Consider the following 55,417-nt stretch of genomic DNA (forward strand, 5'->3'; position numbering starts at 1 on the left):
CGGGCAACTGGTTCCGCTCCTACGGCAATGAAAACTGGGAATTCGATGAGAACGGTTTGATGGCCAACCGCTTTGCCTGCATCAACGATATGCCGATCAAGGAAAGCGACCGTAAATTCCATTGGCCGTTGGGGCGCCGACCGGATGATCATCCAGGCCTGTCCGATCTCGGCCTCTAAACCGAAACTGATCGTTCCCACGCTCCTGCGTGGGAATGCCGCCACGGATGCTCCGCGTTCGATGTGACGCGCAGCGTCACGGGATGCATTCCCACGCAGAGCGTGGGAGCGATCATTACGCTAATGCGGCTTGGGGCTTCACGCCGGCTTTCGCTTCAAGCTCCCGAACCAACGGCAATACCCGCTTACCGAAATACTCCACCTCTTCCTGAAAGTGCAGGAACCCCGCCAGCACCAGATCCACCCCCACCGCTTTCAACGCCACAATGCGTTCGGCAATCTGCTGCGGCGTGCCGATCAGGTTGGTCTTGAAGCCGTCGTTGTACTGCACCAGATCCTCGAACGTTGACTTGGCCCAGTTGCCCTCGCCTTCCGGTGATGCCCTGCCCGCCTGCTTCGCCGCATCGCCAAAAGCATTCACCGCTTCCGGGTCGGCCTGGTCGATGATCTGCGCCAGTACTGCACGCGCTTCTTCTTCGGTATCACGGGCGATGACAAAAGCATTCACCCCGACCTTCACCGAATGATTGTTCGCGGCGGCCTTGATCCGAATGTCATCGACCTGGGCCTTGATGCCTTCCGGGGTGTTGCCGTTGGTGAAGTACCAATCCGACACTCGCGCCGCCATGTCCCTGGCCGCGCGGGAGCTGCCGCCCTGGAAGATTTCCGGCTGGCCTAGAGGTTTGGGCTTAAGGCTGTAGTTGTCGAAGCGGTAGAAATCGCCGCGGAAGGTGAAGTTGTCCTGGCTCCAGATGCCCTTGAGCGAGCGGATGAACTCTTCGGAACGGCGATAGCGCTCATCGTGCTCCAGCCAGTGTTCGCCGATGGCCTGGAATTCGCCTTTGAACCAACCACTGACGATGTTCACCGCCACCCGGCCATTGGTCAGCTGGTCGATGGTCGCCAATTGCTTGGCCGCCAGCGCCGGTTGCCACGGGCCAGGCAAAATCGCGGCGATCACCTTGAGTGTGGTGGTGGCGGCCAATAACGCGTGGCTGAAGGCCACCGATTCATGCTGGAACTCGGCGCCGTAACCGGCGGTGAAACGAATCTGGGTCAGGGCGTATTCGAACCCCGCCGCTTCGGCCAGTTGCGCCAGCTTGCGGTTGTAATCGATGCCCCAGTGGGTGCGCTGCTCGATCTTGCTGACCACCAGCCCGCCGCTGACGTTCGGGACCCAGTAGGCAAATTTGACGGCTTGCTGACTCATTGGCGTGTCCTCGGGACTTTTGGGAAGTCTTTGGACAAGAGCAGCAACCGTGCCAGCGCAGAGGCCCCGCAGTCGCTTAAACACCACAAAACCCTGTAGAAGCTGCCGAAGGCTGCAATCTTTTGATCTTGCTTTTCAAAGGGAAAATCAAAAGATCGCAGCCTTCGGCAGCGCCTACAGGGTGTGTGGGGGGGCAATTTGCTGATGCACTGTTGGTACAGCAACAATTCAGTCCGCGCGAAATTCCGCATCCTCCAACAAACCATGGGTTCATGACTTCGGCATGGACCGTGCAATCGCTCCAGGCAGACGCAACGCTTTCTACTGCCGATTCGAGGAGCTGTCCCATGACCGACCACCAGGTAATCAACCCCCTATCCACCGGCACCGACTACGAAGCACTGGCCGCCCGTTTCCGGCCGATTTTCACCCGCATCGCCGCCGGTGCCGTCGAGCGCGAACAATCCCGCAGCCTGCCTTACGAGCCAATCCAGTGGCTCAAGGAAGCCGGTTTTGGCGCCGTGCGGGTCCCTGTGGAATACGGCGGTGGCGGAGCCTCGGTGCCGCAATTGTTCGAACTGCTGATCGAACTGGCTGAAGCCGACTCCAACGTTCCCCAGGCCTTGCGCGGGCATTTCGCCTTCGCCGAGGATCGCCTCAACGCCACACCCGGCCCGGCGCGGGACGTCTGGTTCAAACGCTTCGTGGCCGGCGATATCGTCGGTTGCGCCTGGACCGAAATCGGCAGCGTGGCCATCGGCGATGTGATCACCAAAGTCTCGCCCCACGGCGATCAATGGCGGCTCAACGGCGAGAAGTTCTACAGCACCGGCAGCCTGTTTTCCGACTGGATCGACGTCTACGCCCAACGCAGCGACACCGGTGGTGACGTCATTGCCGCCGTGCGCACCCGCCAGCCGGGCATTGTGCAGAGTGATGACTGGGACGGTTTCGGCCAGCGCACCACCGGCAGCGGCACGTCGCGATTTATCGATGCCGAGGTGGACGTCGAGAACATCATCGACTTCGCCACCCGCTTCAAATACCAGACTGCGTTCTATCAATTGGTGCTGCTGGCGACCCTGGCCGGCATCGGTCGTGCGGCGTTACGCGATGTGGCGCATCAGGTGCGCGAACGTAAACGGATTTACAGCCATGGCAATGCGCAGCATGTCAGCCAGGATGCGCAGGTGCAGCAAGTGGTCGGAGAGATCGCGGCGTTGGTGTATGCCGCCGAGGCCAGTGCCTTGAAGGCTGCGCAACCGGCGCAGAGAGCGTATGAGGCACGATTCTCAGGCGATGAAGTGTTTGAGCGCACGGCGAATATCGCGGCGGAAATCGAATCGGCCAAGGCGCAAGTGGTGGTCACCGAATTGATCCAGCGCACTACCACTGAGCTGTTCAATGCGCTGGGGGCGTCGGATATTCGTCAAGGGAAATCACTGGATCGTCATTGGCGTAATGCGCGGACGGTGTCGTCGCACAATCCGGTGATCTACAAGGCGCGGATTGTTGGGGATTGGGCGATTAACGGGGCTGAGCCACCGTTTGTTTGGCAGATTGGGAATGGGCCGCAGCTTAAGTGATGTATTGGCCGGGCTGACGCATTCGCGGGCAGGTTGGATATGATTGATCGTTCCCACGCTCCGCGTAATTGATCGTTCCCACGCTCCGCGTGGGAATGCATCTCGGGACGCTCCGCGTCCCAGCGTCAACGGCGGACGCAGAGCATGGGAACGATCAGCCGGGTCGCCGCAAAGGTTGGATATGGGTAAGATACCGGCCTTCCCCGCAGCCCTTTCTGCGCCCCGCCGAATAAGCCGATTCCATGCCTTTCGAACTTAGCGTTGACCTCACCACCCTGGCCATTCTGGCTATCGTCGCCTTCATTGCCGGTTTCATCGACGCCATCGCCGGCGGTGGCGGTCTGTTGACCACCCCTGCGCTGCTGACTGCCGGCCTGCCGCCGCACCTGGTGCTGGGCACCAACAAGCTGAGTTCAACCTTCGGCTCGGCCACCGCCAGTTTCACCTTTTACCGCCGAAAGCTGTTCCACCCCAGGCAGTGGGTGCACGCCATCGTCGGTACATTGGTCGGCGCGCTGACCGGTGCCGTGGTCGCCCATTACCTGCCCGCCGAATGGCTGAACAAGATGCTGCCGGTGATCGTCTTCGCCTGTGGCGTCTACCTGTTGTTTGGCGGCACGCCAAAAGCGCCGCTGGACAGCGACGCACCAATCAAGAAAAAGTGGCAATCGACCCAAGGCTTCAGCCTCGGTTTCTATGACGGCGTGGCCGGTCCCGGCACCGGTGCGTTCTGGACCGTCAGCAGTATGTTGATGTACCCCATCGACCTAGTGAAGGCCAGCGGTGTAGCCCGCAGCATGAACTTCGTCAGCAACATTGCGGCGCTGTCGGTATTTGTGTTCTCCGGGCAAGTGGACTGGGTGATTGGCCTGAGCATGGGCCTGTCGGTGATGGTCGGTGCATTCTTTGGCGCACGCTCCGCCATCAGCGGCGGAGCCAAGTTCATTCGCCCGGTGTTCATCACCGTGGTGCTGGGCTTGACCGTGCGCCTAGCCTGGCAACACTGGTTCAGCGTGGCCTAAGCGCCGCGCCAGGTAGACGTCGATCAGGTAACGGGCAATCGAGCGCGATGCCGGCAACGGCGGCATCGCGTGAATGTTGAACCACTGGGCGTCTTCGATTTCGTCTTCCTGGCAGACAATCTCGCCACCCGCGTATTCGGCATGGAAACCCAGCATCATCGAATGCGGGAACGGCCAGCACTGGCTGCCCATGTACTGGATGTTCTTGACCTCGATCTGCACCTCTTCGCGAACCTCGCGAATCAGGCAATCCTCGGCCGATTCTCCCGGTTCGGCAAACCCCGCCAGCGTGCTGTAGACCCCGGTGACGAAGCGTGGCGATCTTGCCAGCAACACTTCATCGCCACGGGTGACCAGCACGATCATGCTCGGCGAAATCCGCGGGTAATAACGGATATCGCACGGCTCGCAATACATCGCCCGTTCACGGGGAACCTGGTGCGTGGCTTGTCCGCAGTTACCGCAAAAGCGGTGTTCGCGGTACCAGGTGCCGATCTGCGCGGCGTAACCGAGAATCCGGTAAACCGTGTGATCGCCTTCAAGCATGAACGCCCGCAATCCTTTCCAGTTGCAGCCCGGCACTTCGCTGGCGCTGCGCAACTCCAGCAGGTAAACCGGTTCGCCATCGAGGTGACCTATGCCGTGCTCGGCGAGGATCGACAAGTCCTGGCGCTTGAGCCATTCCCGTGGGAACAGCGCGCCATTGTCGTCGAACAGAAAGCCTTCGGGGCTGCGTGCCACGGCCCAGCCGCCGGGTTGGTCGGTGTCCAGTACTGCGGTGGTCCAGCGTGAAGTCATTTTTAATCAGTCCAGAAATTCGGGTTTCTGTTTGCTCATATGGGCGGCCATGGCCACGCGCAAATCGGTGGATTGCAGCATGGCGGCGTTCCAGGTGGCGACGTATTCGAGGCCGTCGTCGATGCGATGGTCGCGCATGTAGCTGATCATCTCTTTGGTGCCGGTAATCGCGATCGGCGACTTGCTGGCGATCTCGCGGGCAATGCCCATCACGCCATCGAGCAGGCTATCGCGGTCGCTGTAGACGCGATTGACCAGGCCCATGCCGCGCGCTTCCTCGGCACCAAACTGGCGACCAGTGTAAGCCAGTTCACGCAGCATGCCGTCACCGATGATCCGCGGCAAGCGTTGCAGCGTGCCAACGTCGGCGGCCATACCGATGTCGATTTCCTTGATCGAGAATTGCGAATCTTCAGCGGCGTAGCGCATGTCGCAGGCAGAGATCAGGTCGATGGCGCCACCCAGGCAGTAACCCTGAATCGCGGCGAGTACCGGTTTACGGCAATTATCGACGGCATTGAACGAAGCTTGCAGGGCGAGAATCTTGCGGCGCAGCAGGCGCGCATTGCGGCCGACATCCTTGCCCAGTTCGTTGGCCACGCCAGCGAGCATCATTAGGTCGATGCCGGAGGAAAAGTGTTTGCCGGCGCCGCTAAGCACAACGACCCGCACTTCGTCGGTGTCGTCGACCCATTGGAAAATCTCGATGATCTCGCTCCAGAACGCGGCGTTCATCGCGTTGATCTTTTCCGGGCGGTTGATCTGCACATGAGCGATTTTGTCGGCGAATTCGACGGTGAACGCGGTGTACTGAGACATGGCAGTGATCCTTTACCGGGCGGAAAATGAGGCCCGAACTATAACAAGGCATCGCTGGTGGGAGTAAGGCAGTGGTTCGGCCAAATGCGGGACTGGCCCGGGAGGTGTGGTGTCTGGGTGGGTCTCATCGCGGGCAAGCCTTGCTCCTACAAGGACATCGCAATCCCGTAGGAGGTGGGAGCAAAGCTTGCTCGCGATTGCCGCACCAGCTATCTAACCGCCCTTCACCGCGACAAACGCTGCCGTCACATAAGGCACAGTGATAACGTCCCTGCCCCGCAACTCCGGCTCCCCCTCAATTAACGCCTTCATTTGCGCATCCACCTTATCCCGCTGTGCCTGCGGCAACGCCGCAATAAAACTGGTAGACCGCACCCGATTAAAAATCACATCCTCCACCGAACCCGTGTGCCCATGGCTGAAATGCTGAGTCTGTAACGCTCCGAATGCCTTGTGCGGAAAGGCCAGGCGCCAGGCGCCGGTGTAATAGCGCGGGGTGTCGCCTTCCAGCGCGTTGACGAGCGCGTCGAGCTTCGGCACCCAACTGGCTCGGGTATCGCGCAGGTTCCACACCAGGCCCAGCTTGCCACCGGGCTTGAGTACCCGGGCAATTTCGCTGAGTGCCTCGGGGCTGGCGAACCAGTGAAAGGCCTGGGCGCACACCACCACGTCCACCGAGGCATTGGGCAGCGGTAAATCGGTGGCGGTGCCGCTCACGGCCAGGACTTCGGGAAAAGCGGCGGATAACTTCTCCAGCATTTCCGGTACCGGTTCCACAGCAATCACCTGCGCCCCGGTGGCCACCAGCCGTCCGGTGAACTTGCCAGTGCCGGCGCCGAGGTCGATAACGGTTTTGTCGGCATTCAAGCCCAGGGTACCGGTCAGCCAGTCGGCCACTTGCGGCGGATAGTCCGGGCGGCCACGCACGTAGGTGTCGGCACCGGTTTTGTAGCCTTCGGCGGCAGCAGGGTGAATGTGTTCTCTCATGACAGTTCTCCCGATACTCAGCGATGCTTGCGAGCATAGCGTCTGGACCTGAACTTCCCCTGCAAAGATCTCAAGAAAGAAATGAATAATTGTTCACACAGTGGTGTTCACCTGCCATCGCCCAAGAGGATTGCCCATGAACCGTTTAAACACTGATTCGCCGGCACGTTACGACCGCCTGACCATGAGCCTGCACTGGCTGACCGCCGTGCTAGTGATTTTCCTGTTCGCCAGTTCGCAAATCTGGGACCAGTTGGCCAAAGGCACACCGCTGCGCAAAGGCTTGCAGTCGGTGCACATCTCCTGCGGCATCCTGCTGGCGGTCATTGTGATCGGCCGACTGCTCTGGCGCCTGTCCCGTGGCCGGCGGTTGCCACCGGCCAATCAGGGCTTGATGAACCTTGTGGCGAAAACCGCGCATCTGGCGCTGTACTTGCTGCTGTTGAGCCAGATTGTGCTGGGTTTTCTGTTTCGCTGGGCGCAGGCAGAACCGTTCAACTTCTTCGGGTTGTTCGATGTCCCAACCCTGATGACCTTCGATAAAAGCATGAAATCGGTGTTCGGTGGCCTGCATGAAAACGTCGCTTGGGCCATTGTGATTCTCGCCGGGCTGCACGCGGTTATGGCACTGGTTCATCATTACGGCCTGCGGGACGGCACGTTGCGCCGGATGCTGCCGGGCCGCGATACGAACTGAAACGAATAAAACACCGGGGCCGCGTGTTCTACGGTTACCTGCCCTCGAATGCTGTTTTCACTGTGAATGGAGTTTCACCCATGAATATCCGTTTCGCTGTTTTCACCGCCCCCCTGTTGCTGATCGCGGCGTTGTCCAGCACGCTGGCGTTCGCCCACGGTGACGACGACGCTCCGGCCAAACCTAACTGCCCCAAAGGCCAAGTGTTCGACAACAAGTCGAACAAGTGCGTGCTGCAAACCAGCAGCCTGGTGCCGGATAACGACCGTGTCGACTACGCCTACCGCCTGGCCAAGGACGGGCGCTACGAAGAGGCCTTGGCCCTGCTCGACACCCTCAAAGATCCAAACACCGCCAAAGCCCTCAACTATCGCGGCTACGCCACGCGTAAACTGGGCCGGACCGACGAAGGCATCGGCTATTACCTGCAATCGGTCAAACTCGACCCGCAGTACGCGCAAGTGCGCGAATACCTCGGCGAAGCCTATGTAATCAAAGGCCGGCTGGATCTTGCCCAGGAGCAGTTGCAGCAGATCAAATCGATCTGCGGCAGCACCTGTGAGGAATACCAGGACCTGGCCGAAGCCATCAACGATTCATCGAAAACCTGACACCGAACGGACGGAGGTCGCCATCGCCAGCGATCAGGCAATACGAGCAGAGTTGGGCCAGCATCTGGCGCGGTTATGGCGCTACGGTTTGCTGCTGTCCCGGCAACGGCATGTGGCTGAAGATTTGGTGCAGGCCACGTGCGTGCGGGCGCTGGAACGGGCCGGGCAATATGAGCCCGGCACCCGCATGGACCGCTGGCTGCTGAGCATCTTGCACTCGATCTGGCTCAATGAAGTGCGCGCCCGGCGCGTGCGCTTGGGCCAAGGGCTGGTGAATGCCGACGAGGCGCTGTCGTTCGACGGTGAACACGCGGCGCAAACCCACGTGCTGGCCGCGCAGTTGATCCGGCGCGTCGATGCCCTGCCCGAAGCGCAGCGCGAAACGGTGTACCTGGCTTACGTCGAAGGCTTGTCCTACCGCGAAGTGGCCGAAGTGCTGCAAGTGCCCATCGGCACGGTCATGAGCCGCCTGGCCACCGCCCGCCTGAAACTCGCGGAGTACCCGCCCCTGCACACCGTACCGAGCACCACCACTGGAGAACGTCGATGACCGACCCCCTACGCCCGACGATCCCTTCGGATGAACAGTTGGTGGCCTACCTCGACGACCAACTCGACACTGAACAGCGCACCCGCATCGACGCCGCTATCCACGATGACCCGACGCTCAACCTGCGCCTGCAATGGTTGGCCCGCAGCAGCCTGCCGTTCAAGGACGCTTATGACGAACTGGGCAAGCAAGCGCCGGTGGATCGCTTGCAGGCCATGCTCGACACCTTGCCCAGCCCTGCCCGTCCGGCCCTGAACCGACGCTGGTTTCTGGCGGCCGCTGCCGGATTGGTGGTGACCGGTGTGTTGGCAGATCGATTGTTCCTTGGCTGGCAATTGAGTCAGAAGAAGAGCAACTGGCGCGGGCTGGTGGCTGACTACATGTCGCTCTACGTACCGCAAACCCTCGAACACTTGCCCAGTGACGAGGCTACCCAGCGTGCGCAACTGCACACCATTGATGCACGCTTGGGGCTTAACCTGGCGCCGGCACAACTGGCCTTGCCGCGTCTCGAACTCAAGCGTGCGCAAATCCTCGAGTACGACGGCGTGCCCATCGCCCAGATCACCTACCTGGACCCGACCCACGGCCCGATGGCGCTGTGCGTCACCCGTTCCAACAGCGGCAGCCGGCATTTCGCCCAGGAACGCCGGCACAACATGAATGTCGTGTACTGGGCGGATATGGAGCACGCCTGGATGCTGATCGGGCATAACCCGGTGGCGGATCTTGAAGGCATGGCCAAGGTCTTGAGAAATCGGCTGAGCACATGACGCCAATCATTACTATGCTTGGCGCCTGACTTCCAAGGAGGAACCAACCCATGCCACATCCCTCGCACACACCTTCACGCACAGTTTTACTGGTGATCGACGTGCAGAACGACTTCATCCCCGGTGGCCAGTTGGCGGTGCCCGAAGGCGATTTAATCGTGCCGCTGATCAATCAACTGGGCGGGCAGTTTCAGCAGGTAGTCATTGCTCAGGACTGGCACCCGGCCGGGCACGCTTCGTTTGCGTCCAGCCATCCGGGTCGTAAGCCTTACGATGAGATTCAACTGCCTTACGGTAAGCAGACGCTGTGGCCGGTTCATTGTGTGCGGGATACGCCAGGGGCGGCACTGCACGCGGATCTGGACTTGCCGCATGCGCAACTGATCATTCGCAAGGGCTGCAATCCGGATATCGACAGCTATTCGGCGTTTCTGGAGGCTGATCGCACAACCACTACGGGCTTGGCCGGGTACTTGAAGGAACGCGGCATCGACACGGTTTATATGGTCGGGTTGGCGCTGGATTTCTGCGTGATGTATTCCGCGCTGGATGCGCGGGCGGTGGGGTTCAATACGTTTGTGGTGCTGGATGCGTGTCGAGCGATTGATCTGCAGGGTTCGCTGGCTGTGGCGATTGAGCGGATGCAGGTGGCTGGGGTTGGGTTGATTCAATCCCGTAACTTACTCGACTGAATGATTATTTATTGCTTTATGGCCAATGACTTCCTGCAGTAAGGAGCTTGCTCCCGGCCGGCCACGCGGTTGCTGGAATCCGGGAGCGTGCTCATGTTGACAAGATTTTCCTCCGGTCATCCCTTCTTAACTTCTGAGGCGAGTCTCCCCTTCGGACCGGTCGTCAGCGTAAAGCTGACTTTGTCACCAGCGGAAAATGTTGCCATTGGCCCAGCATTAACTCTTATTTCATCGGAGCCATCGTCAGGAGTGATAGTCACATTGTTCTGAGTTATTCCTTGGTACATGACACTATTAAAGGCTTTAACAGTCCCAGTGTTTCCTGTCGTAACAATTGCTTCGGCCATTTGCTTTCTCCATGTTCAGTGATTGCATATGCGAGTGCCTTCGAATTTTGGCGATGCAGAAACAATAAAACCTTAAATCTGCAATGGCCGCTACTGTCATATCTGACAGGTACGACAGCAAATTTCGGAGTATCCGCTACCGCTTGTCGAACTGATCATGTCGCGACGGTAGCGCTCTTGCCTCATTTCGGTGTGGGCAACCACAACCGGAACCTCGCGCCGCCCAGCGGGGAGCCCTCAACGGTCAACGTGCCGCCCTGAGCTTCCAGTGCGCGGCGGCTGATCGCCAGGCCGAGGCCGAAACCACCGGTAGCACGGTCGCGGCTGCGATCCAGACGATAAAACGGTTCGAAGATGCGCTCGCGCTCGTCCTCCGGAATACCGATGCCATCGTCATCGACCCAGATCTCGCAGCCTTTGGGGCACACCTGCACACCGATTTGAATGCGCTTTTCGCAGTAGCGCATTGCATTGCGCAGCAGGTTCTGGAGTGCGCGCGCGGTCAGGCGTGGGTCGAGGGTGAAGCGTTCGAGTTGGCCATGCAGCAACACATCAATGACGATATCCGGTGATTCAAGCTCTTCATCGACACTGCCCAGAATGCTGTCGATGAACTCATCGAGCGACACTTCAACCTGCTCCGGCAAGCGCGCTGGATTTTGCAAGCGGCTGTAGGACAGCAGTTCCAGCACCAATTCATCCAGTTCACGAATGTGCGCGACCAAACCTTGCAAGCGTTCGCGGCTCGGCGCCGGCATGTCATCGGACAGCGCCAGGGCCAGACCGAAATCCAGGCGTGTCAGCGGCGTGCGCAGTTCGTGGGACACCGCGTTGAGCAAGTCGCGCTGCTGGTTGAGCAGGTTTTCGATGTCACCGGCCATGGTGTCGAACACGTTGGCCAGGCTGCCGATGTTGGAGGTGTGCGATATCTGCGTGCGTTCGCTCAGGTGCCCTTTGCCGAAGCGTTCCGCCGTGCCTTTCAGGCGCTCCAGGTCGCGCCAGTGCGGGCGCAGCCACAGCAGCAGGCACGCGAGCATCATCGCGCCGATCAGCACGTTGATGCTCCAGTACAACAGATTGACGTCCAGCGGGTCCGGCGGCACCACCATTTGCACCACCGTTTGTTCGTTCAACGGTGCCACTGCCAGGGTGCGCCAGCCCCAGTCGCCAATGCGTACGACATTCTCGCCGCGCTGCAAGCGCTCGCGCTCGTCAAGGGTGAAATCAGCGTCATCCTTGCCGCTCAAGACGATGTGTAGCGGCTGAAACTCCTTGTCCATTTCCGCCGCCAGTGCTGGCCACTGCTCGGTCGGCGCCGCATGGAACTGCTTGACGATCAGGGTTTGCAAGCCACGGGAATAGTCGAGGTTGTAGGTGACAAAGCGTTCATGGAACAGCTTGATCACCACGTCCGGCACCAAGTAAATCGCCGCGCTGTAGGAAACGATCGTCACCAGGTACAGGCGAAAGAGGATTCTGAACATCGCTTCAGCATTCCCACTCGGAGCGACTGAACAGGTAGCCCTTGCCCCACACGGTCTTGATCTTGCGGGCTTCGCCGGCATGGTCGTCGAACTTGCGGCGCAACTTGGAAATGGCCACATCCACCGAACGGTCGGTGCCGTTGAACTCGATGCCGCGCAGGCGTTGCAGGATCTGGTCGCGGCTCAGGACTTCGCCGGCATGCCGGGCCAGCACCACCAGCAGGTTGTATTCGCCGCTGGACAGTTCCACCAGTTGTTCACGCCAGGTCACGGTGCGCTCAGACAGGTCAATGCACAGGTTGCCCATCAGGATGCGGTCGTTGGCGGTCTGCGGTTCGCCGAGGCTGCTGCGCCTAAGTAAGGTGCGCACCCGGGCCAGCAATACGCGCGGCTCGCAGGGTTTGGTGACGTAGTCGTCGGCACCCATTTCCAGGCCCAGCACCTGATCGTGGCTGTCGTCCCGGGCGGTGAGCATCAGGATCGGCAAGGTTGCTGAATCCGCCCGCAGCAAGCGGCAGACTTGCAGCCCGTCGAGGCCCGGCAGCATCAGGTCGAGGATCACCAGGTCCGGCGGATTGACCCGCGCGCGTTCGCGCACATGATCGCCGCGGCTGATCACGCTGACACAGTAGCCGTTGCGTTCCAGGTAGCTGGCGATCAGTTCGGAGAGCGCGGTGTCGTCTTCGACCAGGAGGATGTTGGGCATGGGGTGTTTCCAGAAAAGTGCTGTGGCGACCGTTCGGGCCTCTTCGCGGGCAAGCCTCGCTCCTACAGAGGTATCGCATTCTCCTGTAGGAGCGAGGCTTGCCCGCGAAGGCGGTCTGCCAGTCGCTGAAATATTCAAGGCGCCAAGGATATACGCCCTCACGCACCCGCGAGTAAAACCCTTACACAATTTCACACAGCGCCTACAAAGCTTCACCGCTACTCTCGTCGCCTCCCCGTAGGATGCTGGGGGTCATTATTGGGGTATTCACATGTCAAAGAACCTGCTTGCCACGCTCAGCCTGATTGCACTGGCGTTGATACTGAGCGCTTGTGACAAGTCCTCGTCCGCTGAAGAAGCGGCACCGCTGGCCACCGTGCGCATCGAAACCATCGAAGCGCGGCCATTGTCGATCAGCAGCGAATTGAGCGGGCGGATTGCCGCGCCGCGCATTGCCGAAGTCCGCGCCCGGGTGGCCGGCGTCGTGTTGCAACGGACCTTTCGCGAAGGCAGCGACGTGAAACAGGGCGACGTGCTGTTCCGCATCGACCCGGCGCCGTTCAAGGCCGACCTGGACAGCGCCGAAGCGGCGTTGCGCAAGGCGGAGGCCAATGCGTTCCAGGCCAAGCTGCAAGAGCAGCGCTATTCGCAGTTGATCGAAGGCAACGCCATCAGCGGCCAGGACTACGACAACGCCCGGGCCAATGCCCGGCAAACCGCCGCTGACGTCGCCGCCAACAAGGCTGCCGTGGCCCGGGCCAAGCTGAACCTGGGTTACGCCACCGTCACGGCGCCGATTTCCGGACGCGTCGGACGGGCCCTGGTCACCGAAGGCGCGCTGGTCGGGCAGAACGAAACCACGCCACTGGCGCTCATCCAGCAACTGAACCCGATCCACGCCGACCTCACCCAGTCGACCCGTGAACTCAACGACCTGCGTCGGGCGTTCCGTTCCGGGCAATTGCAGCAGGTCGGCCAGGATCAGGCCAAGGCCACGCTGATTCAGGATGACGGCAGCCTCTATCCGCTGCCGGGCAAACTGTTGTTCGCGGAGATTTCCGTCGACCCGGGCACCGGCCAGATCATCCTGCGCAGCGAGTTCCCCAACCCGGACCTCGACTTGCTGCCCGGCAGCTTCGTGCGTGTACGCATCGAGCAAGCGGTCAATCAGCAAGGCATCAGCGTGCCGCAACGGGCCATCCAGCGTGACAGCGCCGGGATTGCCCAAGTGCTGCTGCTCGACGCCGAGCAACGCGTTGGCCTGCAACCGGTGGAACTGGGCGCAGTGCAGAACGATCGCTGGATCGTCAGCGGCGGCCTCAAGCCCGGCGACCGCATCGTCACCGAGGGCCTGCAACACGCCAAGCCCGGCGAGAAAGTCCAGATCGACGACACCCCTCTTCCACTTGCCCAGGTGACTGGTCAGTAAGCAGGACGCTTTTTTATGCCGCAGTTCTTTATCGACCGCCCGGTGTTTGCCTGGGTGGTTGCATTGTTCATCCTGCTCGCCGGTGCCCTGGCCATTCCGCAGTTGCCGGTGGCGCAGTACCCCAACGTCGCACCGCCGCAGATTGAAATCAATGCGACGTACCCGGGCGCCTCAGCGCAAACCCTGGATGAAAGCGTGGTCAGCCTGATCGAGGAAGAGCTCAACGGCGCCGATCACCTGCTGTATTTCGAATCCCAGAGCAGCCTCGGCAATGCCACCATCACCGCTACGTTCCAACCGGGCACCAACCCGGAAATGGCGCAGGTGGACGTGCAAAACCGCCTCAAGGTCGTGGAGTCGCGCCTGCCTCAAGCCGTGAACCAACAGGGCTTGCAGGTGGAGAAGGTCTCGACCAGTTTCCTGCTGTTGATCACCCTCACCTCCACTGATGGCAAACTCGACAACCAGACGCTGAGCGATTATCTGGCGCGCAACGTGATGAACGAAATCAAGCGCGTGGACGGCGTCGGCAAGGCGACGCTGTATGGTGCAGAGCGCGCCATGCGCATCTGGATAGACCCGCAAAAGCTGATCGGTTTCAACCTCACCCCGGCGGACGTCAGCGCCGCCATCGCCGCGCAAAACGCCCAGGTATCGGCGGGTAGCATCGGCGACTTGCCGGCCCACAGCACCCAGGAAATCACCGCGACCATCGTGGTCAAAGGTCAGTTGTCGACACCGGAAGAGTTCGCCGATATCGTGCTCAAGGCCAATCCTGATGGTTCCACCGTGCGCATCGGCGATGTGGCTCGGGTAGAAATTGGCAGTGAACAATACCAATTTTCCACCCGCCTCAATGGCAAGCCGTCAACGGCAGTCAGCGTGCAGCTGGCACCCGGGGCGAACGCCTTGAACACCGCCACGTTGATCCGGGCGAAGATGGACGAGCTGTCCCGCTACTTCCCGGCGGGTGTTGAATACCAACTCCCGTTCGACACCTCTCCATTCGTCAAAGTCTCCATCACCAAAGTGGTCTACACCCTGGGCGAGGCGATGTTGCTGGTGTTCGCGGTGATGTTCCTGTTCCTGCAAAACATCCGCTACACACTGATCCCGACGCTGGTGGTGCCGGTGGCGTTGATGGGCACCTTCGCGACCATGCTGCTCCTCGGGTTCTCGATCAACGTGCTGACCATGTTCGGCATGGTGCTGGCCATCGGCATTCTGGTGGACGACGCCATTGTGGTGGTGGAGAACGTCGAGCGAATCATGGTCACCGAGGGTTTGTCGCCCAAGGAGGCGACGCGCAAGGCGATGAAGCAGATCACCGGTGCGATCGCCGGCATTACCCTGGTGCTGGTGGCGGTGTTTATTCCGATGGCGTTCATGCCAGGTTCGGTCGGGGTCATTTACCAGCAGTTCTCGCTGTCCATGGCCACCTCGATCCTGTTCTCGGCGTTCCTAGCGCTGACCTTGACGCCCGCACTGTGCGCGACACTGCTCAAGCCGATTGCCAAAGGTGAGCACCACGAAAAGGGCGGCTTCTTCGGCTGGTTCAACCGGCGTTTCGAACAGTTGACCGTGCGTTATCAGGGCTGGGTCGCTTATGCGCTGAAACGCACGGGGCGCTACCTGCTGATCTACGGCGTGTTGCTGATCGGGTTGGGTTTTTGCTTCAGTCGCCTGCCCTCCTCCTTTCTGCCGGTGGAAGACCAGGGTTACACCATCACCGACATTCAACTGCCACCGGGCGCAAGCAAGAACCGCACGGTGCAGGTGGTAGAGCAGATCGAAAAGCATAACGCCACGGAGCCCGGCGTCGGTGACAGCACGGTGATTCTCGGTTTCAGCTTCTCCGGCAGCGGGCAAAACGCGGCGTTGGCGTTTACAACGTTGAAGGATTGGTCTGAACGCAGCAGCGATGACTCGGCCAGCTCGATTGCCGACCGGGCCAACATCGCCCTCAGCCAAATCAAGGACGCGGTGGTGTTTTCCGTGCTGCCGCCGCCGGTGGACGGTCTTGGCACCTCCAGCGGTTTCGAGTTCCGCTTGCAGGATCGCGGCGGCCTGGGCCATGCCACGCTGATGGAGGCTCGCAGTCAGTTACTGGCGGCGGCCGAGAAAAGTCCGATCCTGGCGAACGTGCGTGAAAGCGCCCTGGCCGAAGCACCGCAAGTGCAGCTGGAGGTCGACCGCAAACAGGCCAACGCGCTGGGGGTTTCCTTTGCCGATGTGGGCAATGTTTTGTCCACCGCCGTGGGTTCGTCCTACATCAATGACTTCCCCAATCAGGGGCGGATGCAGCGGGTGGTGGTTCAGGCTGAAGGCGACCAGCGCAGCCAGGTGGCGGATCTACTGAAGATTCACGTGCGCAACAGCGCCGGGAAGATGGTACCGCTGTCGGCCTTCGTCCAGGCCAAATGGACGCAAGGCCCGACGCAGTTGACCCGCTACAACGGTTACCCGGCCATCAGCATTTCCGGCGAACCGGCGCCCGGTCACAGCACTGGCGAAGCCATGGCGGAAATCGAGCGGCTCGTAGCGCAAGGCCCGGCGGGGTTGGGCCAGGAATGGACCGGCCTGTCGTTGCAGGAGCGTTTGTCCGGCAGTCAGGCACCGATTCTGCTCGGGTTGTCGCTGCTGATCGTGTTCCTGTGCCTGGCGGCGCTGTACGAGAGCTGGTCGATTCCGACCTCGGTGCTGCTGGTGGTGCCGCTCGGTGTGCTCGGCGCGGTGCTCGCGGTGACGTTACGCGGGATGCCCAACGATGTGTTCTTCAAGGTCGGGTTGATCACCATCATCGGCTTGTCGGCGAAGAACGCGATCCTGATCATCGAGTTCGCCAAAAGCCTCTACGACGAAGGCCACGACCTGATCGACGCCACGCTGCAAGCCGCACGGCTGCGGTTGCGGCCGATTGTCATGACCTCGCTGGCGTTCATCCTCGGCGTGGTGCCGCTGGCAATTGCCACCGGGGCCAGTTCGGCGAGCCAGCAAGCGATCGGCACCGGGGTGATTGGCGGGATGATTACGGCGACGTTGGCGGTACTGTTTGTACCGGTGTTTTTTGTGGTGGTGATGAAACTGGTGCGCAAACGCCACAAAGACACCTGACCCACCCACTCCCGGGAATGTGAACCCATTCCCCTGTAGGCGCTGTCGAAGGCTGCGATCTTTTGATCCTGATTTTGATTTTCAGGATCAAGATCAAAAGATCGCAACCTTCGGCAGCGCCTACAAAAGCGCGGTGACCTGAGCTAAGGTGGTAGCAATTCTGCTTCTGTGAGTTCTCATGCCGCTCCTCGCCCGCACCCACCCTCGCCTGTCCTCTGCCGCGGTTCTTGGCCTGGCGGTGGGCATTCTGGCTCCGGCCGATTCGATCATCAGCAAAATCCTCATCGGCTGGAACGCCGGGGTCTGGACCTACCTGATATTGATGTTCTGGCTCGCGGCCCGTGCCAAGGCCCCCGACGTCAAGCGCATCGCCGAGATCGAAGACGAAAACGCCGGGCTGGTGTTATTCGTGGTGTGCATCGCCGCCATTGCCAGCCTGGCGACCATCACCTTCGAACTGGCCGGCAGCAAAGACCTGGAAACCTCACGCAAGCTGCTGCATTACGCCTTCACCGCTGCCACCGTGATCGGTTCATGGCTGTTGATCGGGGTGATTTTCTGCGTGCACTACGCCCGTCTGTTCTACACCTGGGATGGCAAGGAACCGGCATTGCGTTTCGCAGAAGGCCTGACCACGCCCAATTACTGGGACTTCCTGTACTTCTCGTTCACCATCGGCGTGGCGGTGCAAACGGCGGATGTCGGCGTCGCCACCCGGGGCATTCGCAAGATAGTACTGGCGCAGTCGCTGATCGGATTTCTGTTCAACACGGCGATTCTCGGCTTCTCGATCAACATCGCCGCCGGACTTTTCAGCTAAAGGCTGCACAAACGTTCTAGGCATCGACCGCGGCCGGGGCGTTAAATAAGTCGGCAATCCGTCTCACAGGTGCAGCATGAGCCCGCATAACTGGATCGACCTGGCCCAGGACGCCGACACCGGCATCGAAACCTTGCGCGCGCATTTCGAGGGCCACGCCTACGACCCGCACTGGCATGACAGTTATCTGGTGGGCGTCACCGAGCAAGGCGTGCAGCAATTCAACTGCCGCCGGGCCAGGCATCAAAGCACGCCGGGCAAGGTGTTTCTGCTGGAGCCCGGCGACATCCACGACGGCGAAGCGCCCACCGAGGACGGCTTCACCTACCGCATGCTCTACCTCGACCCCCAATGGCTGGAGCGTGAACTGAGCGCGCTGTTCGAAAACGCGCCGCTCAGTAGCCAACTGAGTTTCGCCAACACCCTGACCACCGACCCGCAACTGGCCCAGGCCACCAGCCTGGCGTTCCAGACCTTGCATGGCGGCGAGCTGAAAATCGTCCGTCAGACCGCGCTCGACGGTTTGCTCGAACACTTGACCCGCCACCTGCACTGGCGAACCCGCTACGCCGAAGACCCGCGCCTGCCGCTAGTGGCGCAAAAGGCCCGGGAATACCTGCACGCCAACGCCCACCTCGACATCGGCCTCGATCAACTGGCTGCCGCCACCGGTGTCGATCGCTTTCGCCTGACCCGCGCGTTCAAGGCTGCCTACGGGTTGGCTCCCCACGCCTATCTGGTGCAACTGCGCCTGTCCAAGGCGCGACGAATGCTCGCCAGCGGATTGCAACCGGCGGCGGTGGCGATGGAGCTGGGGTTTGCCGATCAGAGTCATCTGGGGCGCTGGTTTGTCCGGGCTTATGGGCTGACGCCGGCGATGTATCGCAAACGCTGCTCAAATCTTCCAGACAGGTAGCCTACGAGATTGTGAAGATCAGCCTCTATGATCTTCACCGGAGTTTGCCTGCGATGCTGTCTTCTTTCCCGACGTTCCTGCCCTTCCTGCTGTTTGCGTTCGTGGCGTCGATCACGCCTGGCCCGACCAACATCCTGGTGTTGAGCAACAGTGCCCGCTACGGTTTGGCGGCGGCTGTCCCGATCATCTTCGGCGCCTGTGCCAGCGCGGCGACCATTGTGTTGTTGGTCGGCACTGGCGCGGGCTCTTCGCTGACTTCGCTGCCCGTTGTACAAACCGCGATGCAGTGGGCCGGCGTGGCCTGGCTGAGCTACCTGGCCTGGCAGATCTTCTTCGCCCCGGCCCAAGCCCTCGCCCCTCAGGATACTCAGGCCAAGCTCGGAATGGGCGGTGCCGCCAGCCTGCAACTGATCAACCCGAAGACCTGGATGATGGCGCTGGCCGTCGTCAGTGTGTTCGCCGGTACCGGCGAACAACGCCTGGTTCATGTGGCCTACCTGTCGTTGGTGTTCTTTTTGATTTCCCTGCCCTGCCTCGGCGTCTGGGCCTTGCTCGGCGCAGGTTCCGCCCGGTGGTTACGTTCGCCCCGAGCGATGCAGCGTTTCAATCGGTTAATGGCTCTGCTTTTACTGGGTTCGGCGTGTTTAAGCGTGTTGGTCTGACTGCCACCCGTCGGCGTTCATGGCGCGATGGCCAACCATTCACTTGACGGAGGATTTGGTTTTAGTGTTTCCTGAAACCGGTTTCAGCGCGACCTTGAAGCGCAGGACCTAATAAATCCAATAAAAAGGCTTCAGACCGTGAACACATTTTCCGCCGCCCAGCGCAGCCGCGTCACCATGCTCGATGTCGCCGAACATGCCGGCGTGTCCAAGGCCAGCGTTTCGCGTTTCATCGGCGACGACCGCGCCCTGCTCTCCGACGCCATTGCTCAACGCATCGAGCAAGCCATCAGCGAATTGGGCTACCGCCCCAATCAAATGGCTCGCGGTTTGAAACGCGGACGAACCCGCCTGATCGGCATGTTGGTGGCCGATATCCGTAACCCTTATTCGATTGCCGTGATGCATGGCGTGGAAACCGCTTGCCGTCAGCACGGCTACAGCCTGGTGGTGTGCAACACCGATCGCGATGACGAGCAAGAACGTCAGCATCTGGCGTTGCTGCGCTCGTACAACATCGAAGGCTTGATCGTGAACACCCTCGGTCATCACCGCGATGAGCTTCGCGAACTGCATCGGGAAATGCCGCTGGTGCTGGTGGACCGCAAGGTTGAGCAGCTCGAGAGCGATTTGGTCGGGCTGGATAACCCCGCCGCCGTCGAAATGGCCCTCGCCCACCTTGAAGAACGCGGCTTTCGCGATGTGTTGCTGGTGACCGAGCCGTTTGACGGCACCAGTTCGCGGATTGAGCGGGTGAGCAGTTTCAAGACGCAGATTGCGCAGCGTCCGGCGCTGCAAGGCGCTGTCGTCGAAACCGGCAGCGACCTGGCCTCACGTTTGAAAACCTTCCTTGATGCAGCTGGCCCGGGGCCAAAAGCGTTGTTCTGTGCCAACGGGATTGCGGCGCTGGCCAGCACCCATGCGTTGCGTGAACTGGGCTGCAAATTGTTCGAGGATGTCGGGCTGATTGCCCTGGATGATCTGGATTGGTATCCGTTGGTGGGCAGCGGGATTACTGCGCTCGCCCAGCCGACGGCAGATATTGGCGCGAGTGCGTTTGAGTGTTTGCTCAAGCGGTTGCGTGGGGATGTCGGGCCTGTGCGTAATCTGGATTTTGCAGCGCGGTTGATTGTGCGTGGGTCAACCCGTGGGATTGTGGGTTGACTGTTCTGATGCCTTCGCGGGCAAGCCTCGCTTCTACAGGTTCGCGTAAGGCCGCACGATATTTGCCCACTGCCCTTCAATCCTTTTTTTTGAACAAAAATGAAACCGGTTTCAGAGGTAGATAACAATGAATAAACCACCCGTTTCCATCAGCCTGTCGAGCTACGGCGCCGACTTGGTCCGCCAACGCGGTCAAGGCAGTTTTGTCGATGTATTGGCCGCCGCCGGCGCCACGCGCATCGAATGGCGCGAAGAGTTGCTGACCCATGAAGAACCGGCGCAACTGGCCGACGCCACCCAGGCTCGCGGCCTGGAAAGCGTCTACTCCTCACCCATGGAGCTATGGCTGGCCGGTCAATCGAAACCCAATCCCGAGCTTGCCGCGACCCTGCAACGGGCCGAGGCCTTCGGCGCCAAATGGCTGAAAGTCTCGCTCGGGTACTTCACCGACAATAACGATTTGCAGACGTTGGCGCGGCAGTTGAGCCATAGCCCCGTGCACCTGTTGGTAGAAAACGACCAGACCTTGCACGGCGGGCGCATCGAACCGTTCCAGCGCTTTTTCAACGAAGTCGAGCAGCACAACCTGCCGATCAAGATGACCTTCGACATTGGTAACTGGCAATGGCAGGACCAGTCCGCCACCAGCGCCGCGCGGTTGCTGGGTCGGCATGTCGGCTATGTGCATTGCAAAGCTGTGGCGCGCCGGGCCGACGGCAAGCTGGTGGCGATACCGCCCGGCGCCGCCGACCTGCATGTGTGGGAACAACTGCTGCGGCACATGCCCCAAGGCGTAATGCGGGCGGCGGAATATCCGTTGCAAGGCGACGACCTGGTGCAACTGACCACCGAACACGTCGCTACCCTCGCCCGCCTTGGTCAATCACGGTTGGAGAGCGCGCATGTCTGAGATCGATATTCTGTCGTTCGGCGAAACCATGGCGATGTTCGTTGCCGAGCAGAACGGCGACCTGGCCGAGGTTGGCCACTTTCACAAACGCATCGCCGGGGCCGACAGTAACGTTGCCATTGGTTTATCCCGGCTGGGGTTCAACGTTGCCTGGCTGAGCCGGGTCGGCGCGGATTCTCTGGGTCGCTTCGTGATTGATACGCTGGAAAAGGAAGGCCTCGATTGCCGCCATGTCGAGATCGACCCGGCGCACCCGACCGGTTTTCAACTCAAGTCCCGCGCCGATGATGGTAGCGATCCGGTGGTTGAGTATTTCCGTCGAGGTTCGGCGGCCAGTCACTTGTCGGTGCAGTCGATTAAACCTGAGCTGTTGAACGCCAGGCATTTGCACGCCACCGGCATTCCCCCGGCACTCTCGGCCAGTGCCCGTGAGATGTCCTTCGAATTGATGACCCGCATGCGTGCGGCCGGACGCAGCGTGTCCTTCGACCCGAACCTGCGCCCGAGCCTGTGGGCCAGTGAGCAACAGATGATCAGCGAGATCAACCGCCTCGCTGCCCTCGCCCACTGGGTGCTGCCGGGGTTGAGTGAAGGTCGTCTGCTCACCGGTTTTGAAGACCCGGCCGACATTGCGGCGTTTTACCTCGATCAAGGGGCGGAAGCGGTGGCGATCAAGCTCGGGCCGCACGGTGCGTATTACCGCACGCATCTGGATCAGGGTTTCGTCGCCGGAGTGCCGGTGCAAACCGTCGTCGACACCGTGGGCGCTGGTGATGGCTTTGCCGTCGGCATGATCAGCGCCTTGCTGGAGAACCTCAGCTTTGCCGAAGCCGTGCAGCGGGCCAACTGGATTGGCAGCCGTGCGGTACAGAGTCGTGGGGATATGGAGGGGTTGCCGACCCGTTCCGAATTGCCCAGCCACATACCCGATCGTTCCCACGCTCCTGCCTGGGAATGCAGCCCGTGACGTTCTGCGTTACCGGGGACGCGGAGCGTCCTTAGAGGCATTCCCACGCAGAGCGTAGGAACGATCATCGAACACCGTTACCTGCTGCGACAAAAACAACAAGCTCAGGAGCACCATCATGAAAACCGCAACACTCGCCACCCGCCGCTGGTGGTACATCATGCCCATCGTATTCATCACCTACAGCCTGGCGTACCTGGACCGCGCCAATTACGGGTTCGCCGCCGCCTCCGGGATGGCCGAAGACCTGATGATCACACCGGGGCTGTCATCGATGCTCGGTGCGCTGTTCTTCCTCGGCTACTTTTTCTTTCAGGTACCGGGCGCGATCTATGCGCAGAAGCACAGCGTGAAGAAACTGATTTTCGTCAGCCTGATCCTCTGGGGCGGCCTCGCTACCCTGACCGGGATCGTCTCCAGCGCGTATTGGCTGATCGTGATTCGCTTCATGCTCGGCGTGGTTGAAGCCGCGGTAATGCCGGCGATGCTGGTTTATCTATGCCACTGGTTCACCCGTGCCGAACGCTCCCGGGCCAACACTTTCCTGATCCTCGGCAACCCGGTGACCATGCTCTGGATGTCGGTGGTGTCGGGCTACCTGGTGCAGCATTTCAGTTGGCGCTGGATGTTCATCGTCGAAGGTTTGCCGGCGGTGATTTGGGCCTTTATCTGGTGGCGCCTGGCCGATGAGCGTCCGGCCCAGGCCAAGTGGCTCAGCGACCAGGAGAAACAGGATCTGGAAAGTGCCCTGGCTGCCGAACAGGTCGGGATCAAAGCGGTGAAGAACTACGCCGAAGCCTTTCGCTCACCAAAAGTCATCGTGCTGGCCTTGCAGTTTTTCTGCTGGAGCATTGGCGTCTACGGCTTTGTACTGTGGCTGCCGTCGATCCTCAAGGCCGGTTTGCAGATGGACATGGTCGAAGCCGGCTGGCTCTCAGCGCTGCCGTATCTGGCGGCGGTGATCGGCATGCTCGCGGTGTCCTGGGGCTCGGACAAGTTGCAGAAGCGCAAACGTTTCGTCTGGCCACCCCTGCTGATCGCCTCGATTGCCTTCTATGGCTCCTACGCCTTGGGTGCTGAACATTTCTGGTGGTCCTACACCTTGCTGGTGATCGCCGGGGCCTGCATGTATGCGCCTTATGGACCGTTCTTTGCGATCGTCCCGGAAATCCTTCCGGCCAACGTTGCCGGTGGCGCCATGGCGCTGATCAACAGCATGGGCGCCCTCGGTTCCTTTGGCGGTTCTTATCTGGTCGGTTACCTGAACAGCAGCACCGGTTCGCCGGGGGCTTCTTATCTATTGATGAGCGGCGCGCTGATGCTCTCGGTGGTGCTGACGATTTTCCTCAAGCCCGGCGCCAGTGACCGGGTTGTGGCCAAGGCTGTTGTGAAACGCCCGATGGCTGCTCACCCTTGAATTGAAGTTGAGATGATAACCATGAAAAAGCAGGTTGTGCTGTACAAGAAACTCTCGCCGTTGCTGATGGCCCGCCTGCATGAGCAGACCGAAGTGACCCTGATCGACAACCTCAATGCCGACGGCCTGGCACAGTTGCGCGAGGCCCTGCCCCGCGCCCAAGGCTTACTCGGTGCCAGTCTGAAACTGGACGCTGAACTGCTCGATCTGGCACCGAACCTGGAAGCGATTGCCAGCGTCTCGGTGGGTGTCGACAACTACGACATCGAGTACCTGACCGAGCGCCGGATCCTGCTCAGCAACACCCCGGACGTGCTCACCGAAACCACCGCCGACACCGGTTTTGCGCTGATCCTGGCCACCGCCCGGCGCGTGGTGGAATTGGCCAACATGGTTCGCGCAGGCCAATGGAATCGCAACGTCGGCCCGGCGCAGTTCGGCACCGATGTGCATGGCAAGACCCTGGGCATCATTGGCATGGGGCGCATCGGTGAAGCGTTGGCCCAGCGCGGGCATTTCGGCTTTGGCATGCCGGTCATTTATCACAGCCACTCGCCAAAACCGGCGGTTGAACAACGTTTCAATGCGCAATACCGCAGCCTGCCGGAGTTGTTGCAGCAGGCGGATTTTGTTTGCCTGACCTTGCCGCTGACCGCTGAAACCGAAGGGTTGATTGGTGCCGAACAGTTCGCCTTGATGGGCCCGAAAACGATCTTCATCAACATTTCCCGGGGCAAGGTCGTGGATGAAGCGGCGCTGATCCAGGCCCTTCGCGAAGGGCAGATTCGCGCAGCAGGGCTGGATGTGTTTGAGCGTGAGCCGCTGAATCAGGATTCGCCGTTGATGCAGTTGAATAATGTGGTGGCGACGCCGCACATTGGCTCGGCGACCCATGAGACGCGGGAGGCAATGGCCAGGTGCGCGGTAGACAATCTGCTGATGGCACTAGCGGGTGAGCGGCCGGTGAATCTGGTGAATGCCGGGGCTTGGAAGGTCTGACGAAAGTTGATCGCTCCCACGCTCCGCGTGGGAATGCCTCTAGGGACGCAGAGCGTCACGGGCTGCATTTCCACGCGGAGCGTGGGAACGATCAGGCGCGCCGTACCTCCAGAAGATCCGCCGCACACAGCGCAATCCGCCGACACGCATCCGCCAGCTTCACCTGATCCACCACCAACCCCAGCCGAATATGCCCCGCCGCGCTCGGGCCGAAGGCTTCACCCGCCAGCACCGACACCCCATACCCTTCCAGCAGCCGCTCGGCAAACCCTTGAGCGCACAGCCCGGTCGGGCGTATATCGACCATTACGAACATCCCGCCATCGGGCACGATCGGCCGGATGCCCGGGCACGCGCTCAATCGCGCGCACACCAGGTCCCGCCGCTGGCGATACTCTTCGCGCATCTGCGCCACTTCCGGCAAATCCCCGTCCAGCGCAACTTGCGCAGCTTTCTGGACGAAATCCGGAATGCCAAACAGCATGCACAACGACAGGTGCATCAAGTGTTCGGCCAAGGGTTTTGGGCCGATTACCCAACCAACCCGCCAACCACTCATGGCATGGGATTTGGACAAACTGTTGAGGGTCGCGGTGCGCTCGGCCATGCCCGGCAAACTGGCCGGACTAACGTGTTCGCCGTCGTACAGCAAGTCGCTGTAGACCTCATCGCTGATCAGCCACAAGTCATGGCGAACGCAGAGCGCCGCCAATGCCTGCCAGATCGGTAACGACAGGCTGGCGCCGGACGGATTATTCGGACTGTTCAGCAAAATGACGCGCGTCTTGGGTGAGATCAGCGCCGCGACATCGGCCGGATCAACCCGAAAACCGTTCTCCGGTCGCACGGCCACCGGCACCACTTTGGCCCCGCAAGCGCCGAAAACGCCTTCATAGGTGACGTACATCGGTTCGGCGACGATCACTTCATCGCCCGGATCGAGCAGGCACTGTGCAACCGAGTACACCGCACATTGCGCCCCCGGCAACACGATCACATGCTCGGCATCCACCGACTGACCGCTGCGTCGCCGATGGCGGCTGGCGATGCTGGTGCGCAGTGCCCGCGTACCGCGTACATCCGAGTAATGGGTGTCGCCGGCCAAGAGGCTGTCGATGGCCGCCTGGACGATAGGCTTGGGCGTATCGAAATCAGGATCGCCCACCGACAGTAGCAATACATCAACGCCCTGCTCGCGCAATTCCAGCGCTCGATCATGAATCTGCCAGGCTGCCGCTCCGTCACCGGCGATGCGTTGGGTCAGGGCTGAATAGCGCATGTACTTCTCCTGTTGCGCGTGTTCCTGTCTCAACCCTATCTCAAATTACAAACCGCGCCACCATCGCATTCAAATCCACCGCCAAACGCGACAGTTCGTGGGTGGCGGCGCTGGTCTGGTTGGCACCCGCCGCAGACTGGTTGGCGAGGTCGCGGATGTTGACCAGGTTACGGTCGACTTCGCGGGACACCTGGGCCTGTTCTTCGGAGGCGCTGGCGATCACCAGATTGCGTTCGTTGATCAGGTTGATCGATTGGGTGATCTGCTCCAGGGCAACGCCGGCGGCACGGGCCATTTCCAGGGTGCTTTGGGTACGCTGGTTGCTTTGCTGCATCGAGGACACCGCTTCGCCGGTGCCGTTTTGAATGCCGGCGACCATTTTTTCGATTTCCTGGGTCGATTGCGCGGTGCGATGGGCCAGCGCCCGAACTTCGTCCGCCACCACCGCAAAACCACGCCCGGCTTCACCGGCACGAGCTGCTTCGATGGCGGCGTTGAGCGCCAGCAGGTTGGTCTGCTCGGCAATGGCGCGGATCACGTCCAGCACCTTGCCGATGTCACGACCTTGCGCGGCCAAGCCTTCGATCATGGTCGCGGTGTTTTGCACGTCGTGGGTCATGGTCTGAATCGCGTCGACGGTTTCCACCACACGGTTGCGACCTTCGCGGGCCGCTTGAGTCGACTGATTAGAAGCTTCGGAAGTCGACACCGCATTACGCGCCACTTCCTCCACCGCGGCGGTCATTTCATTGACCGCAGTGGCGGCTTGTTCGATTTCGTTGTTCTGCTGTTGCAGGCCGCGCGAGGCTTCTTCGGTGACGGTGCTCAGTTCTTCAGCGGCAGCGCCCAGCTGAGTGGCGGAACCGGCAATCTGCTCGATGGTTTTACGCAGGTTGTCTTGCATGGTGGACAAGGCACCGAGCAGGCGGGCCGGTTCGTCCTTGCCGTCGACGGTGATCACTTTGATCAGGTTCCCACCGGCAATGGTTTCGGCGGCCTGCACGGCGCGATTCAACGGTTCGACGATGCTGCGAGTCAGCAGCCAGGCCAGCAACACGGTCATCAGGGCCGCGACCACCGATACCGCGATGATGCCGTTGGTGGCAAAGGAATACTGGTCGCTGGCTTCGGCGTCGGCCGCCGTCGCATCGGCTTTGTTGATGGCGATCAGTTTGTTCAACTGCTCGCCCATCTGGTCGGTGCCATCCTTGATCCGGGTGTTGATCAGCTTACGCATTTCATCCAGCTTGTCCTGCCGCGAAAGGTCCAACATCTCGCGCTGGGCTTGCAGGTAGTTGTCCAGAGTGGTGGCGAACGTTTTGTACAACGTCGCTTCGTCACCGCCGGCCGGCAATGCCGCATAACCGGCTTGCGCCTGTTTGACCTTGTCCACCAGCACGCCAATGCGGGTTTCGGCTTCTTGCAGGCTCGCGGGCTCTCGGTTCACCAGCACACGGAACGAGAGAATACGCAGGCGCAGCACGTTTTCGGTCATGGCGCCGAGGAGGCCGACGCTGGGCAGTTGATTGCTCGCCATGTCCACGGAGGCCTGGCGGATGATCGACATGCGATTGACCGCAAACACACCCAGCACGATCACCAGTAAGGCGATGAAGGCAAAACCGAGGAACGCTCGAGGCGCGATATTCAGATTACGCAGGGACATAGGATGATTCTCGGGTGGGTGAGCGTCGAAGCATCCGTGCCGTAATCACTTTCCGGGGAGGCGTGAAGGCCGACCGGATAGCTTGGCGGCACTGTTGTAATAGGTTTGTGCGCGCCTACGAGGGTTATCGGCCGGGCTTGAGGTTTTTTGCAGGGGAAGGAGAAATATATTTCAAGGGGTTACGGGTGTTTCAGCGGTGAAACACCACCTTAAAGGTGCGAGCCCAAGTTTTGTAGCAGCTGTCGAGCACCGCGAGACAGCGTTCGGCGGCGAAGCCGTCGTAAAATCAGCCACCGCGGTGTTTCAGGTAGACCGCGATTGAAGGGTTTACGACGGCTTCGCCGCCGAACGCTGCCTCGCGGTGCTCGGCAGCTGCTACAGGTCAGGCGTTGCGAGCTGCAATGCGCCAAACCCGCGCAATATCGCTCGCCCGCTCCCGCAACAAGCGCGGCGCCTCGGCGCACGCCTGCTCCAACGTCATCGGCCCGCTCGCCAGGGCAAACGCCGCATCAATCCCGTGCTCATACAGTTCCTGATAGCCGTCCCCCAGGGTCCCGGCGATAACAATCACCGGCACACCCTGCTGCCGCGCAATCCGCGCCACGCCGAACGGCGTCTTGCCGCGCAAGGTCTGGGCATCGAAACGGCCTTCACCGGTAATCACCAGATCCGCGCCCTCAACCGCTTTAGCCAGGCCAACCAGTTCCGCGACCACTTCCACACCCGCCTGAAACTGCGCACCCAGAAACGCCTTGGCCGCAAAACCCAGGCCACCCGCCGCGCCGCTGCCCGGCTCGTCGCGCACGTCTTTATTCAACGCCTGCGCGCACAGGTCGGCGAAGTGCCCAAGGGCTTGATCCAGTTGCTGGACTTGCTGCGGTGATGCGCCTTTCTGCGGGCCGAAAATCGCTGACGCGCCATGAGGGCCGCACAGTGGATTGTTGACGTCAGCGGCGATGTCGAAGCGCACCGCGTTCAGGCGTGTATCGATTTCGCTCAGGTCAATGTTTGCCAGTTGTGCCAGCGCCAAACCGCCCGGTGCCAGAACCTGTCCTTGTCCGTCGAATAGTTTGACGCCTAAGGCCTGCATCGCCCCGGCGCCACCGTCATTGGTGGCACTGCCGCCAATCGCCAGGATTACCCGCTGCGCCCCAGCGTCGAGTGCGGCGCGAATCAGTTCACCGGTACCAAACGTGCTGCTGATGCACGCATCGCGCTGCCCCGGCGCAACCAATTGCAAGCCGCTGGCCTCGGCCATTTCGATGATTGCGGTGTGGTTGTGCGGCAACCAGCCCCAAGCCGCCTGGACCGTTGCGCCTAACGGCCCGCGCACCGTTGTGCGACGCAATTCACCCGCGCACGCCGCCAGAATCGACTCGACCGTCCCTTCCCCACCGTCGGCCATCGGGCACTTGAGCAATTGTGCGTCCGGCCAGACCTCGGCCAATCCCAGTGCGATGGCATCGGCTACGCCCTGGGCACTCAGGCTGTCCTTGAACGAATCGGGGGCGATGACGATTTTCATGAGCATTCTCCGTTTTCAATGCGTCCATGCTGCCAGTTGCCCGGAGTGATGACGCCGGTCCGCTGCACAAGCGGGCGTGACGTTTATTGTTCATTTCTACAAACCGGGCGTTGCTGATGCAAGACCGCTTTTGTAGGAGCTGGCGAAGCCTGCGATCTTTTGATTTTGTTTTTAAAAGGCAAAGTCAAAAGATCGCAGCCTTCGGCAGCTCCTGCGGGACGGTGAGCGTCACTCGGTTTGCGGAAGCAGTTGCACCCCAAGGTACAGCGCCAGCATCCCGTCCAGCCGCAACGGATCAACCCCGCTCAACTCGGCAATCCGCTCCATGCGATAACGCAAACTATTGCGATGAATGCCCAGTGCATCGGCACACGCCTGGCTCTGCCCATCGTGGTCGCACCAGCTGCGCAGGGTCGCCAGCAATTGGCCGTTGTTGTCCTTGGCGATGACTTTGCGCAATGGCTTGAGCAGTTCGTCCAGGGCATCGTCGTTGCGATGCCGCCAGAGCATCACCGGGAGCCGATAACGGTTCAGCGTCAGCAACCGCGAGCGCGGCAACACATCGCGTCCATAGGCCAGCAAATCCCCGACCCGGCGATAGCAGCGGCGCAAACCCGGCAGCCCATCGGCCTGCCCGCCCACGGCAATACGCAGAATATTCCAGCCCAGGCTGTCGAGTTTTTCCAGCAGCCGTTCATGTTCGATCGCCTGGCTCGCCGGCCGGCACCACAGCAGCGACGACGTGGCGGAACTCACGCACCAACTGTCGGGATAACGACTGATCAACCAGGCGCTAAGGGCTTCGACGGTCTGCCCCGGCCCGTGCTCCAGGCCCAGTTCGAACAGATACGGCACCCGCGATAGCTGAGGCTTCAGGCCCAGTTGTTGCGCTTCATCCACCAGGCGCGGCGAATCCCCGGCATCGGTCAACAGCAACGCGAGCAAATCATCACAACGCTGGCGCCGCCATTGCTGCTCGGCCTGTTGATTGCGCTGGCCCACCAGCATCTCGGCAGTCATCCGCACCAGCTCGGCGTACGTGCGCAGTTGCTCGGGTTCGCCGGTAATGCCAAGGACGCCGATCAGCCGCTGATCGAGCAACAGCGGCAGATTGATCCCCGGCTGCACGCCTTTGAGATGAATCGCCGTTTGTGCGTCGATCTCCACCACGCGCCCGTTGGCCAGCACCAGTTGCGCGCCTTCGTGGCGGGTGTTGATCCGCTCCGGCTCGCCGCTGCCGAGAATCAGACCCTGGCTGTCCATGACGTTGACGTTGTACGGCAGGATGGCCATGGCCCGGTCGACGATGTCCTGGGCCAGGTCGTGATCGAGTTCAAACATTGGGCAGATCCTTGAAATCGTGGTGGGACGGGTTGTTCACCCGCACAGGCCTTGTTGGCAAACCCTGTGCTCAGGCACAAAGACAACCACCCAAGCGGTGGCCGAGACTCACAGGGCGATCAACGTTACCCTTTGCATCGCAAAAAATCATAATAAAGAGAGAGCCCGCCATGTCACAGAGCGCAGCCGTTACCCAGACCATTGCTGACGAAAAAAACGCCGTCTACAAACGCATTACCCTGCGGTTGATCCCCTTCATCTTCATCTGCTACCTGTTCAACTACCTCGACCGGGTGAACGTTGGATTTGCCAAGCTGCAGATGCTCGACGCACTGAAATTCAGCGAAACCGTGTACGGCCTCGGCGCCGGGATCTTCTTTATCGGCTACGTGCTGTGCGGCGTGCCGAGCAACCTGGCCCTGACAAAGTTCGGCCCACGGCGCTGGATTGCGCTGATGATGATTGTCTGGGGTTCGCTCTCGACTTGCCTGCTGTTCGTCACCACGCCGACCGAGTTCTATACCTTGCGCCTGTTCACTGGCGCGGCCGAAGCCGGGTTCTTTCCGGGCGTGGTGCTCTATCTCTCGCAGTGGTTCCCGACCTTCCGCCGTGGCCGCATCATGGCGCTGTTCATGTCGGCGATCCCGGTCTCCGGCCTGCTCGGCAGCCCGTTTTCCGGCTGGATTCTCAACCACTTCGCCGCGGGCCAGGGTGGTTTGGCCGGCTGGCAGTGGATGTTTTTGCTGCAAGGGATTCCGACGGTGATCCTCGGCGCCCTCGCCTACTTCCTGCTTAGCGACAGTTATGCCAATGCCAAGTGGCTGACGCCTTTTGAGCGCGAAGTGCTGGAAGCGGACCACGCTGAAGACTTGGCCAACAAACCGAAAACCACCACTGACTCGCTGCTGGCGGTGTTCAAGAACCCGGCGATCTGGGCGTTTGGCTTGATCTATTTCTGCATCCAGAGCGGCGTTTATGCGATCAATTTCTGGCTGCCGTCGATCATCAAGAACCTGGGGTTCAGCGATAACCTGGTGATTGGCTGGTTGAGCGCGATTCCGTACCTGTTGGCGGCGGTGTTCATGTTGCTGGTCGGTCGGTCGGCGGACTTGCGCAAGGAGCGTCGCTGGCATTTGGTGGTGCCGATGTTGATGGGCGCTGTTGGTCTGTTGATCGCGGTGAACTTCGCGACCACGCCGGCCATTGCGATTCTCGGCCTGACTATCGCCACCATGGGCGCCCTCACCGGTCTGCCGATGTTCTGGCCGGTGCCGACTGCTTTGCTCAGCGCGGGTGCGGCGGCGGGTGGTTTGGCGTTGATCAACTCCATGGGGCAGATGGCCGGATTCCTGAGCCCGTACCTGGTGGGTTGGGTCAAAGACAGCACCGGGTCGACCGATGCGGCGTTGTATCTGCTGGCGGGCGTGATTGTTTGCGGCAGTGTGTTGGCGTTGCGGATGACGCGCACCCTGCGCGCCTGATGATCGTTCCCACGCTCTGCGTGGGAATGCAACCCGGGGCGCTCCGCGTCCCATCCGGAGCCGAACGCGGAGCGTCCGTTGAGGCATTCCCACGCGGAGCGTGGGAACGATCAAAACCTAGTCATATTCCGGTTGCTCCCGACAGTCGTTCTGGTATTTGATTGAAGCCTTTTCCTCACCGACAAAAGGATTCGTTCATGAGCTATCGCACCCTTGGCCATTCCGGATTACAGGTGTCCACCCTGACCCTGGGCACCATGATGTTCGGCGAACAGACCAGCACCGAAGATTCCCTGCGGATCATCGACAAGGCCTGGGACCAGGGCATCAATTTCATCGACACTGCGGACGTCTACACCAACGGCCGCTCTGAAGAGATCGTCGGTGAGGCGATAGCCGGCAACCGTCACGAATGGGTACTCGCCACCAAGGTCGGTTTCGGCCCGGTGGATGGTGTGCCGAACCGCAGCGGCCTGAGCCGCAAGCACATTTTCAACGGCATCGACGCCAGCCTGACCCGCCTGGGCACCGACTATGTCGACATCTATTACCTGCACCGCGAAGACCACAACACGCCGCTGGAAGTGACGATATCAGCCATTGGCGACCTGATCCGCCAAGGCAAGATCCGCTATTGGGGCCTGTCCAACTACCGTGGCTGGCGTATCGCCGAAGTGATTCGCGTGGCCGACAAGCTCGGCGTTGACCGGCCGGTAATCAGCCAACCGCTGTACAACATCGTCAATCGCCAGGCCGAAACCGAGCAAATCACGGCAGCCCACGCCTATGGTTTGGGCGTTGTGCCTTACAGCCCATTGGCGCGCGGCGTGCTCAGCGGCAAATACGCACCGGACGTCACGCCGGACGCCAACAGCCGTGCCGGGCGTCAGGACAAACGCATCCTCGAAACCGAATGGCGCGTCGAGTCGCTACGCATTGCCCAGCAAATCCAGCAATACACCCTGGGCCGTGGCGTCGGTATCGTCGAATTCGCCATCGCCTGGGTGCTCAACAACAGCGCCATCAGCTCGGCCATCGTCGGGCCGCGCACCGAGGAGCAGTGGGATGCCTATACCAAGGCGCAGGCGGTGAAGATCACGGCGGAAGATGAGGCGTTTATCGACTCGCTGGTGACACCGGGGCACTCCTCGACACCGGGCTTCAATGATGTGAGCCATTTTGTCTCGGGCCGTAAACCCCGCAACAACTGACTCGGACTGATCGTTCCCACGCGACCCGTGATCGTTCCCACGCAGAGCGTGGGAACGATCATCTGTGAACGATCTTGATCAATCAGACAATGTTCTAAGCTAAAACCACGTATCCTCCGCACCCCGTTTCACGCTCAACCCCGCGAGGACAGTTTGTCTAAAGGTATCGCTTTATCGGTCACAGCCTCGGTGCTGTTTGCCGTCATGTATTACTACACCTCGCTGCTCACGCCCTTGAGCGGCGTAGAAATATTCGGCTGGCGGATGCTGCTGACTGTGCCCTGCATGACGGTGTTCATGGTGGTGTCCGGCGAATGGCGGCGCTCGCTCGACATCCTCAAACGCCTGGCCGGCAAACCCAAATTGTTCGCCGGTCTGGTCGTCTCGGCGACGCTGCTTGGCCTGCAACTCTGGCTGTTCATGTGGGCACCGCTCAACGGCTACAGCCTCGACGTGTCACTGGGCTATTTCCTGCTGCCGCTGTCGATGGTACTGACCGGACGGATCGCTTATGGCGAGCGTTTGTCCTACTTGCAAAAGATCGCGGTATTTTTCGCTTCCCTCGGCGTACTCAACGAGTTGTATCAGGTGGGCGGTTTCTCCTGGGCGACCTTGCTGGTGGTCGTCGGCTATCCCCTGTACTTCGTGTTGCGCAAATGGCTGGCGACCGACAACCTCGGCGGTTTATGGCTGGACATGACCTTGATGCTGCCAGTGGCGTTCTGGTTCGTCTGGGGCGGTGAACAAGGTTTCGGCGTGTTCGATCAATACCCGTGGCTATCACTGCTAATCCCTGTACTCGGGTTGATCAGTGCTTCGGCGCTGGTGGTCTACATCATCGCCAGTCGACTGTTGCCATTCAGCCTGTTCGGCTTGCTGAGCTATGTCGAGCCGGTGCTGTTGCTGGGGGTGGCGTTGCTACTGGGGGAAAGCATCAAGCCTGGGGAATGGTTGACCTACATTCCGATCTGGTTGGCGGTAGTGGTGTTGGTGTTTGAAGGGTTCAAGCACCTGGTCCGGCAACGCCGCCGTCCAATGTAGGCGCGAGGCTTGCCCACGAAGGCGTCCTTGAAGGCGCCAAAAGCTTCGCGGGCAAGCCTCGCTCCTACGGACAGCAAAAACGAAAAAGCCCGGTCAGCAGTAATGCTGACCGGGCTTTTCTATTTCTGTAGTGGCTTAGTCGGTGGACAGCACACCACGACGAACCTGATCGCGCTCGATCGATTCGAACAACGCCTTGAAGTTACCCTCGCCGAAACCATCATCGCCTTTACGCTGGATGAATTCGAAGAATACCGGGCCCATCAGGGTTTCCGAGAAGATCTGCAACAGCAGGCGGCGGTCGCCCGACTCGGAAGAGCCGTCCAGCAGAATCCCCCGCGATTGCAGTTGATCGACCGGCTCACCATGGTTCGGCAAACGGCCTTCGAGCATTTCGTAATAGGTTTCCGGTGGCGCGGTCATGAAGCGCATGCCGATTTTCTTCAGGCGATCCCAGGTGTCGATCAGGTTGTCGCTGAGGAACGCGACGTGCTGGATACCTTCGCCGTTGAACTGCATCAGGAACTCTTCGATCTGCCCGGCGCCCTTGGACGATTCTTCGTTCAACGGGATACGGATCATGCCATCCGGCGCGGTCATGGCCTTGGAGGTCAGGCCGGTGTATTCGCCCTTGATGTCGAAGTAACGGATTTCGCGGAAGTTGAACAGCTTCTCGTAGAAGTTGGCCCAATAGGCCATGCGCCCGCGATACACGTTGTGGGTCAGGTGATCGATGATCTTCAGGCCCGCCCCTTCCGGGTTGCGGTCAACGCCTTCGATGAACACGAAGTCGATGTCGTAGATCGAGCTGCCTTCACCGAAACGGTCGATCAGGTACAGCGGCGCGCCGCCGATGCCTTTGATCGCAGGAAGGTTCAGCTCCATTGGACCGGTTTCGATGTGAATCGGCTGGGCGCCGAGTTCCAGGGCACGGGCAAACGCCTGTTGGGCGTTCTTGACGCGGAACGCCATGCCGCACACCGACGGGCCGTGCTCGGCCGCGAAGTACGAAGCGACGCTGTGGGGTTCGTTATTGAGGATCAGGTTGATCTGGCCCTGGCGATACAGGTGCACGTCTTTGGAACGGTGGGTCGCGACCTTGGTGAAGCCCATGATCTCGAAGATCGGCTCCAGGGTGTTCGGGGTCGGCGATGCGAACTCAATGAATTCAAAGCCCATCAGGCCCATCGGGTTTTCGTATAAATCTGCCATGGTTGGCGCCTCATCATCATTTTTAGAATTAACGGATCGTTAGTTGCTAGCAATGCTGACGCTGACGGGTGGCGCGCAGGAGATGCCGCGCACGCTGCGGGCGAGGAAGTCACCGTAGATCAGTTGAAACCCAAAACTCTTCATTGTCGACCCAAGGCTCTTGCGGGCGAGGCTTCTGGTGTCAGAAGTCGTTTATTATTGTATGCGTAACCCGATTCTACACAGCGTAAAACGGTTTGTCCGCCTTCTGTATCAAATCCCCTTTTTCGCGGCCGACGCAAGCGGTTTGTTGCACAGATAAATCCCCGCCAGAATAAGCCCGCCGCCCAGGCACATGGTCAAGGTCAACTGCTCGCCCAGCAGCAGTGCGCCGAGGATGACGGCGGTCAGCGGATTCAAGGCAATGAACACACCGGAACGGGTCGCACCGATTTTACGGATGCCGTCGTAATAGCCTATGTAGGCCAGCGCCGAGCCGAGTACGCCCAAGTACATCAGGCTCAGCCATTGTTGCAGCCCAAGGTTGACGAGCGCCTCGACACTCAACTCGCCGCGCGCTGCACTGGTCAGCCAGAGCATGGTCGTGCCCAGCAGAATCGAGTAGGTCACCGTCTGCACCGGCCCCAGCGTTTGATTCAGCTCCTTGGAAAACAGCGAGTACACGCCCCAACTCAATACGCAGCCGAAGATCAGTAGATCGCCGATCCACGCATCGGCATTGGCCGCCAGCAATTGCGGGTTGCGGCTGGCAATCACCATCCCGGCTCCAGCGATGCAGATCGCAATTCCTGCCACTTTCGCCCGGTTCAAGCGCTCCTTGAACAACAGCCACGACGCCAGGCCAATCACCGCCGGGTTCAGCGCCACGATCAATGACGCCCGCGACGCATTGATGTAATGCAACCCGTAAAAGAAGCACAGGTTGTAGAAGAAGATCCCGAAAAAACCCAGCAACGCCAATTGCAGCCATTGTCTGAGGCTGGGTCGCACCAGTGGTACTCGAGCCAGCAGCACAAACACTAGCAATGCGAAGCTGGCGAGCAGAAACCGCAGGCTTGCGGCAAACAACGGGCTGAGGCTGTCGGCCAGGAAACGTCCGGCCACGAAAGTCCCGCCCCAGATCATCGTCACCGCCACTAACTTCACATACACCGGCACATCCGACGGTTTCGTCAGGTTTTGCTCATAGCTACTCATAGGTCACCAGAAGAACAGATGGCGTATCATCCGGCTAATATCTGATCATCGTAAAATGAGTAAACACTCATGACCCTGACCCAACTGGAAATTTTCTCCCTGGTCGCTGAACTGCACGGGTTCACCGCTGCCGCCAATCGTCTGGGGATCTCCCAATCAGCGGTTTCCCATGCGCTAAAGGCGCTGGAACAGGAATTGGGTGTCGAGTTGCTGCGCCGGCATCAGTCCCAGGTCGAGCTCAGTGACATCGGTCAGCAACTGCTGCTGCGCGCCCGGGCGATGCTCGGATTAGCCAACACCCTGCGCCAGGAAGCCGCCGATGCCCGGGGGATGAAACGCGGCACATTGCGCATCGGTTCGTTCGGCCCGACGTCATCGATCAAGTTGCTGCCGATGATCCTGCAGCAGTATCGCGCGGCGCATCCCGGCATCGAAGTGCATATCGACGAAGGCCCGGACCGCCAGGTGATTCAATGGCTTGAAGAGCGACGCATTGATGTCGGTTTCGTGGTGTTGCCCGAGGAACGTTTCGACACGTTTGCGCTGATGGAGGATCAAATGGTTGCGCTGCTGCCCTACGATCATCCGCTGACTGCGCGCAATAGCTTGAGCTTGAGCGACTTGTGCCATGACCCTTTCGTGCTGACCGAGGCCGGTTCTTCAGAACTGGTTTCCCGGCTGTTCAACGCGGCGAGGCTGACGCCGAACATTCGCTATCGCTGCTCGCAATTGCTCAGCACCCTCGACACCGTGGGCCGTGGCGATGCGCTGACGGTCATCGCCGAAAGCTCATTACCGGCAGACGACGACGGCCGCTACGTGAAAAGGCCGCTGTCGCCACCGGTCAAACGCCAGGTTGGGCTGGCCGTGCTGGATCAGCGTCAGGCCTCCCCGGCGGCACTGGCCTTTATCAAACTGGCTTCAAGCCTGAGCTATCGCTGAGCGGCATAAGCGTGATCGGCCATCTATCATCCTTGTTTCATCGCCACGGGTTTCGCAGATGCCACTGACCGTCAAATCCCGCCGTAAGCGCAGCACCCGGATTGCTGTGACCGTTTTGAGCGGTGTGCTCCCGGTTCTGTTGGGCTTCGCCATCCTTTATATGCAAGCCGGACGCGCGCTGAAACAAAGTACCGAACAAACCGCCGACGAAGCCTTGCGCCAATTCAATCTGATGCTCGACAACACGGCGGAAGCAGCGCGGGTGTTGTTGCCGTTGGCGGGCGATAGTTGCAACGAAGCTAAACTCGCATTACGCGAACAGGTGACCCGTCGGCCTTTCGTGCGCTCAACCAATCTGGTGTGGGACAACAACCTTTATTGCAGTTCGTTGTTCGGCGACTATCAGGAGAAGGTCAACCCCGGCGACTACACCCATGGCCAGTTGTGGTTGATGAATGGCAACCCCGTCACGCCCAACACCGCGTTGCTGGTCTATCGCCTCAGTGATGAAAAAAAAGGCGCGCTGACTACGCTGGACGGTTATCACTTGAGCAACGTGCTGCGGCTGATCGGCCGCCAGACTTCGTTGTTGCTGCAAGTGGGCAATCACTGGATGTCTGCCGACGGCAAGGTCCAGGACAGCGCCCTGCCCGTCTTGCCGGTCGCGCAAAGCAAGCGGGTTTCCGACCAGTATGCGTTTACTGTGGCCGCCGGTTTCGCCGAGGGCGAAATCTGGCGCTATATGAGTCGCGAGTACCCGCCGCTGTTCAGCCTGCTGATCTTTTTTGGCGTGGTGTCGGGCTCGATCGGGCATGTCCTGCAAAAGCGCGCCTCCTCGCCCAGCGTTGAACTGCAGCGCGCGCTGGAGGCCGGCGAGTTCATTCCGTATTTTCAACCGGTGGTGCATGGCGACACTAAAAAATGGAGCGGCACTGAAGTGTTGATGCGCTGGAACCATCCCAAAGAAGGTTTGGTGCGACCGGATCTGTTTATCCCGTTTGCCGAACACTCGGGGTTGATCGTACCGATGACCCGTTCATTAATGCAGCAGACCGCCTCGCTGCTGGCGCCGATATCGGCGTCTTTCGACGGACCGTTTCATATTGGCATCAACATTACCGCCAGCCATTGCCAGGACCTGGAACTGGTGGAGGATTGCCGAACGTTTCTCAGTGCTTTTGCGCCGGGTAGCGTCAGTCTGGTGTTGGAGTTGACCGAGCGTGAACTGATCGAGCCAACAGCGCTGACCCACCAGTTGTTCGAACAACTTCACGGGTTGGGCGTGATGATCGCGATCGATGATTTCGGCACTGGCCATTCAAGCCTGGGGTACCTGCGCCAATTCAACGTGGACTTCCTGAAGATCGATCAGAGCTTCGTCGCCATGATCGGAGCCGATGCGCTCTCGCGGCACATTCTGGACAGCATTATCGAACTCTCGGCCAAGCTAGACCTGGGAATTGTTGCCGAAGGTGTGGAAACCGAAGAGCAAAGCGATTACCTGACGGCACACAACGTGAACTTCCTGCAAGGCTACCTGTTCGGTCGGCCAATGCCTGGCGCGGACTTCATTAATGCATTAAGTCATCATTAACCGGCTGGATAAATAACGAAAGGTTGCACCAAATTGAATCAAAAGACTGCTGTTGTTACATGAAGAAAAAGACAGGATTTACTCTTGGGCCATTAACTACTACAATTTTTCATGCCTGCGCAAGATTGGCAGGTGAGCCATTATCACCGAGTCGCTTCAAGGCTCTTGGCTTATAGCTTTGTTTGCGGTTGGTATCAGCCAAACACACTATTGGAGTAAAGATATTGTCCAGACTCGCTGAATTTCGTGCAGCTGAAAAGGCCCTTCAAGAACAGCTCAAGCAGCTGGAATCCTTGAAGAACGATGCCGGGCTCAAGAAAGAAATCGAATTCGAAGAAAAGCTCCAGGGGCTGATGAAAACCTACGGCAAAAGCCTGCGCGACATCATCGCCATTCTCGATCCGAACCCGGCAAAATCGGGCCTGCAACAGGCAGCAGCGCCTAAAACCCGTCGTGCCCGCGTCGTCAAGGTCTATCACAACCCGCACACCGGTGAACTGATTGAAACCAAGGGCGGTAACCACCGCGGCCTGAAAGCCTGGAAGGAACAGTACGGTGCTGCCACCGTCGATTCCTGGTTGCGCGGCTAACCCTTCGCGGCAACAAAGAAAAGCCCTGCTAATGCAGGGCTTTTTTACGGACAATATCTAACAAATGCAACGATAGTCGCCAATCAAGTTGGAAATGCCTTGTATTGCGGGTCTCGCCTCGGCAGACGCTGGACACTTACCGGTTAACTTTGTGTTTAATCCTTTTGGTATCTAAAATCGCGGCGAGCCCAAACCCATGGCCGCTCAATTCTTCATCTAAAGTTTCAAGCTGTTACGCGCAGCCGCTATTTCGTCCTGACTTGCCTTATAAACCTCAGCCTGCCCCGCGTAGGAAAGAACATAAGCCCTGTCCGCCTCGACGGCCGCGACCAATGTTTGAGACAGCACATGTCGACCGTTCTGGGTAACCGTGCAAGTGGTTTCAAGCGCTGAAAGTCGACTCAACGTCGTCGGGTGAATCCTGTTGCAGACACTTTGATAACCGCCCTGGAAAAAGTCCTTCTGCACCGACTTGCGCATTTCCAGCAACACCCCCTGCAAATTCACTTGATGGTCGCTTTCCACCGGGGTCATCGTCAGTTCCATCACCAGCACCTGATTGCCATCGGCGTCGTTTTTCACCGCGCGCTGGCGGGATACCTGCGGTGTGGCGTCATTTGGCGTAACGACTTCCACCTCCCAGCCGTTGGGCCAGGTAATGCTTGGGGTGTCGGCCTGCACCGTCGTGGCCAGCGCCAAAAAACCCATGAAAACGAATAGCGATGCGAACGGTCGGATCATTACGAGAGGCACTCACAGATTGAGCCACAAAGTCTGAGCCTCACTCGGCTGCCAGGCAATAGCCGGGCGTTTTGGTTTGGCGATGCCGGGCCGCTTGCGTATCATTACGACCATTCGCCAGCCCCACTTATTTTCCGGAGGGCCCATGAGCCTGCACGAATTGAACACCTTCCCCGGCGTTACCGCCGCACCTGACACCGCGACCCAGAAGTTCGTCTTCAACCACACCATGCTGCGGGTCAAGGACATCACCAAGTCCCTGGATTTCTACACGCGCATCCTCGGTTTCTCACTGGTTGAAAAGCGCGACTTCCCGGAAGCCGAGTTCAGCCTGTACTTCCTGGCACTGGTCGATAAAAACCAGATCCCGGCCGATGCAGCGGCGCGTACCGAGTGGATGAAATCGATCCCCGGCATTCTGGAGTTGACCCATAACCACGGCACCGAAAACGATCCGGAATTTGCCTACCACAACGGCAACACCGACCCGCGTGGCTTCGGTCATATCTGCATTTCGGTGCCGGACATCCGTGCCGCGTGCGAGCGTTTCGAAGCGCTGGGCTGTGATTTCCAGAAGCGCCTGAACGATGGCCGCATGAAGAGCTTGGCGTTTATCAAGGATCCGGATGCTTATTGGGTCGAGATCATTCAGCCAGCACCAATGTAAAAATACACCACCGTCGATCGTTCCCACGCTCTGCGTGGTAACGCCTCCTGTGACGCTCCGCGTCACGCTTTTGGGACGCGGAGCGTCCCGGGCTGCATTCCCACGCAGAGCGTGGGAACGATCAGCATCAGGCACAAAAAAACCCCATGATCACTCATGGGGTTTTTGTTTTCAGCGCTGGCGTTTAAGCCGGGGCCGAGGTCCGGATCAGGTGGTCGAATGCGCTAAGGGAAGCCTTGGCACCCTCGCCCACCGCAATCACGATCTGCTTGTACGGTACGGTGGTGACGTCGCCGGCTGCGAACACACCCGGCAATGATGTTTCACCACGCGCATCGACAATGATCTCACCACGGGGCGACAACTCGACGGTGCCTTTGAGCCAATCGGTGTTAGGCAACAGACCGATCTGCACAAAGATCCCTTCCAGCTCGACCGTGTTGAACTCACCCGAATCGCGATCCTTATAGACAAGGCCGGTCACTTTCTGGCCGTCACCCTTCACTTCGCTGGTCAGCGCGCTGGTGATGACGTTGACGTTCGGCAGGCTGTACAGCTTGCGCTGCAGTACCGCATCGGCGCGCAGCTTGCTGTCGAATTCCAGCAAAGTGACGTGGCTGACGATGCCGGCCAGGTCGATGGCCGCTTCGACGCCGGAGTTACCGCCGCCAATCACCGCCACGCGTTTGCCCTTGAACAGTGGACCGTCGCAGTGCGGGCAGAAGCACACGCCCTTGGCCTTATATTGCTGCTCGCCCGGCACACCCATTTCGCGCCAGCGGGCGCCGGTGGCAAGGATCAACGCCTTGGTCTTGAGACTAGCGCCACTTTCGAAGCGAACTTCGTGCAACTCACCGACATTCTTCGCCGGGATCAACGCGGTCGCCCGTTGCAGGTTCATGATGTCGACGTCGTACTGCTTGACGTGTTCTTCCAGGGCGCTGGCCAGTTTCGGCCCTTCGGTTTCCTGCACCGAGATGAAGTTCTCGATGGCCATGGTGTCGAGCACCTGCCCACCAAAACGTTCAGCTGCCACACCGGTGCGAATGCCTTTACGGGCCGCGTAGATAGCCGCCGACGCACCGGCCGGGCCACCGCCGACGATCAATACGTCAAAGGCTTCTTTGGCGCTGATTTTCTCGGCCTGGCGTTCGGCACCGCTGGTGTCGATCTTGGCGAGGATTTCCTCCAGGCCCATGCGGCCCTGACCGAAGATTTCACCGTTCAGGTAGATGCTCGGCACGGCCATGATCTTGCGGTCATCGACCTCGGCCTGGAACAGCGCGCCGTCGATGGCGACGTGGCGGATGTTCGGGTTGAGCACAGCCATCAGGTTCAGCGCCTGGACCACGTCCGGGCAGTTCTGGCAGGACAGCGAGAAGTACGTCTCGAAGCTGAACTGGCCTTTGAGCGAACGAATCTGCTCGATCACTTCAACGCTGGCTTTCGAAGGGTGGCCGCCGACTTGCAACAAGGCCAGCACCAACGAAGTGAATTCGTGGCCCATGGGGATGCCGGCGAAACGCAGGCTGATATCGGCACCCGGGCGATTGATCGAGAACGATGGCTTGCGTGCATCGTCACCGTTATCGAGCAAAGTAATTTGGCTGGAAAGACTGGTAACGTCTTTCAGCAGTTCAAGCATTTCCTGGGATTTCGCACCGTCGTCGAGGGAAGCAACGATCTCGATCGGTTGGGTGACCCGTTCCAGGTACGATTTCAACTGGGCTTTAAGATTGGCGTCCAACATACGGGCGATCCTTTATTTGAGGCGAAAAAAAACGCCCGAGCGAATATCGCCCGGGCGTTTTTGGGGGGCGGTTGCAGCTTACTTAGGTGCGGAAACCCGCCCTGATGTTGCTGGTGTCACAGACTTAGATCTTGCCGACCAGGTCCAGGGACGGAGCCAGAGTGGCCTCGCCTTCTTTCCACTTGGCTGGGCAAACTTCGCCTGGGTGAGCAGCAACGTACTGAGCAGCCTTGATTTTGCGCAGCAGTTCGGAAGCGTCACGACCAACACCGCCGTCGTTCAGTTCGACGATTTTGATCTGGCCTTCCGGGTTGATCACGAAGGTGCCACGGTCAGCCAGGCCAACTTCTTCGATCAGCACGTCGAAGTTGCGGGAGATGGCGTGGGTCGGGTCGCCGATCATGGTGTATTCGATTTTGCCGATGGCTGGCGAAGTGTTGTGCCAGGCAGCGTGAGCAAAGTGGGTGTCAGTGGAAACGCTGTAGATTTCGACGCCGAGTTTCTGGAAAGCGGCGTAGTTGTCAGCCAGGTCTTCCAGTTCGGTCGGGCAAACGAAGGTGAAGTCAGCTGGGTAGAAGAACACGACCGACCACTTGCCTTTCAGGTCAGCGTCCGACACTTGTACGAAGTCGCCATTCTTGTAGGCAGTAGCTTTGAACGGTTTTACTTGGCTGTTGATGATAGGCATCGGTGACTCTCCGTCAGGGTTGAAAAGTTTGGTTGAGAAGTTGATGGGGTGAATCCTACCCACTCGATGGCCGGATGGCTCATTGGCAAAGCTCATGTTGCTCATTGGTTTTCGCTATTAGCGGACACTATTAATAGAAGAAAACTTACTGAGCAGCGCCAATGACTTTTTCCGCGAGGGGCGTCATCCCGAGAAACGGGCTGGCTTCAACATAGCGCATGGCGGATTTCATATCCTTCCAGCCCACGTAACTCATCAACGACTTCAAATCCCAACCGCTCTGGTGAGCCCAGGTGGCAAAACCGCGTCGCAAGGAATGACTGGTGTAGTGCTCGGCCGGGATGCCGGCGCGCTCCAGCGCCTGTCGCAGCAGCGGAATCACGCTGTTGGCGTGCAAGCCCTCCTCGCTCAGATGCCCCCAACGGTCGATGCCGCGGAACACCGCCCCGCGAACCAATGCCGCTTCGGTGATCCAGTTGATGTAGGCCTGCACCGGACACAAGCGCTGCAATGCAGGCGTCTGATAGGTCTTACCCAGGTTTTCGCGATCGCTTTTGCTGCGCGGCAAATAGAGCGTGATGCCCGACTGGGCGATGGCCTTCACATGCTCGATCTGCAATCGACATAGCTCGTCGCTACGAAAGCCGCGCCAGAAACCTAGCAGGATCAGCGCCGTGTCGCGCCGGGCACGCAGCAATCCCGGCTGATCACCTGCGGCCCGGGCGGTTTGCGCCTCCTGCTCAAGCCAAGCCACCACTTGCTCCAGATGTTGAAGCTGCAATGGCTCGGCCTGTTTCTCCTGAGCCGGATGCAACGCGCGAATCCCTTTGAACACCTGACGCACCACAGGCGCCTTGGTCGGATCGGCAAACCCTTGGCTGTTGTGCCATTGCGCCAACGCCGACAAACGCAGCTTCAAGGTGTTGATGGACAGCACGCCCGCATGCGCGACCAGATAGCGCGCGACGCTGTCGCTGGTCGCCGGCAGGAACCCACCCCAACTGACTTCGAAGTGCTCGATGGCCGCCCGGTAGCTGCGACGGGTGTTGTCGCGGGTGGCGGCTTGCAGGTAGCGATCCAGATCGGACATGGGCTCAACTCTTCAAAACGTACCGCTTGGGCGGGTAAAAACCGGGTGCACAGCTCATCACACGGGGTAATACCAGTATATCCCGCGCCAGAAACTTAAAGGATTTAACTTTTTATCATGGATGGTACACTGCGTACTTGATGATATGTACCACAGTACGAAATCGTAGGAGAGCTCATGGCTCGTGGCGGCGTAAACAAAGCAGTAGTACAAGCGGCCCGTTCGGCGATCCTCGCCCGCGGTGAAAACCCAAGCATCGATGCGGTACGGATCGAAATGGGCAATACCGGCTCGAAAACCACGATTCATCGGTATTTGAAGGAGCTGGACGGCGGTCCGGAACGCGCTGAAGAAACCGCCGAACCGATTGACGATGAACTGGCGGGACTGGTGGCACGATTGGCGCAACGCCTCAAGGAACAGGCGCAAGAACCAATCGACCAGGCGCGTGAGCAGTTCGATCGCCAGCGTAAAGAACTGGAGTCGCAACTCGAAGAAGCCCGCGAGACCAACACCGAACTGCATCAGCAATACGAGATTCAAAGCCTGGCATTGACGCAGGAATCCGACGCGCTGCTGGAAACCCGCTCCATGCTGCAGACTGAGCAAACCCGCAACGCTGGGCTGAATCAGGCGCTGGCGGATTTCGAATTACGCTTGAAAGACAAGGACGAGCAGATTCGCTCCCTTGAAGAAAAACACCTGCACGCCCGGGATGCGCTGGAGCACTATCGCAACGCGGTCAAGGAACAGCGCGAGCAGGACCAGCGCCGTCACGAAGGCCAGGTGCAACAGATTCAGATGGAATTGCGCCAGGCCCAGCAAAGCGCCCTCCTCCGCCAGGATGAAATCACCCAACTGCACCGCGACAATGAGCGCGTGCTGACCGAGAGCCGTGGAACGCTGCGGGAGTTGAGCCTGTTGCAGGAACATCTCAAACAAGCCAACACTCGCCAGGATCAACTGCTGGAGCAAGCCAACCGCGTCGACAGCGAACGCACCCTCCTCCAGGAACGCCTGCGCATCGCGCTGCTGGAAAGCCAGGCGCTCAAGCAGAACGTCGACGAGCAGTCGCAGATCAATCAATCATTGGAAATCGAATTGGCGAAGACCCAGGCCAGCCTGGATGAAAGCGTGCGCCTGGCGGCAGTCGTTGCGACCGCGCCAGACGCAGCGAAGGACGATTAACCGGCGACAGGTGTGCGCATGGTGACGAACTCTTCGGCGGCCGTCGGATGCACGCCGATGGTCTCGTCGAAATCGCGCTTGGTGGCGCCAGCCTTCAGGGCAATCGCCAAACCTTGAACGATTTCCCCGGCATCCGGGCCGACCATGTGGCAACCCAGGACCTTGTCAGACTTGGCGTCCACCACCAGCTTCATCAGCGTGCGCTCCTGACACTCGGTCAGGGTCAGCTTCATCGGCCGGAAACGGCTTTCGTAAATCACCACATCGTGCCCGGCTTCCCGGGCTTCTTCCTCGGTCAGGCCGACGGTGCCGATGTTCGGCAAGCTGAACACCGCCGTCGGGATCATCTTGTAATCCACCGGACGATACTGCTCAGGATTGAACAACCGTCGGGCAACGGCCATGCCTTCGGCCAGCGCCACCGGGGTCAGCTGAACGCGGCCGATCACATCACCCAGGGCAAGGATCGACGGCTCGGCAGTCTGATATTGCTCATCCACCTCGACGAAACCTTTCTTGTCGAGTTTGACGCCAGTGTTTTCCAGACCCAGGTTATCCAGCATTGGACGCCGGCCAGTCGCATAGAAAATACAGTCGGCTTCCAGCTCGCGGCCATCCTTGAGGGTGGCTTTCAGGCTGCCGTCGGCCAGTTTCTCGATACGCTCAATGTCCGCGTTGAATTGCAGATTCATGCCGCGCTTGGTCAGTTCTTCCTGCAAGTGCTTGCGCACCGCGCCGTCAAAGCCGCGCAGGAAAAGATCGCCGCGATACAGCAGCGTGGTCTCGGCGCCCAGGCCATGGAAGATCCCGGCAAATTCCACCGCGATATAACCGCCGCCCACCACCAGAACGCGCTTCGGCAGTTCTTTGAGGAAAAACGCCTGGTTGGAACTGATCGCATGTTCGTGCCCCGGAATCTCCGGGATCTGCGGCCAGCCACCCGTGGCAATCAGAATGTTTTTGGCTGTGTGGCGCTCGCCATTGATCTCGACCGTGTTCGGATCGACGATCTTGGCGTGGCCTTCATGCAGGGTCACACCGCTATTGACCAGCAGGTTGCGGTAGATGCCATTCAGGCGATTGATCTCGCGGTCCTTGTTGGCGATCAGCGTCGCCCAATCGAACTTCGCCTCACCCAGGGTCCAGCCGAAGCCGGAGGACTGCTCGAAGTCTTCGGCGAAGTGCGCGCCGTAGACCAGCAGTTTTTTCGGCACGCAGCCGACGTTCACGCAGGTACCGCCCAGGTAGCGGCTTTCGGCCACAGCCACTTTAGCGCCAAACCCGGCCGCGAATCGCGCAGCCCGCACACCGCCGGAACCGGCGCCAATCACATAAAGGTCAAAATCGTAGGCCATTTCTATCTCCTCGGCAGGCCATCAGCATACCCGCAGACGCCCATTGGGCAAACGCTGCGAACAATATGGGAGCGGAAAATGAAAAAGCCACCCGAAGGTGGCTTTTTCAGTACAAGTGGATCAAGCGCTATCAGTAAGCCTTGCCAGTCTTGTAGAAGTTCTCGAAGCAGAAGTTGGTTGCTTCGATGTAGCCTTCAGCGCCACCGCAGTCGAAACGCTTGCCCTTGAACTTGTAGGCAATCACGCAACCGTTCTGCGCCTGCTTCATCAAGGCGTCGGTGATCTGGATCTCGCCGCCCTTGCCTGGCTCGGTTTGCTTGATCAGGTCGAAGATGTCCGGCGTCAGGATGTAACGGCCGATGATCGCCAGGTTCGACGGTGCATCTTCCGGCGCTGGTTTTTCTACCATGTTGCGCACGCGGTACAGGTCGTCACCGATCAAGTCGCCAGCGATAACGCCGTACTTGTTGGTTTCCAGCGGGTCGACTTCCTGGATCGCAATGATCGAGCAGCGGTACTGTTTGTACAGCTTGACCATCTGGGTCAGGACGCCGTCGCCGTCGAGGTTGACGCACAAGTCGTCCGCCAGCACCACGGCGAAAGGTTCGTCGCCGATCAGTGGGCGACCGGTCAGGATTGCGTGGCCCAGGCCTTTCATTTCGGTCTGGCGAGTGTAGGAGAACGAGCACTCGTCGAGCAGTTTACGGATGCCGACCAGGTATTTTTCCTTGTCGGTGCCCTTGATCTGGTTTTCCAGCTCGTAGCTGATGTCGAAGTGGTCTTCCAGAGCGCGTTTACCGCGACCGGTCACGATGGAGATTTCGGTCAACCCAGCGTCCAGTGCTTCTTCGACGCCGTACTGGATCAGTGGCTTGTTTACCACCGGCAGCATTTCTTTGGGCATGGCTTTAGTCGCTGGCAGGAAGCGAGTACCGTAACCGGCTGCTGGGAACAAGCATTTCTTGATCATATAAGTCCTTGAAAGGGCTGTGTGTACGAGTTTCGGCGCAGTCTAATCAGGCGGCGTGCACCTTACAATGCCCCGCACTGGCTAACCGATGCCATCATAGAGAAATATTCCGGCGGATAGTTCCCATAAGCTTTATAGATAGCACAGACCACCGGCCTTGCGCCGACCGGCAATCGCACCACCATACGCCCATCAGCACCCGTTGAGTGCATTTGGCGGTATCATGGCGCGATTGAACCAAGTCAACGAGGCAGATAGATGTCGGTAGCAAAAAGCGTCAACGGGTACCTGATCAATCAGGCGAAAGACGGCCAATGGTGGGTAGACAGCGTCGCTGGCGAGAATATCGCCGGACCTTTCCCGACCGAAGCGTTGGCGATCGAGGTGGCATCGGTGTTGCAAGATCAACCTGCAGGCCCGAAGCGACGCGGCAAGGACAAGTCCTGAAACGTATCTGATTCGAGCAGCCCTGCCAATGCGCAGGGCTTTTTTATGTTTGCCCGCAGCAAAGTGGCCAATCGCTATAACCTTTTGACACCGCTGCTGTCACAGGCTTAGCCCCATCATCTGACGACGACAACGACATGAACAAACTTCTGGCACTGATTGCGGTACTGGCGCTCACTGGCTGCGCCACATCTGAAAAAATTTATCTGAATAACGGCGAGCAGGGCCTGACCATCGACTGCTCCGGGGAAGCCAACTCCTGGGCCACCTGCTACGAAAAAGCTGATGACTCGTGTGCCGGCACCGGCTACCGGATCGTTGGTACCGACGGCACACCGTCCACCAAGGAAAGCGACAAGACCCTGGGCGTTGACGTTGGCAACTTCAAGAACCGCAGCGTCGTGGTGGTCTGCAAGTAAGGCGCCCTGCCCTACATGTGGATTTCGGCAAACTTGATCCCGAGGCCGCGCACGGTCTCGATCAAATCGTCCAGGCGGCTGAAAGATTCGACTTCATCGTTGTCATCCACCAGGAAATAACTGCGCCCGGCGCTTTTCTTGAAAAACACGATCCATTCCCCCGGATTCGCCGGGTTCTGAATCACGTGGGTGGCAGAGATATGGCCCTCTGCATGGCGTTCCCGAACTTGCTCTCGCTTCATGCGCGGCTCCAGAAATGACAATGCCGCCAAGCAATGCTTTGGCGGCATCAGGCGGACGGTCGACAGTCTATCAGCCGGAAATGCACGCAGTGGCGGCATGCTGTACATCCTTTGGACGTACCGGCACGTTGGACATGCGCTCATGCAGTTTGATACTGCTGCCGCCGGAGCGGTCTTCGATTTCGAATACGGCTGCAGGCCCCGAGGACAGTTTCCCTGGAACGATCACACGCACGCCTTCCTTGTGCGGCTCAAGTTGCAAGGCACCCCGACTTGAGGCCAGTTTCTCGACCAGGCATTGCGCGTACTCATGGGGCTTTTTACCTGAGATCACGCTCATGGTCGGCAGTGTCTCGTTGATTTCTGCGACATTGGCACAACCACTCACCGCCAACGCTAGCGGCAGGACCAGGACACCCCATTTCATACAAAACCTCCGATAAAGACCCTCCGACAGCGTAAAGACTGTTTTTCTCCGAGGCTCGTTGCATTTATCGCTCATAGAATTCCGAATAACTGTTTTTAATTGTCAAACACGACGCCGACAGCCAGATAATAACCCGTTCGGGCTGATAAACTCTGCCAATTGCCCTGCTATCGTTTTGATTTTGTAGAAAAAGCCCTTCTGGAGGCGCCTCATGAAATTTATCCACCAGCGCGAGCACCTCAATGAAGACGACATCGTCGTCATCCAGTGCTCCCAAACGTGCAACATTCGCTTGATGAACGACGCCAACTTCCGCAGCTTTAAGAATGGCGGTCGTCACACTTATCACGGCGGTGCATTCGACACCTTCCCGGCGCGCATTACCGCTCCGAGCACCGGTTTCTGGAACATCACCATCGACATGGTCAACAGCCGCAAGGCCATTAGCGTAACCCGCAAACCGACGCTGACCCACTCGATCAAAATCGTGCGCCGCTCCAGCACAAAACTGAGCTGAGTAACGCCCTTACACGTAAAGAGGCAGTCATGACCGTGGCCCAAACGACCAAGTATGTCATCAAATACAAACTCAACGGCGAGCGTCGCTTCGAGTTCGCCCAACTTGAAAACGGCACCGAAGCAGAAGCCAAGGCCGCGCTCGACGCCATTCATGGCCAGAGCGAAGACGTGATCAGCGACATCGCCGTCAGCAAAGCGCTGTAACGCGACCGGGAGCGACAACAGGGACGTCAGCTCCCCCGCCTGAAAAGTTCGACCGCAAGCGCCGGAGTGTTCGCTCGATCAACGCGCCCTAGTCTGGCCACCTCAACCTTTGGTTCAGGAGTCAGAACATGTCTACTTCCTCGATTCGCTATATCAATGGCACTTGCGCGCTGGGCGAGTTGTTGCTGGCTTTCAGTGACAAGGGACTTTGTGCGATGCTGCTTGGTGATGACCCGGCCAGCCTGGAACGGGATCTGGCGCAGCGCTTTTCCGGCGAGTTACGGCGCGATGAGGGTTTGGCGCTTGAGCTGGAGCAGAGCCTGCGCCACCTCGAAAATCCGTACCTGGCATTTGATATGCCGCTGGATCTGGCGGGCAGCGTCTTTCAACGTCAGGTCTGGGAAGCCCTGCGGCAAATCCCGGTCGGGCAAACCGCCAGTTATCGCGATATTGCACAGCAACTCGACCAGCCCAAGGCATTTCGCGCAGTGGCCAATGCCTGCGGCGCCAACCCGATTGCGGTGATCGTGCCGTGCCATCGGGTGTTGCGTCAGGATGGCGGTCTGGGTGGTTATCGCTGGGGGCTGGAACGCAAACGGCAGTTGCTCGATCGCGAGGCGCAACCATGAGCACGCTGGATTGGGCGCTGTTGGAACATCAGCTGGATCAGGACGGTTGCGCCATTATCCGTTCGTTGTTGAGCCACGAAACTTGTGACCAAGTCAGCGCGTTGTACGCCCAACCCGAGCCCTTCCGCTCACAAGTCATGATGGCCCGTCACGGCTTCGGGCGCGGCGAGTACAAGTACTTCAAGTACCCGTTGCCGGACCCGGTGGCCCGGTTACGCAAGGCGCTCTACCCGCGATTGGTGCCCATCGCCAATCGCTGGTACGAGCACATGGACCTACCGACCCGTTTCCCTCACACCCACGACGCCTTCCTCGAGCGCTGCCATGCCGCCGGTCAGGAGCGACCGACACCGTTGTTGCTGCAATATGGCCCTCAGGACTACAACTGCTTGCATCAGGACCTGTACGGTGAACACGTTTTCCCACTGCAGGTGGCGATTCTGCTGTCAGAGCCGGACGAAGATTTCACCGGCGGCGAGTTCGTGCTCACCGAGCAGCGGCCGCGAATGCAGTCACGGCCCCAGGTGATAGGGCTGAAGAAAGGCGACGGGCTGATTTTTGCCGTCAACCAGCGTCCAGTGAAAGGCGTTCGCGGCTATTACCGCGTGACCCTGCGCCACGGCGTCAGTCGCCTGCACAGCGGAAAACGGCATACCCTTGGAATCATCTTTCACGATGCGCTATGAAACCATGACCCCGACCACCCTCGATCTGTTCGCCGATGTCGAACCGGAGCAACCGCCCCGGCGCGTGCAGATCGGCGAACAGTCCTACGTCCTCCGGGGCTTTGCCCTGCCCTTGCTCGACCGTTTGTTGCCGGCGCTGGAACAGGTGCTGGCCGCCGCACCGCTCCGGCAAATGGTCACGCCCGGCGGTTTCACCATGTCGGTGGCCCTGAGCAGTTGCGGCACACAGGGCTGGACCACTGATCGCAGCGGCTACCGCTACACCCGCAACGATCCGCAAACAGGACAACCCTGGCCAGCGATGCCCGAAGTATTTTTCGAGCTGGCGCAAGCAGCGGCGCGGGAAGCAGGATTTGCCGACTTCGTGCCGGATTCCTGCCTGATCAACCGCTATGTCCCAGGGGCCAAGATGTCGTTGCACCAGGACAAAGACGAAGGTTCCTACGCCGCGCCCATCGTTTCGGTGTCCCTGGGCTTGCCGGCAATGTTTCTGTTTGGTGGCTTCGAGCGCAGCGACAAGAGCCAGCGAGTGCCGTTGTTTCATGGTGACATCGTGGTCTGGGGCGGCGTCGACCGTTTGCGTTACCACGGTGTTTTACCGATTAAGGAGGGGCAACATCCACGACTGGGCGAACAGCGGATCAATTTTACATTTCGTACGGCTGGCTGAGTTTGACCGCAAGACCCGGAGTGTCGCAGCTCGGCCAGTTGCTTAATCTGCATGAAACCCGTCAACGGACCTGAAACCATGACAATCTCTTCGACCAAAATCGCGACCGAGAATGACCCCCGCTGGGCCGCCGTCGTCGCGCGTGATCCCAAGGCTGACGGGCAGTTTGTCTACGCGGTGAAAACCACTGGCATTTATTGCCGCCCCAGCAGCCTGGCGCGCCTGCCGAAACCGCAGAACGTCGAATTCTTCGATACCGCCGAACAAGCCCAGGCAGCGGGTTATCGTCCGAGTAAACGGGCCGCGAAGGATCAAAGCGAGGTCGCCGCACAACATGCCGCGACCGTGGCGGCCGCGTGCCGTCAGATCGAGTCGGCCGAGAACTTGCCGGCGCTGAGCGAACTCGCCGATGCCGCAGGTTTGAGCAGTTTCCACTTTCATCGTGTGTTTAAAGCCGTGACCGGCCTGACACCCAAGGGCTACGCCAGCGCGCACCGCTCACGCCGGGTGCGCGAGCGTTTGAGCGATGGCGGCTCGGTGACTGATGCGTTGTATAACGCGGGTTTCAATTCCAACAGCCGATTTTATGAAGCCGCCGATCAGTTGCTGGGCATGAAACCCGGCGACTACCGCGCTGAGGGCCAGAACAACGACATTCGCTTTGCCGTCGGCCAGTGCTCTTTGGGTGCGATTCTGGTGGCGCAAAGTGAACGGGGAATCTGCGCGATTTTACTGGGGGACGATCCGCACCAACTGGTGTGCGATCTGCAGGACAAGTTTCGGCGCGCCAACCTGATTGGCGCTGATCACGGGTTCGAGCAATTGATCGCCCAGGTTGTCGGGTTTATCGAAGCGCCAGCCATCGGCCTGGACTTGCCTCTGGACCTACGCGGCACGGCGTTTCAAGAGCGCGTCTGGCAAGCCTTGCGGGAGATTCCCGCCGGCAGCACCGCCAGTTACGCCGATATTGCCCAACGCATCGGCTCACCGAAAGCCGTGCGCGCCGTGGCCCAGGCCTGCGGCGCGAACAGTCTTGCGGTGGCGATCCCGTGTCATCGGGTGGTGCGCAGTGACGGCAACCTGTCGGGTTATCGCTGGGGCGTGGAGCGAAAACGGCAGTTGCTGGAGCGTGAAACCCAGCCTTAGACGATGCCGATATGCACCGCTACTGACTCCGGGCCGGTATAGGCTTCAAAGTCAGTAATGAACCGGCGCTCGATCTGCGGGTTGGCCTGGAAATAATTCCAGATAAATTGCCAGGCATTGATAACGGCATCAGGCATCAATCCGTTGCCTTCGAATACCAGATACCGGCCTTCTTCGATATTGATGGTCTCGTAACCTGGCGCGGGTTCCTCGACAGCCATCCCGGCGGTGACGTCGAACGCCCCCGAGGCATCGGATTCATAGCCGGAATATACGCCGTAAACCGGTGAGCCGGCTTGCTGCGGCGCGATACGCGCCATCAACCCTTCACTGTAGAAACGCCCCCACATCGGACCAATCTTCGCCGTTTCAGCGATTTGCTCTGCGCTATTGCGGGTGCGTACCTGTAGCCCGGAAACAGTGAACGGGGCTACGTAGACTTGTTTGACTTCCATTGCGACGCCACTCCCTTTATTGAGGTCTGCGGCCCTGACGAGCCGCAACGGCGCCTACCTTGTCAGCGATTGACGTCGACGACAACCCTTCCCCGCAGCTGACCGGCGAGCAAGCGCGGTGCCGCCTCGATCGCTTCGCTCAAGCCGATTTCATGGCTGATCAGCGGCAACAACGCGAAGTCCAGATCCTCGGCCAGACGATTCCAGGCCAGCACGCGCTTGGCTTTGGGCTGGGTCACGCTATTGATCCCGGAGAGGGTCACGCCGCGCAAAATGAAGGGGGCAACGGAAGCCGGAAAATCCATGCCTTGAGCCAGGCCACACGCGGCGACCGTGCCGTTGGCCTTGGTGCTGGCACAGGCGTTGGCCAAGGTATGACTGCCGACCGAATCGATCACCGCCGCCCAACGTTCCTTGGCCAACGGTTTGCCCGGTTCGGACAGGGTCGCGCGGTCGATGATTTCACTGGCGCCCAACTGTTTCAGATAGTCGTGCTCCGAGGTGCGGCCGGTCGACGCCACCACTCGATAGCCGAGCTTACTTAATAGCGCGATAGCGAAACTGCCGACACCGCCATTGGCGCCGGTTACCAGCACTTCGCCCTGCGCCGGGGTCACGCCGTTGTGCTCCAGCGCCAGGATGCAGAGCATTGCCGTGTAACCGGCCGTGCCGATGGCCATGGCCTGAGCTGTCGTGAACGCCTTGGGCAGGGGAATCAGCCAGTCGCCATTGAGCCGCGCTTTCTGCGCCAATCCGCCCCAATGGCCTTCACCCACGCCCCAGCCATTGAGCACAACCTGGTCACCGACCTTGTAGTCCGGATGCTCGCTGAATTCGACAGTGCCTGCCAGATCGATCCCCGGCACCATGGGGAATTTTCGCACCACCGGACTGCTGCCGGTGATCGCCAGGCCATCCTTGAAATTCAATGTGCTGTACGCCACGCGCACCGTCACGTCGCCCTCGGGCAGTTGATCGTCATTGATCTCTTGCAGTGTGGCCCGGTAACCGCTGTCGTCTTTGTCGATCAAAATACCTTTGAACATTGCTGGCTCCCAATGGGTTCGCTGAGGTGATGGTGTCATTGAAATAACACAAAGCAACACATTGCCCTACCCGACTTTCATCCAATCCCGATTTCCGGCGAGCGTTTCCCTGACCGGCGGCTATGCTTTTTTTCGCGGCC

The 55,417-nt window shown here is 59.6% G+C and carries 57 protein-coding genes and 1 pseudogene (1 of these 58 cut by a window edge); 34 read left to right on the plus strand and 24 right to left on the minus strand.

Translation table 11 applies throughout. The features are described from left to right. Nucleotides 1-179, plus strand: partial view of a nuclear transport factor 2 family protein gene (locus ACA071_RS16255; RefSeq protein ID WP_497640097.1) — the end only. It extends 301 nt beyond the left edge of the window; the window shows 179 of its 480 coding nt (coding positions 302-480); its start codon lies beyond the left edge, outside the window; it ends in the stop codon at nt 177-179. 115 nt (nt 180-294) lie between these two features. Here ACA071_RS16255 and sfnG read toward each other — a convergent pair whose 3' ends face one another. Beyond that, the gene (gene sfnG / locus ACA071_RS16260) at nt 295-1,389 is read right to left on the minus strand and encodes a dimethylsulfone monooxygenase SfnG (protein WP_497640098.1); all 1,095 of its coding nucleotides are present in this window, start codon (nt 1,387-1,389) and stop codon (nt 295-297) included. A gap of 347 nt (nt 1,390-1,736) precedes the next feature. Here sfnG and ACA071_RS16265 point away from each other — a divergent pair, with 347 nt between their 5' ends. Both ACA071_RS16265 and ACA071_RS16270 read left to right on the plus strand, forming a co-directional pair. Further along, a complete protein-coding gene (locus ACA071_RS16265) occupies nt 1,737-2,975 on the plus strand; it encodes an acyl-CoA dehydrogenase family protein (RefSeq protein ID WP_497640099.1) in 1,239 nt (412 codons plus the stop codon). 242 nt (nt 2,976-3,217) lie between these two features. Continuing rightward, the gene (locus ACA071_RS16270) at nt 3,218-3,997 is read left to right on the plus strand and encodes a TSUP family transporter (protein WP_497640100.1); all 780 of its coding nucleotides are present in this window, start codon (nt 3,218-3,220) and stop codon (nt 3,995-3,997) included. Here the strand turns inward: ACA071_RS16270 and nudC are convergent. The 3 genes from nudC to ACA071_RS16285 all read right to left on the minus strand — a co-directional run bounded on the left by nudC (nt 3,965) and on the right by ACA071_RS16285 (nt 6,601). Continuing rightward, nucleotides 3,965-4,795 (minus strand): NAD(+) diphosphatase, encoded by an 831-nt coding sequence (gene nudC / locus ACA071_RS16275; RefSeq protein WP_497640101.1) that lies wholly within the window; start codon nt 4,793-4,795, stop codon nt 3,965-3,967. The genes ACA071_RS16270 and nudC overlap by 33 nt on opposite strands. Nucleotides 4,796-4,801: 6 nt before the next feature. Continuing rightward, the gene (locus ACA071_RS16280; RefSeq protein WP_497640102.1) at nt 4,802-5,614 is read right to left on the minus strand and encodes a crotonase/enoyl-CoA hydratase family protein; all 813 of its coding nucleotides are present in this window, start codon (nt 5,612-5,614) and stop codon (nt 4,802-4,804) included. Nucleotides 5,615-5,827: 213 nt separating this feature from the next. Beyond that, nucleotides 5,828-6,601: a class I SAM-dependent methyltransferase gene (locus ACA071_RS16285; RefSeq protein WP_497640103.1), complete on the minus strand. Its 774-nt coding sequence runs from the start codon at nt 6,599-6,601 to the stop codon at nt 5,828-5,830. Nucleotides 6,602-6,737: 136 nt separating this feature from the next. Between ACA071_RS16285 and ACA071_RS16290 the strand changes: the two genes are divergently transcribed. The 5 genes from ACA071_RS16290 (at nt 6,738) to pncA (ending at nt 9,924) form a co-directional block, all read left to right on the plus strand. Continuing rightward, nucleotides 6,738-7,298: a cytochrome b gene (locus ACA071_RS16290; protein WP_497640104.1), complete on the plus strand. Its 561-nt coding sequence runs from the start codon at nt 6,738-6,740 to the stop codon at nt 7,296-7,298. 80 nt (nt 7,299-7,378) lie between these two features. Next, nucleotides 7,379-7,909, plus strand: a complete 531-nt coding sequence (locus tag ACA071_RS16295) for a tetratricopeptide repeat protein (RefSeq protein WP_497640105.1) — start codon at nt 7,379-7,381, stop codon at nt 7,907-7,909. Between the two features lie 52 nt (nt 7,910-7,961). Next, nucleotides 7,962-8,459, plus strand: coding sequence for an RNA polymerase sigma factor (locus tag ACA071_RS16300; protein WP_497640106.1), 498 nt, complete (start codon nt 7,962-7,964; stop codon nt 8,457-8,459). After that, nucleotides 8,456-9,232, plus strand: a complete 777-nt coding sequence (locus ACA071_RS16305; RefSeq protein ID WP_497640107.1) for an anti-sigma factor family protein — start codon at nt 8,456-8,458, stop codon at nt 9,230-9,232. Before ACA071_RS16300 ends, ACA071_RS16305 begins: the two co-directional genes overlap by 4 nt. A 50-nt stretch (nt 9,233-9,282) precedes the next feature. Beyond that, nucleotides 9,283-9,924 carry a bifunctional nicotinamidase/pyrazinamidase gene (gene pncA, locus ACA071_RS16310; protein WP_497640108.1) on the plus strand — a complete coding sequence of 214 codons (642 nt, stop codon included), beginning with the start codon at nt 9,283-9,285 and terminating at the stop codon, nt 9,922-9,924. A gap of 116 nt (nt 9,925-10,040) precedes the next feature. Here the strand turns inward: pncA and ACA071_RS16315 are convergent, their stop codons facing one another. The 3 genes from ACA071_RS16315 to ACA071_RS16325 all read right to left on the minus strand — a co-directional run bounded on the left by ACA071_RS16315 (nt 10,041) and on the right by ACA071_RS16325 (nt 12,461). Next, nucleotides 10,041-10,271, minus strand: coding sequence for a cold-shock protein (locus ACA071_RS16315; protein ID WP_497640109.1), 231 nt, complete (start codon nt 10,269-10,271; stop codon nt 10,041-10,043). 182 nt (nt 10,272-10,453) lie between these two features. After that, entirely contained in the window at nt 10,454-11,755 is a 1,302-nt protein-coding gene (locus ACA071_RS16320) for an ATP-binding protein (protein ID WP_497640110.1), read from the minus strand. Nucleotides 11,756-11,759: 4 nt separating this feature from the next. Further along, complete coding sequence (locus ACA071_RS16325) at nt 11,760-12,461, minus strand: response regulator (RefSeq protein WP_149661758.1); 702 nt, start codon at nt 12,459-12,461, stop codon at nt 11,760-11,762. A gap of 271 nt (nt 12,462-12,732) precedes the next feature. Between ACA071_RS16325 and ACA071_RS16330 the strand changes: the two genes are divergently transcribed. From ACA071_RS16330 to ACA071_RS16375, 10 genes are all read left to right on the plus strand, one after another. Further along, entirely contained in the window at nt 12,733-13,890 is a 1,158-nt protein-coding gene (locus tag ACA071_RS16330) for an efflux RND transporter periplasmic adaptor subunit (RefSeq protein ID WP_497640111.1), read from the plus strand. Between the two features lie 15 nt (nt 13,891-13,905). After that, nucleotides 13,906-17,004 carry a multidrug efflux RND transporter permease subunit gene (locus ACA071_RS16335; protein ID WP_497640112.1) on the plus strand — a complete coding sequence of 1,033 codons (3,099 nt, stop codon included), beginning with the start codon at nt 13,906-13,908 and terminating at the stop codon, nt 17,002-17,004. A gap of 178 nt (nt 17,005-17,182) precedes the next feature. Next, the gene (locus ACA071_RS16340; protein ID WP_497640113.1) at nt 17,183-17,824 is read left to right on the plus strand and encodes a DUF1345 domain-containing protein; all 642 of its coding nucleotides are present in this window, start codon (nt 17,183-17,185) and stop codon (nt 17,822-17,824) included. A 76-nt stretch (nt 17,825-17,900) separates the two neighbouring features. Beyond that, complete coding sequence (locus ACA071_RS16345) at nt 17,901-18,740, plus strand: AraC family transcriptional regulator (RefSeq protein WP_497640114.1); 840 nt, start codon at nt 17,901-17,903, stop codon at nt 18,738-18,740. A gap of 53 nt (nt 18,741-18,793) precedes the next feature. Beyond that, nucleotides 18,794-19,402, plus strand: a complete 609-nt coding sequence (locus ACA071_RS16350; RefSeq protein WP_497640115.1) for a LysE family translocator — start codon at nt 18,794-18,796, stop codon at nt 19,400-19,402. Between the two features lie 138 nt (nt 19,403-19,540). Further along, nucleotides 19,541-20,566 (plus strand): LacI family DNA-binding transcriptional regulator, encoded by a 1,026-nt coding sequence (locus ACA071_RS16355; RefSeq protein ID WP_497640116.1) that lies wholly within the window; start codon nt 19,541-19,543, stop codon nt 20,564-20,566. A 127-nt stretch (nt 20,567-20,693) separates the two neighbouring features. Next, entirely contained in the window at nt 20,694-21,476 is a 783-nt protein-coding gene (locus ACA071_RS16360; RefSeq protein ID WP_497640117.1) for a sugar phosphate isomerase/epimerase family protein, read from the plus strand. Continuing rightward, a complete protein-coding gene (locus ACA071_RS16365; protein ID WP_497640118.1) occupies nt 21,469-22,443 on the plus strand; it encodes a sugar kinase in 975 nt (324 codons plus the stop codon). The genes ACA071_RS16360 and ACA071_RS16365 overlap by 8 nt, the downstream gene beginning before the upstream one ends. Before the next feature lie 118 nt (nt 22,444-22,561). Next, the gene (locus tag ACA071_RS16370) at nt 22,562-23,860 is read left to right on the plus strand and encodes an MFS transporter (RefSeq protein ID WP_497640119.1); all 1,299 of its coding nucleotides are present in this window, start codon (nt 22,562-22,564) and stop codon (nt 23,858-23,860) included. A 21-nt stretch (nt 23,861-23,881) separates the two neighbouring features. After that, a complete protein-coding gene (locus tag ACA071_RS16375) occupies nt 23,882-24,859 on the plus strand; it encodes a 2-hydroxyacid dehydrogenase (protein ID WP_497640120.1) in 978 nt (325 codons plus the stop codon). Between the two features lie 91 nt (nt 24,860-24,950). Here ACA071_RS16375 and ACA071_RS16380 read toward each other — a convergent pair whose 3' ends face one another. The 5 genes and pseudogenes from ACA071_RS16380 to ACA071_RS16400 form a co-directional block, all read right to left on the minus strand. After that, nucleotides 24,951-26,138, minus strand: a complete 1,188-nt coding sequence (locus ACA071_RS16380) for a pyridoxal phosphate-dependent aminotransferase (protein WP_497640121.1) — start codon at nt 26,136-26,138, stop codon at nt 24,951-24,953. A gap of 40 nt (nt 26,139-26,178) precedes the next feature. Continuing rightward, nucleotides 26,179-27,042, minus strand: a complete 864-nt coding sequence (locus ACA071_RS16385; protein ID WP_497645323.1) for a methyl-accepting chemotaxis protein — start codon at nt 27,040-27,042, stop codon at nt 26,179-26,181. After that, nucleotides 27,037-27,804 (minus strand): annotated as a pseudogene (locus ACA071_RS16390) (MCP four helix bundle domain-containing protein); the annotation flags it as partial. The pseudogene ACA071_RS16390 and the gene ACA071_RS16385, both read right to left, overlap by 6 nt. Before the next feature lie 382 nt (nt 27,805-28,186). Continuing rightward, complete coding sequence (locus tag ACA071_RS16395; RefSeq protein WP_497640122.1) at nt 28,187-29,329, minus strand: glycerate kinase; 1,143 nt, start codon at nt 29,327-29,329, stop codon at nt 28,187-28,189. 228 nt (nt 29,330-29,557) lie between these two features. Beyond that, nucleotides 29,558-30,670, minus strand: coding sequence for a sugar diacid recognition domain-containing protein (locus ACA071_RS16400; RefSeq protein ID WP_497640123.1), 1,113 nt, complete (start codon nt 30,668-30,670; stop codon nt 29,558-29,560). A 170-nt stretch (nt 30,671-30,840) separates the two neighbouring features. On the opposite strand from ACA071_RS16400, the gene ACA071_RS16405 reads away from it, so the two are divergent. From ACA071_RS16405 to rarD, 3 genes are all read left to right on the plus strand, one after another. Beyond that, the gene (locus ACA071_RS16405) at nt 30,841-32,151 is read left to right on the plus strand and encodes an MFS transporter (RefSeq protein ID WP_497640124.1); all 1,311 of its coding nucleotides are present in this window, start codon (nt 30,841-30,843) and stop codon (nt 32,149-32,151) included. A 197-nt stretch (nt 32,152-32,348) separates the two neighbouring features. Continuing rightward, on the plus strand, nt 32,349-33,362 hold the full coding sequence (locus ACA071_RS16410; protein ID WP_497640125.1) for an aldo/keto reductase: 1,014 nt from the start codon (nt 32,349-32,351) through the stop codon (nt 33,360-33,362). A 153-nt stretch (nt 33,363-33,515) separates the two neighbouring features. Beyond that, nucleotides 33,516-34,403, plus strand: a complete 888-nt coding sequence (rarD, locus tag ACA071_RS16415) for an EamA family transporter RarD (protein WP_497640126.1) — start codon at nt 33,516-33,518, stop codon at nt 34,401-34,403. Between the two features lie 135 nt (nt 34,404-34,538). Here the strand turns inward: rarD and hppD are convergent, their stop codons facing one another. Both hppD and ACA071_RS16425 read right to left on the minus strand, forming a co-directional pair. Beyond that, nucleotides 34,539-35,615 (minus strand): 4-hydroxyphenylpyruvate dioxygenase, encoded by a 1,077-nt coding sequence (gene hppD, locus ACA071_RS16420; protein ID WP_169369353.1) that lies wholly within the window; start codon nt 35,613-35,615, stop codon nt 34,539-34,541. Between the two features lie 252 nt (nt 35,616-35,867). After that, complete coding sequence (locus tag ACA071_RS16425) at nt 35,868-36,812, minus strand: DMT family transporter (RefSeq protein ID WP_497640127.1); 945 nt, start codon at nt 36,810-36,812, stop codon at nt 35,868-35,870. A 69-nt stretch (nt 36,813-36,881) separates the two neighbouring features. On the opposite strand from ACA071_RS16425, the gene ACA071_RS16430 reads away from it, so the two are divergent. From ACA071_RS16430 to ACA071_RS16440, 3 genes are all read left to right on the plus strand, one after another. After that, a complete protein-coding gene (locus ACA071_RS16430) occupies nt 36,882-37,754 on the plus strand; it encodes a LysR family transcriptional regulator (protein WP_497640128.1) in 873 nt (290 codons plus the stop codon). A 58-nt stretch (nt 37,755-37,812) separates the two neighbouring features. Beyond that, nucleotides 37,813-39,348 (plus strand): EAL domain-containing protein, encoded by a 1,536-nt coding sequence (locus ACA071_RS16435; protein WP_497640129.1) that lies wholly within the window; start codon nt 37,813-37,815, stop codon nt 39,346-39,348. Nucleotides 39,349-39,572: 224 nt separating this feature from the next. Then, nucleotides 39,573-39,938 carry a histone-like nucleoid-structuring protein, MvaT/MvaU family gene (locus ACA071_RS16440; protein ID WP_123408041.1) on the plus strand — a complete coding sequence of 122 codons (366 nt, stop codon included), beginning with the start codon at nt 39,573-39,575 and terminating at the stop codon, nt 39,936-39,938. 216 nt (nt 39,939-40,154) lie between these two features. Here ACA071_RS16440 and ACA071_RS16445 read toward each other — a convergent pair whose 3' ends face one another. Then, nucleotides 40,155-40,679 carry a DUF4946 domain-containing protein gene (locus ACA071_RS16445; protein ID WP_497640130.1) on the minus strand — a complete coding sequence of 175 codons (525 nt, stop codon included), beginning with the start codon at nt 40,677-40,679 and terminating at the stop codon, nt 40,155-40,157. A 145-nt stretch (nt 40,680-40,824) separates the two neighbouring features. Between ACA071_RS16445 and gloA the strand changes: the two genes are divergently transcribed. Next, the gene (gene gloA / locus ACA071_RS16450; protein WP_054050577.1) at nt 40,825-41,346 is read left to right on the plus strand and encodes a lactoylglutathione lyase; all 522 of its coding nucleotides are present in this window, start codon (nt 40,825-40,827) and stop codon (nt 41,344-41,346) included. A 184-nt stretch (nt 41,347-41,530) separates the two neighbouring features. Here gloA and ahpF read toward each other — a convergent pair whose 3' ends face one another. From ahpF to ACA071_RS16465, 3 genes are all read right to left on the minus strand, one after another. Next, nucleotides 41,531-43,096 (minus strand): alkyl hydroperoxide reductase subunit F, encoded by a 1,566-nt coding sequence (ahpF, locus tag ACA071_RS16455; RefSeq protein WP_497640131.1) that lies wholly within the window; start codon nt 43,094-43,096, stop codon nt 41,531-41,533. A gap of 124 nt (nt 43,097-43,220) precedes the next feature. Further along, a complete protein-coding gene (gene ahpC / locus ACA071_RS16460) occupies nt 43,221-43,784 on the minus strand; it encodes an alkyl hydroperoxide reductase subunit C (protein ID WP_054050573.1) in 564 nt (187 codons plus the stop codon). 145 nt (nt 43,785-43,929) lie between these two features. Further along, a complete protein-coding gene (locus ACA071_RS16465; RefSeq protein ID WP_497640132.1) occupies nt 43,930-44,874 on the minus strand; it encodes a site-specific integrase in 945 nt (314 codons plus the stop codon). Between the two features lie 177 nt (nt 44,875-45,051). Between ACA071_RS16465 and ACA071_RS16470 the strand changes: the two genes are divergently transcribed. Further along, nucleotides 45,052-46,062, plus strand: coding sequence for a DNA-binding protein (locus ACA071_RS16470; RefSeq protein WP_497640133.1), 1,011 nt, complete (start codon nt 45,052-45,054; stop codon nt 46,060-46,062). On the opposite strand, the gene gorA is transcribed toward ACA071_RS16470, so the two are convergent. Both gorA and galU read right to left on the minus strand, forming a co-directional pair. Continuing rightward, nucleotides 46,059-47,417 carry a glutathione-disulfide reductase gene (gene gorA, locus ACA071_RS16475; protein WP_497640134.1) on the minus strand — a complete coding sequence of 453 codons (1,359 nt, stop codon included), beginning with the start codon at nt 47,415-47,417 and terminating at the stop codon, nt 46,059-46,061. The genes ACA071_RS16470 and gorA overlap by 4 nt on opposite strands. 130 nt (nt 47,418-47,547) lie before the next feature. Then, the gene (gene galU / locus ACA071_RS16480; RefSeq protein ID WP_054050566.1) at nt 47,548-48,387 is read right to left on the minus strand and encodes a UTP--glucose-1-phosphate uridylyltransferase GalU; all 840 of its coding nucleotides are present in this window, start codon (nt 48,385-48,387) and stop codon (nt 47,548-47,550) included. 258 nt (nt 48,388-48,645) lie between these two features. Here galU and ACA071_RS16485 point away from each other — a divergent pair, with 258 nt between their 5' ends. Next, nucleotides 48,646-48,834: a hypothetical protein gene (locus ACA071_RS16485; RefSeq protein WP_054050563.1), complete on the plus strand. Its 189-nt coding sequence runs from the start codon at nt 48,646-48,648 to the stop codon at nt 48,832-48,834. Between the two features lie 137 nt (nt 48,835-48,971). After that, the gene (locus ACA071_RS16490; RefSeq protein ID WP_149661723.1) at nt 48,972-49,253 is read left to right on the plus strand and encodes a hypothetical protein; all 282 of its coding nucleotides are present in this window, start codon (nt 48,972-48,974) and stop codon (nt 49,251-49,253) included. 11 nt (nt 49,254-49,264) lie between these two features. Here ACA071_RS16490 and ACA071_RS16495 read toward each other — a convergent pair whose 3' ends face one another. Further along, nucleotides 49,265-49,495 (minus strand): hypothetical protein, encoded by a 231-nt coding sequence (locus ACA071_RS16495; protein ID WP_027922990.1) that lies wholly within the window; start codon nt 49,493-49,495, stop codon nt 49,265-49,267. Between the two features lie 70 nt (nt 49,496-49,565). Further along, nucleotides 49,566-49,922, minus strand: coding sequence for a hypothetical protein (locus tag ACA071_RS16500; RefSeq protein ID WP_497640135.1), 357 nt, complete (start codon nt 49,920-49,922; stop codon nt 49,566-49,568). Between the two features lie 211 nt (nt 49,923-50,133). Here ACA071_RS16500 and ACA071_RS16505 point away from each other — a divergent pair, with 211 nt between their 5' ends. From ACA071_RS16505 to ada, 6 genes are all read left to right on the plus strand, one after another. Beyond that, nucleotides 50,134-50,439 carry a DUF1883 domain-containing protein gene (locus ACA071_RS16505; RefSeq protein ID WP_101208500.1) on the plus strand — a complete coding sequence of 102 codons (306 nt, stop codon included), beginning with the start codon at nt 50,134-50,136 and terminating at the stop codon, nt 50,437-50,439. A 29-nt stretch (nt 50,440-50,468) separates the two neighbouring features. Then, the gene (locus ACA071_RS16510; RefSeq protein ID WP_497640136.1) at nt 50,469-50,645 is read left to right on the plus strand and encodes a hypothetical protein; all 177 of its coding nucleotides are present in this window, start codon (nt 50,469-50,471) and stop codon (nt 50,643-50,645) included. Nucleotides 50,646-50,773: 128 nt separating this feature from the next. Further along, on the plus strand, nt 50,774-51,274 hold the full coding sequence (locus tag ACA071_RS16515; protein ID WP_497640137.1) for a methylated-DNA--[protein]-cysteine S-methyltransferase: 501 nt from the start codon (nt 50,774-50,776) through the stop codon (nt 51,272-51,274). Next, nucleotides 51,271-51,960: a 2OG-Fe(II) oxygenase gene (locus ACA071_RS16520; RefSeq protein WP_497640138.1), complete on the plus strand. Its 690-nt coding sequence runs from the start codon at nt 51,271-51,273 to the stop codon at nt 51,958-51,960. Before ACA071_RS16515 ends, ACA071_RS16520 begins: the two co-directional genes overlap by 4 nt. Then, the gene (alkB, locus tag ACA071_RS16525; protein ID WP_497640139.1) at nt 51,950-52,630 is read left to right on the plus strand and encodes a DNA oxidative demethylase AlkB; all 681 of its coding nucleotides are present in this window, start codon (nt 51,950-51,952) and stop codon (nt 52,628-52,630) included. The genes ACA071_RS16520 and alkB overlap by 11 nt, the downstream gene beginning before the upstream one ends. 78 nt (nt 52,631-52,708) lie before the next feature. Beyond that, a complete protein-coding gene (gene ada, locus ACA071_RS16530; RefSeq protein ID WP_497640140.1) occupies nt 52,709-53,776 on the plus strand; it encodes a bifunctional DNA-binding transcriptional regulator/O6-methylguanine-DNA methyltransferase Ada in 1,068 nt (355 codons plus the stop codon). On the opposite strand, the gene ACA071_RS16535 is transcribed toward ada, so the two are convergent. Beyond that, nucleotides 53,773-54,231: a GyrI-like domain-containing protein gene (locus ACA071_RS16535; protein WP_497640141.1), complete on the minus strand. Its 459-nt coding sequence runs from the start codon at nt 54,229-54,231 to the stop codon at nt 53,773-53,775. The genes ada and ACA071_RS16535 overlap by 4 nt on opposite strands. 62 nt (nt 54,232-54,293) lie before the next feature. Continuing rightward, the gene (gene acuI / locus ACA071_RS16540) at nt 54,294-55,277 is read right to left on the minus strand and encodes an acrylyl-CoA reductase (NADPH) (protein ID WP_497640142.1); all 984 of its coding nucleotides are present in this window, start codon (nt 55,275-55,277) and stop codon (nt 54,294-54,296) included. Between the last annotated feature and the right edge of the window lie 140 nt (nt 55,278-55,417).

The organism is Pseudomonas sp. LBUM1646, from assembly GCF_059716165.1.

What these genes read in the sequence shown, in the direction of transcription:
- sfnG (WP_497640098.1), bottom strand. Translation starts at nt 1,389, where the DNA reads ATGAGTCAGCAAGCCGTCAAATTTGCCTACTGGGTCCCGAACGTCAGC.
- ACA071_RS16265 (WP_497640099.1), top strand. Translation starts at nt 1,737, where the DNA reads ATGACCGACCACCAGGTAATCAACCCCCTATCCACCGGCACCGACTAC.
- ACA071_RS16270 (WP_497640100.1), top strand. Translation starts at nt 3,218, where the DNA reads ATGCCTTTCGAACTTAGCGTTGACCTCACCACCCTGGCCATTCTGGCT.
- nudC (WP_497640101.1), bottom strand. Translation starts at nt 4,795, where the DNA reads ATGACTTCACGCTGGACCACCGCAGTACTGGACACCGACCAACCCGGC.
- ACA071_RS16280 (WP_497640102.1), bottom strand. Translation starts at nt 5,614, where the DNA reads ATGTCTCAGTACACCGCGTTCACCGTCGAATTCGCCGACAAAATCGCT.
- ACA071_RS16285 (WP_497640103.1), bottom strand. Translation starts at nt 6,601, where the DNA reads ATGAGAGAACACATTCACCCTGCTGCCGCCGAAGGCTACAAAACCGGT.
- ACA071_RS16290 (WP_497640104.1), top strand. Translation starts at nt 6,738, where the DNA reads ATGAACCGTTTAAACACTGATTCGCCGGCACGTTACGACCGCCTGACC.
- ACA071_RS16295 (WP_497640105.1), top strand. Translation starts at nt 7,379, where the DNA reads ATGAATATCCGTTTCGCTGTTTTCACCGCCCCCCTGTTGCTGATCGCG.
- ACA071_RS16305 (WP_497640107.1), top strand. Translation starts at nt 8,456, where the DNA reads ATGACCGACCCCCTACGCCCGACGATCCCTTCGGATGAACAGTTGGTG.
- pncA (WP_497640108.1), top strand. Translation starts at nt 9,283, where the DNA reads ATGCCACATCCCTCGCACACACCTTCACGCACAGTTTTACTGGTGATC.
- ACA071_RS16315 (WP_497640109.1), bottom strand. Translation starts at nt 10,271, where the DNA reads ATGGCCGAAGCAATTGTTACGACAGGAAACACTGGGACTGTTAAAGCC.
- ACA071_RS16320 (WP_497640110.1), bottom strand. Translation starts at nt 11,755, where the DNA reads ATGTTCAGAATCCTCTTTCGCCTGTACCTGGTGACGATCGTTTCCTAC.
- ACA071_RS16325 (WP_149661758.1), bottom strand. Translation starts at nt 12,461, where the DNA reads ATGCCCAACATCCTCCTGGTCGAAGACGACACCGCGCTCTCCGAACTG.
- ACA071_RS16330 (WP_497640111.1), top strand. Translation starts at nt 12,733, where the DNA reads ATGTCAAAGAACCTGCTTGCCACGCTCAGCCTGATTGCACTGGCGTTG.
- ACA071_RS16335 (WP_497640112.1), top strand. Translation starts at nt 13,906, where the DNA reads ATGCCGCAGTTCTTTATCGACCGCCCGGTGTTTGCCTGGGTGGTTGCA.
- ACA071_RS16340 (WP_497640113.1), top strand. Translation starts at nt 17,183, where the DNA reads ATGCCGCTCCTCGCCCGCACCCACCCTCGCCTGTCCTCTGCCGCGGTT.
- ACA071_RS16345 (WP_497640114.1), top strand. Translation starts at nt 17,901, where the DNA reads ATGAGCCCGCATAACTGGATCGACCTGGCCCAGGACGCCGACACCGGC.
- ACA071_RS16350 (WP_497640115.1), top strand. Translation starts at nt 18,794, where the DNA reads ATGCTGTCTTCTTTCCCGACGTTCCTGCCCTTCCTGCTGTTTGCGTTC.
- ACA071_RS16360 (WP_497640117.1), top strand. Translation starts at nt 20,694, where the DNA reads ATGAATAAACCACCCGTTTCCATCAGCCTGTCGAGCTACGGCGCCGAC.
- ACA071_RS16365 (WP_497640118.1), top strand. Translation starts at nt 21,469, where the DNA reads ATGTCTGAGATCGATATTCTGTCGTTCGGCGAAACCATGGCGATGTTC.
- ACA071_RS16370 (WP_497640119.1), top strand. Translation starts at nt 22,562, where the DNA reads ATGAAAACCGCAACACTCGCCACCCGCCGCTGGTGGTACATCATGCCC.
- ACA071_RS16375 (WP_497640120.1), top strand. Translation starts at nt 23,882, where the DNA reads ATGAAAAAGCAGGTTGTGCTGTACAAGAAACTCTCGCCGTTGCTGATG.
- ACA071_RS16380 (WP_497640121.1), bottom strand. Translation starts at nt 26,138, where the DNA reads ATGCGCTATTCAGCCCTGACCCAACGCATCGCCGGTGACGGAGCGGCA.
- ACA071_RS16385 (WP_497645323.1), bottom strand. Translation starts at nt 27,042, where the DNA reads ATGCAAGACAACCTGCGTAAAACCATCGAGCAGATTGCCGGTTCCGCC.
- ACA071_RS16395 (WP_497640122.1), bottom strand. Translation starts at nt 29,329, where the DNA reads ATGAAAATCGTCATCGCCCCCGATTCGTTCAAGGACAGCCTGAGTGCC.
- ACA071_RS16400 (WP_497640123.1), bottom strand. Translation starts at nt 30,670, where the DNA reads ATGTTTGAACTCGATCACGACCTGGCCCAGGACATCGTCGACCGGGCC.
- ACA071_RS16405 (WP_497640124.1), top strand. Translation starts at nt 30,841, where the DNA reads ATGTCACAGAGCGCAGCCGTTACCCAGACCATTGCTGACGAAAAAAAC.
- ACA071_RS16410 (WP_497640125.1), top strand. Translation starts at nt 32,349, where the DNA reads ATGAGCTATCGCACCCTTGGCCATTCCGGATTACAGGTGTCCACCCTG.
- hppD (WP_169369353.1), bottom strand. Translation starts at nt 35,615, where the DNA reads ATGGCAGATTTATACGAAAACCCGATGGGCCTGATGGGCTTTGAATTC.
- ACA071_RS16425 (WP_497640127.1), bottom strand. Translation starts at nt 36,812, where the DNA reads ATGAGTAGCTATGAGCAAAACCTGACGAAACCGTCGGATGTGCCGGTG.
- ACA071_RS16430 (WP_497640128.1), top strand. Translation starts at nt 36,882, where the DNA reads ATGACCCTGACCCAACTGGAAATTTTCTCCCTGGTCGCTGAACTGCAC.
- ACA071_RS16435 (WP_497640129.1), top strand. Translation starts at nt 37,813, where the DNA reads ATGCCACTGACCGTCAAATCCCGCCGTAAGCGCAGCACCCGGATTGCT.
- ACA071_RS16445 (WP_497640130.1), bottom strand. Translation starts at nt 40,679, where the DNA reads ATGATCCGACCGTTCGCATCGCTATTCGTTTTCATGGGTTTTTTGGCG.
- gloA (WP_054050577.1), top strand. Translation starts at nt 40,825, where the DNA reads ATGAGCCTGCACGAATTGAACACCTTCCCCGGCGTTACCGCCGCACCT.
- ahpF (WP_497640131.1), bottom strand. Translation starts at nt 43,096, where the DNA reads ATGTTGGACGCCAATCTTAAAGCCCAGTTGAAATCGTACCTGGAACGG.
- ahpC (WP_054050573.1), bottom strand. Translation starts at nt 43,784, where the DNA reads ATGCCTATCATCAACAGCCAAGTAAAACCGTTCAAAGCTACTGCCTAC.
- ACA071_RS16465 (WP_497640132.1), bottom strand. Translation starts at nt 44,874, where the DNA reads ATGTCCGATCTGGATCGCTACCTGCAAGCCGCCACCCGCGACAACACC.
- ACA071_RS16470 (WP_497640133.1), top strand. Translation starts at nt 45,052, where the DNA reads ATGGCTCGTGGCGGCGTAAACAAAGCAGTAGTACAAGCGGCCCGTTCG.
- gorA (WP_497640134.1), bottom strand. Translation starts at nt 47,417, where the DNA reads ATGGCCTACGATTTTGACCTTTATGTGATTGGCGCCGGTTCCGGCGGT.
- galU (WP_054050566.1), bottom strand. Translation starts at nt 48,387, where the DNA reads ATGATCAAGAAATGCTTGTTCCCAGCAGCCGGTTACGGTACTCGCTTC.
- ACA071_RS16485 (WP_054050563.1), top strand. Translation starts at nt 48,646, where the DNA reads ATGTCGGTAGCAAAAAGCGTCAACGGGTACCTGATCAATCAGGCGAAA.
- ACA071_RS16490 (WP_149661723.1), top strand. Translation starts at nt 48,972, where the DNA reads ATGAACAAACTTCTGGCACTGATTGCGGTACTGGCGCTCACTGGCTGC.
- ACA071_RS16495 (WP_027922990.1), bottom strand. Translation starts at nt 49,495, where the DNA reads ATGAAGCGAGAGCAAGTTCGGGAACGCCATGCAGAGGGCCATATCTCT.
- ACA071_RS16500 (WP_497640135.1), bottom strand. Translation starts at nt 49,922, where the DNA reads ATGAAATGGGGTGTCCTGGTCCTGCCGCTAGCGTTGGCGGTGAGTGGT.
- ACA071_RS16505 (WP_101208500.1), top strand. Translation starts at nt 50,134, where the DNA reads ATGAAATTTATCCACCAGCGCGAGCACCTCAATGAAGACGACATCGTC.
- ACA071_RS16510 (WP_497640136.1), top strand. Translation starts at nt 50,469, where the DNA reads ATGACCGTGGCCCAAACGACCAAGTATGTCATCAAATACAAACTCAAC.
- ACA071_RS16515 (WP_497640137.1), top strand. Translation starts at nt 50,774, where the DNA reads ATGTCTACTTCCTCGATTCGCTATATCAATGGCACTTGCGCGCTGGGC.
- ACA071_RS16520 (WP_497640138.1), top strand. Translation starts at nt 51,271, where the DNA reads ATGAGCACGCTGGATTGGGCGCTGTTGGAACATCAGCTGGATCAGGAC.
- alkB (WP_497640139.1), top strand. Translation starts at nt 51,950, where the DNA reads ATGCGCTATGAAACCATGACCCCGACCACCCTCGATCTGTTCGCCGAT.
- ada (WP_497640140.1), top strand. Translation starts at nt 52,709, where the DNA reads ATGACAATCTCTTCGACCAAAATCGCGACCGAGAATGACCCCCGCTGG.
- ACA071_RS16535 (WP_497640141.1), bottom strand. Translation starts at nt 54,231, where the DNA reads ATGGAAGTCAAACAAGTCTACGTAGCCCCGTTCACTGTTTCCGGGCTA.
- acuI (WP_497640142.1), bottom strand. Translation starts at nt 55,277, where the DNA reads ATGTTCAAAGGTATTTTGATCGACAAAGACGACAGCGGTTACCGGGCC.